This window comes from Streptomyces sp. H27-D2, from assembly GCF_035828615.1.
In the GTDB taxonomy this organism is placed as follows: domain Bacteria; phylum Actinomycetota; class Actinomycetes; order Streptomycetales; family Streptomycetaceae; genus Streptomyces.
In genome coordinates this window covers 1-56,685 of sequence record NZ_JAYMZR010000002.1, presented here as the reverse complement: position 1 = coordinate 56,685, position 56,685 = coordinate 1, and the positions used below count along the sequence as shown (strand labels likewise).

Annotated in this window: 53 protein-coding genes, 1 tRNA gene, 1 other RNA gene and 1 pseudogene (1 of these 56 only partly in view); 10 read left to right on the top strand and 46 right to left on the bottom strand. The window is 69.6% G+C overall.

Annotated features, from left to right (window positions below):
- The 3 genes from pglX to pglW form a co-directional block, all read right to left on the bottom strand.
- On the bottom strand, positions 1-828 hold the beginning of the coding sequence (gene pglX / locus QMK28_RS01115) for a BREX-2 system adenine-specific DNA-methyltransferase PglX (protein ID WP_326435017.1). The gene continues 2,877 nt to the left of window position 1, outside the view; only the first 828 of its 3,705 coding nucleotides appear in the window; the start codon lies at positions 826-828; the stop codon falls past the left edge of the window.
- A gap of 498 nt (positions 829-1,326) precedes the next feature.
- On the bottom strand, positions 1,327-2,220 hold the full coding sequence (locus tag QMK28_RS01110) for a helix-turn-helix transcriptional regulator (RefSeq protein WP_326435016.1): 894 nt from the start codon (positions 2,218-2,220) through the stop codon (positions 1,327-1,329).
- 517 nt (positions 2,221-2,737) lie between these two features.
- Positions 2,738-7,156, bottom strand: a complete 4,419-nt coding sequence (gene pglW, locus QMK28_RS01105) for a BREX system serine/threonine kinase PglW (protein WP_326435015.1) — start codon at positions 7,154-7,156, stop codon at positions 2,738-2,740.
- A gap of 295 nt (positions 7,157-7,451) precedes the next feature.
- Here pglW and QMK28_RS01100 point away from each other — a divergent pair, with 295 nt between their 5' ends.
- Positions 7,452-9,272: a S9 family peptidase gene (locus tag QMK28_RS01100; RefSeq protein ID WP_326435125.1), complete on the top strand. Its 1,821-nt coding sequence runs from the start codon at positions 7,452-7,454 to the stop codon at positions 9,270-9,272.
- Here the strand turns inward: QMK28_RS01100 and QMK28_RS01095 are convergent.
- From QMK28_RS01095 to ffs, 10 genes are all read right to left on the bottom strand, one after another.
- Positions 9,175-10,134, bottom strand: a complete 960-nt coding sequence (locus tag QMK28_RS01095) for an SURF1 family protein (protein ID WP_326435014.1) — start codon at positions 10,132-10,134, stop codon at positions 9,175-9,177. The genes QMK28_RS01100 and QMK28_RS01095 overlap by 98 nt on opposite strands.
- 147 nt (positions 10,135-10,281) lie before the next feature.
- Positions 10,282-11,496 carry a DUF4232 domain-containing protein gene (locus QMK28_RS01090; RefSeq protein ID WP_326435013.1) on the bottom strand — a complete coding sequence of 405 codons (1,215 nt, stop codon included), beginning with the start codon at positions 11,494-11,496 and terminating at the stop codon, positions 10,282-10,284.
- Complete coding sequence (locus QMK28_RS01085; protein WP_326435012.1) at positions 11,493-12,068, bottom strand: SigE family RNA polymerase sigma factor; 576 nt, start codon at positions 12,066-12,068, stop codon at positions 11,493-11,495. The genes QMK28_RS01090 and QMK28_RS01085 overlap by 4 nt, the downstream gene beginning before the upstream one ends.
- Positions 12,069-12,481: 413 nt before the next feature.
- The gene (locus QMK28_RS01080; RefSeq protein WP_326435011.1) at positions 12,482-13,549 is read right to left on the bottom strand and encodes an aspartate-semialdehyde dehydrogenase; all 1,068 of its coding nucleotides are present in this window, start codon (positions 13,547-13,549) and stop codon (positions 12,482-12,484) included.
- Positions 13,546-14,814: an aspartate kinase gene (locus tag QMK28_RS01075; protein WP_326435010.1), complete on the bottom strand. Its 1,269-nt coding sequence runs from the start codon at positions 14,812-14,814 to the stop codon at positions 13,546-13,548. Before QMK28_RS01075 ends, QMK28_RS01080 begins: the two co-directional genes overlap by 4 nt.
- 262 nt (positions 14,815-15,076) lie before the next feature.
- A complete protein-coding gene (locus tag QMK28_RS01070) occupies positions 15,077-15,880 on the bottom strand; it encodes a DUF5063 domain-containing protein (RefSeq protein WP_326435009.1) in 804 nt (267 codons plus the stop codon).
- Positions 15,873-16,472 carry a recombination mediator RecR gene (gene recR / locus QMK28_RS01065; RefSeq protein ID WP_326435008.1) on the bottom strand — a complete coding sequence of 200 codons (600 nt, stop codon included), beginning with the start codon at positions 16,470-16,472 and terminating at the stop codon, positions 15,873-15,875. The genes QMK28_RS01070 and recR overlap by 8 nt, the downstream gene beginning before the upstream one ends.
- A gap of 159 nt (positions 16,473-16,631) precedes the next feature.
- On the bottom strand, positions 16,632-16,970 hold the full coding sequence (locus tag QMK28_RS01060) for a YbaB/EbfC family nucleoid-associated protein (protein WP_326435007.1): 339 nt from the start codon (positions 16,968-16,970) through the stop codon (positions 16,632-16,634).
- A 317-nt stretch (positions 16,971-17,287) separates the two neighbouring features.
- The gene (locus QMK28_RS01055; RefSeq protein WP_326435006.1) at positions 17,288-19,753 is read right to left on the bottom strand and encodes a DNA polymerase III subunit gamma and tau; all 2,466 of its coding nucleotides are present in this window, start codon (positions 19,751-19,753) and stop codon (positions 17,288-17,290) included.
- A gap of 47 nt (positions 19,754-19,800) precedes the next feature.
- Positions 19,801-19,897, bottom strand: an RNA gene (gene ffs / locus QMK28_RS01050) — signal recognition particle sRNA small type.
- Positions 19,898-20,390: 493 nt separating this feature from the next.
- Here ffs and QMK28_RS01045 point away from each other — a divergent pair.
- Positions 20,391-20,478: transfer RNA gene (locus QMK28_RS01045), tRNA-Ser, on the top strand.
- Between the two features lie 145 nt (positions 20,479-20,623).
- Here the strand turns inward: QMK28_RS01045 and QMK28_RS01040 are convergent.
- From QMK28_RS01040 to QMK28_RS00960, 17 genes are all read right to left on the bottom strand, one after another.
- Positions 20,624-21,907 carry a tyrosine-type recombinase/integrase gene (locus QMK28_RS01040; RefSeq protein WP_326435005.1) on the bottom strand — a complete coding sequence of 428 codons (1,284 nt, stop codon included), beginning with the start codon at positions 21,905-21,907 and terminating at the stop codon, positions 20,624-20,626.
- An 11-nt stretch (positions 21,908-21,918) separates the two neighbouring features.
- Positions 21,919-22,161, bottom strand: a complete 243-nt coding sequence (locus QMK28_RS01035) for a helix-turn-helix domain-containing protein (protein ID WP_326435004.1) — start codon at positions 22,159-22,161, stop codon at positions 21,919-21,921.
- A gap of 339 nt (positions 22,162-22,500) precedes the next feature.
- Positions 22,501-24,051, bottom strand: coding sequence for a YfjI family protein (locus QMK28_RS01030; RefSeq protein ID WP_326435003.1), 1,551 nt, complete (start codon positions 24,049-24,051; stop codon positions 22,501-22,503).
- A gap of 169 nt (positions 24,052-24,220) precedes the next feature.
- The gene (locus tag QMK28_RS01025; RefSeq protein ID WP_326435002.1) at positions 24,221-25,135 is read right to left on the bottom strand and encodes a bifunctional DNA primase/polymerase; all 915 of its coding nucleotides are present in this window, start codon (positions 25,133-25,135) and stop codon (positions 24,221-24,223) included.
- A gap of 83 nt (positions 25,136-25,218) precedes the next feature.
- The gene (locus tag QMK28_RS01020; protein WP_326435001.1) at positions 25,219-25,617 is read right to left on the bottom strand and encodes a hypothetical protein; all 399 of its coding nucleotides are present in this window, start codon (positions 25,615-25,617) and stop codon (positions 25,219-25,221) included.
- A gap of 14 nt (positions 25,618-25,631) precedes the next feature.
- Entirely contained in the window at positions 25,632-26,213 is a 582-nt protein-coding gene (locus tag QMK28_RS01015) for a hypothetical protein (protein WP_326435000.1), read from the bottom strand.
- A gap of 9 nt (positions 26,214-26,222) precedes the next feature.
- Positions 26,223-26,411 (bottom strand): hypothetical protein, encoded by a 189-nt coding sequence (locus tag QMK28_RS01010; protein ID WP_326434999.1) that lies wholly within the window; start codon positions 26,409-26,411, stop codon positions 26,223-26,225.
- Between the two features lie 14 nt (positions 26,412-26,425).
- Positions 26,426-26,608, bottom strand: coding sequence for a hypothetical protein (locus QMK28_RS01005; RefSeq protein WP_326434998.1), 183 nt, complete (start codon positions 26,606-26,608; stop codon positions 26,426-26,428).
- 20 nt (positions 26,609-26,628) lie between these two features.
- The gene (locus QMK28_RS01000) at positions 26,629-26,880 is read right to left on the bottom strand and encodes a hypothetical protein (protein WP_326434997.1); all 252 of its coding nucleotides are present in this window, start codon (positions 26,878-26,880) and stop codon (positions 26,629-26,631) included.
- A gap of 139 nt (positions 26,881-27,019) precedes the next feature.
- On the bottom strand, positions 27,020-29,188 hold the full coding sequence (locus tag QMK28_RS00995; RefSeq protein WP_326434996.1) for a cell division protein FtsK: 2,169 nt from the start codon (positions 29,186-29,188) through the stop codon (positions 27,020-27,022).
- Between the two features lie 91 nt (positions 29,189-29,279).
- Positions 29,280-29,576, bottom strand: coding sequence for a hypothetical protein (locus tag QMK28_RS00990; RefSeq protein ID WP_326434995.1), 297 nt, complete (start codon positions 29,574-29,576; stop codon positions 29,280-29,282).
- Positions 29,577-29,613: 37 nt separating this feature from the next.
- On the bottom strand, positions 29,614-29,991 hold the full coding sequence (locus QMK28_RS00985; protein ID WP_326434994.1) for an RRQRL motif-containing zinc-binding protein: 378 nt from the start codon (positions 29,989-29,991) through the stop codon (positions 29,614-29,616).
- Entirely contained in the window at positions 29,991-30,857 is an 867-nt protein-coding gene (locus QMK28_RS00980) for a DUF2637 domain-containing protein (protein WP_326434993.1), read from the bottom strand. The genes QMK28_RS00985 and QMK28_RS00980 overlap by 1 nt, the downstream gene beginning before the upstream one ends.
- Positions 30,854-31,054, bottom strand: a complete 201-nt coding sequence (locus QMK28_RS00975) for a hypothetical protein (RefSeq protein ID WP_326434992.1) — start codon at positions 31,052-31,054, stop codon at positions 30,854-30,856. Before QMK28_RS00975 ends, QMK28_RS00980 begins: the two co-directional genes overlap by 4 nt.
- Entirely contained in the window at positions 31,051-31,692 is a 642-nt protein-coding gene (locus tag QMK28_RS00970) for a GGDEF domain-containing protein (RefSeq protein WP_326434991.1), read from the bottom strand. Before QMK28_RS00970 ends, QMK28_RS00975 begins: the two co-directional genes overlap by 4 nt.
- The gene (locus QMK28_RS00965; RefSeq protein ID WP_326434990.1) at positions 31,689-32,006 is read right to left on the bottom strand and encodes a hypothetical protein; all 318 of its coding nucleotides are present in this window, start codon (positions 32,004-32,006) and stop codon (positions 31,689-31,691) included. Before QMK28_RS00965 ends, QMK28_RS00970 begins: the two co-directional genes overlap by 4 nt.
- Positions 32,007-32,115: 109 nt before the next feature.
- A complete protein-coding gene (locus QMK28_RS00960) occupies positions 32,116-32,892 on the bottom strand; it encodes a DUF4097 family beta strand repeat-containing protein (RefSeq protein ID WP_326434989.1) in 777 nt (258 codons plus the stop codon).
- 593 nt (positions 32,893-33,485) lie between these two features.
- Here QMK28_RS00960 and QMK28_RS00955 point away from each other — a divergent pair.
- Together QMK28_RS00955 and QMK28_RS00950 are read left to right on the top strand one after the other, a co-directional pair.
- Complete coding sequence (locus QMK28_RS00955; RefSeq protein WP_326434988.1) at positions 33,486-34,256, top strand: helix-turn-helix domain-containing protein; 771 nt, start codon at positions 33,486-33,488, stop codon at positions 34,254-34,256.
- Positions 34,253-34,726, top strand: a complete 474-nt coding sequence (locus QMK28_RS00950) for an NUDIX hydrolase (RefSeq protein WP_326434987.1) — start codon at positions 34,253-34,255, stop codon at positions 34,724-34,726. Before QMK28_RS00955 ends, QMK28_RS00950 begins: the two co-directional genes overlap by 4 nt.
- Here the strand turns inward: QMK28_RS00950 and QMK28_RS00945 are convergent.
- From QMK28_RS00945 to QMK28_RS00910, 8 genes are all read right to left on the bottom strand, one after another.
- The gene (locus tag QMK28_RS00945; protein WP_326434986.1) at positions 34,714-35,283 is read right to left on the bottom strand and encodes an HD domain-containing protein; all 570 of its coding nucleotides are present in this window, start codon (positions 35,281-35,283) and stop codon (positions 34,714-34,716) included. The two genes, QMK28_RS00950 and QMK28_RS00945, sit on opposite strands and share 13 nt — an antisense overlap.
- An 11-nt stretch (positions 35,284-35,294) precedes the next feature.
- Entirely contained in the window at positions 35,295-35,741 is a 447-nt protein-coding gene (locus QMK28_RS00940; RefSeq protein WP_326434985.1) for a winged helix-turn-helix domain-containing protein, read from the bottom strand.
- A 288-nt stretch (positions 35,742-36,029) separates the two neighbouring features.
- Entirely contained in the window at positions 36,030-37,526 is a 1,497-nt protein-coding gene (locus QMK28_RS00935) for a hypothetical protein (RefSeq protein ID WP_326434984.1), read from the bottom strand.
- A complete protein-coding gene (locus tag QMK28_RS00930) occupies positions 37,523-38,002 on the bottom strand; it encodes a hypothetical protein (protein WP_326434983.1) in 480 nt (159 codons plus the stop codon). Before QMK28_RS00930 ends, QMK28_RS00935 begins: the two co-directional genes overlap by 4 nt.
- 649 nt (positions 38,003-38,651) lie before the next feature.
- Complete coding sequence (locus tag QMK28_RS00925) at positions 38,652-38,930, bottom strand: type II toxin-antitoxin system RelE family toxin (protein WP_326434982.1); 279 nt, start codon at positions 38,928-38,930, stop codon at positions 38,652-38,654.
- Between the two features lie 4 nt (positions 38,931-38,934).
- A complete protein-coding gene (locus tag QMK28_RS00920; protein ID WP_326434981.1) occupies positions 38,935-39,216 on the bottom strand; it encodes a type II toxin-antitoxin system Phd/YefM family antitoxin in 282 nt (93 codons plus the stop codon).
- Positions 39,217-39,321: 105 nt separating this feature from the next.
- Entirely contained in the window at positions 39,322-39,837 is a 516-nt protein-coding gene (locus QMK28_RS00915) for a hypothetical protein (RefSeq protein WP_326434980.1), read from the bottom strand.
- Positions 39,838-39,941: 104 nt separating this feature from the next.
- Positions 39,942-40,658 (bottom strand): hypothetical protein, encoded by a 717-nt coding sequence (locus tag QMK28_RS00910; protein ID WP_326434979.1) that lies wholly within the window; start codon positions 40,656-40,658, stop codon positions 39,942-39,944.
- Positions 40,659-40,710: 52 nt separating this feature from the next.
- Here QMK28_RS00910 and QMK28_RS00905 point away from each other — a divergent pair, with 52 nt between their 5' ends.
- The 3 genes from QMK28_RS00905 (at position 40,711) to QMK28_RS34125 (ending at position 44,249) form a co-directional block, all read left to right on the top strand.
- Complete coding sequence (locus tag QMK28_RS00905; RefSeq protein ID WP_326434978.1) at positions 40,711-42,390, top strand: SWIM zinc finger family protein; 1,680 nt, start codon at positions 40,711-40,713, stop codon at positions 42,388-42,390.
- A 72-nt stretch (positions 42,391-42,462) separates the two neighbouring features.
- The gene (locus tag QMK28_RS00900; protein WP_326434977.1) at positions 42,463-43,707 is read left to right on the top strand and encodes a plasmid pRiA4b ORF-3 family protein; all 1,245 of its coding nucleotides are present in this window, start codon (positions 42,463-42,465) and stop codon (positions 43,705-43,707) included.
- A gap of 164 nt (positions 43,708-43,871) precedes the next feature.
- Positions 43,872-44,249 (top strand): hypothetical protein, encoded by a 378-nt coding sequence (locus tag QMK28_RS34125; protein WP_443050489.1) that lies wholly within the window; start codon positions 43,872-43,874, stop codon positions 44,247-44,249.
- Here QMK28_RS34125 and QMK28_RS00895 read toward each other — a convergent pair.
- From QMK28_RS00895 to QMK28_RS00885, 3 genes and pseudogenes are all read right to left on the bottom strand, one after another.
- The gene (locus QMK28_RS00895; RefSeq protein WP_326434976.1) at positions 44,194-44,667 is read right to left on the bottom strand and encodes a hypothetical protein; all 474 of its coding nucleotides are present in this window, start codon (positions 44,665-44,667) and stop codon (positions 44,194-44,196) included. The genes QMK28_RS34125 and QMK28_RS00895 overlap by 56 nt on opposite strands.
- Positions 44,668-44,675: 8 nt before the next feature.
- The gene (locus QMK28_RS00890) at positions 44,676-45,002 is read right to left on the bottom strand and encodes a hypothetical protein (protein WP_326434975.1); all 327 of its coding nucleotides are present in this window, start codon (positions 45,000-45,002) and stop codon (positions 44,676-44,678) included.
- A gap of 130 nt (positions 45,003-45,132) precedes the next feature.
- Positions 45,133-45,287 (bottom strand): annotated as a pseudogene (locus QMK28_RS00885) (RNA polymerase subunit sigma-70); the annotation flags it as partial.
- Positions 45,288-45,477: 190 nt separating this feature from the next.
- Between QMK28_RS00885 and QMK28_RS00880 the strand changes: the two are divergent.
- Positions 45,478-46,068, top strand: coding sequence for an HhH-GPD-type base excision DNA repair protein (locus QMK28_RS00880; protein ID WP_326434974.1), 591 nt, complete (start codon positions 45,478-45,480; stop codon positions 46,066-46,068).
- Positions 46,069-46,158: 90 nt separating this feature from the next.
- On the opposite strand, the gene QMK28_RS00875 is transcribed toward QMK28_RS00880, so the two are convergent.
- From QMK28_RS00875 to QMK28_RS00855, 5 genes are all read right to left on the bottom strand, one after another.
- Positions 46,159-47,688, bottom strand: coding sequence for an MFS transporter (locus QMK28_RS00875; RefSeq protein WP_443050482.1), 1,530 nt, complete (start codon positions 47,686-47,688; stop codon positions 46,159-46,161).
- 154 nt (positions 47,689-47,842) lie between these two features.
- Positions 47,843-49,879: an IucA/IucC family protein gene (locus QMK28_RS00870; RefSeq protein WP_326434973.1), complete on the bottom strand. Its 2,037-nt coding sequence runs from the start codon at positions 49,877-49,879 to the stop codon at positions 47,843-47,845.
- Positions 49,876-50,526 (bottom strand): GNAT family N-acetyltransferase, encoded by a 651-nt coding sequence (locus QMK28_RS00865; protein WP_443050481.1) that lies wholly within the window; start codon positions 50,524-50,526, stop codon positions 49,876-49,878. The genes QMK28_RS00870 and QMK28_RS00865 overlap by 4 nt, the downstream gene beginning before the upstream one ends.
- Positions 50,523-51,890: a lysine N(6)-hydroxylase/L-ornithine N(5)-oxygenase family protein gene (locus QMK28_RS00860; RefSeq protein WP_326435122.1), complete on the bottom strand. Its 1,368-nt coding sequence runs from the start codon at positions 51,888-51,890 to the stop codon at positions 50,523-50,525. Before QMK28_RS00860 ends, QMK28_RS00865 begins: the two co-directional genes overlap by 4 nt.
- Positions 51,891-51,968: 78 nt before the next feature.
- Entirely contained in the window at positions 51,969-53,546 is a 1,578-nt protein-coding gene (locus QMK28_RS00855) for a pyridoxal phosphate-dependent decarboxylase family protein (RefSeq protein WP_443050480.1), read from the bottom strand.
- Positions 53,547-53,950: 404 nt separating this feature from the next.
- On the opposite strand from QMK28_RS00855, the gene QMK28_RS00850 reads away from it, so the two are divergent.
- Entirely contained in the window at positions 53,951-54,901 is a 951-nt protein-coding gene (locus QMK28_RS00850) for an ABC transporter ATP-binding protein (RefSeq protein ID WP_443050479.1), read from the top strand.
- Between the two features lie 32 nt (positions 54,902-54,933).
- Positions 54,934-56,307 (top strand): ABC transporter permease, encoded by a 1,374-nt coding sequence (locus QMK28_RS00845; RefSeq protein ID WP_326434972.1) that lies wholly within the window; start codon positions 54,934-54,936, stop codon positions 56,305-56,307.
- Positions 56,308-56,685: the final 378 nt, after the last annotated feature.

Genomic DNA, 56,685 nt, shown 5'->3' with positions numbered 1-56,685 from the left:
CAGCACCCAGTCGTCCGTCCCCGGCTCCGCCGCCCGCCACTTCTCCACCAGCCGCGCGAAGATCCCCAGCAGGAAGTGCCCGGACCCGCACGCCGGGTCGATGGTCCGCAGTCCCCGCCGCTCCTCGCCTTGCGGGCCCTCCCCCACCGGGTCGAGGCCGAACTCCTCGATGGCCGGCTCCAGCGTCAGGTCGAGGATGAACTCCTCCACGAACTCCGGTGTCTGCAGCAGCGCGTACGTCTTGCGTGCGTGATCGCTCAGGTCCTGGTAGAGGTCTCCCAGGAACCGCGTGTCCCACTCCGGGTCGGTGAAGTCGTAGCGGATCGCGCCGTCCGCTCCCCAGCGCCGCCAGAACCTGAGCAGCTCCGTCGCGGCCTCGTAGCTCGGCGTGAGTTCCCACAGCGGATTGTGTTCACGGCTGAACAGGCCCGCCGCGGTCTCGTTCGTCTCCGCGAGGTGCTCGAACGCCGCGATCAGCCAGTCACGGTTGTTGAGGTGCGGCTTCTCCCGGAAGAACGCCTCGTGACGCTCCTCCGCCTCCACCAGCCCCTCCCCCGGGCCGGACAGGAACCGGGACTCGACCAGCCCGTTGTCCTCGCAGAACCGTACGAAGACGCACGCCAGCACCCACGCCGCCGCGGCCTGCGTGACCCGCTCGTCACGCCACGCCCCGTACGTCGCCGCGGTCCGCTTCGCCTCCCGGGCCTGCCGGTACTCACCCTCCAGCCGGACGCGGAACTCCTCCACGGAGTCGCTGCGCTCCCGCAGGTCGTCCTCCAGCGCCGTGACCTGCTTCTTCAGGTCCTTCAACAGCGCTACATCGTCCACACCAGCACCCGTGACCGTCACTCTTCTGCATCCCTCTCACAGCGCTGCGTCATCCGCCATTGCCCCGGCAGGCTCGATCCTCAATCCTGCCAGCTCAGCCGCCCCACCGGCCCCGGCGTTCCGGTCCGGGGCCCGCAGCCCTGGCAGCGCCCGGCCCGAAGACCCGCATCACCCTGTCGTGCGAATCGTGGAATCCCCCAGCAACGAGATCATCACTCCCGGTAGCATCACGCCGGCACGACATCGGGAGAGAGAGGGGCAGGATGGGCGCGCTGCCACCGCACGACAGCGGAACCGGGCTGCTGCCCCCGGCTCCGCTTCCTGACCCCCAGGACAGGGATGCCGTACGTCGGTGGATGCAGGAGAACAGGCGCAGCGGCACAGGCCGGCCTGCCCCCACCACGCCCGACGAACTCGCTGCTGTCCAGCACGCGAGGCTGCTCCAGCGTCTCCAAGTGGCGGAGCCACAAGAGTCAGGTGCACGGAGGCGCCTGGAGGTCAGGTGAGGGCAAGCGGCGTGGTCGGTGCGACGGTGCCGTTGGCCTGAAGCAGGACGAGGTCGCCCACTGTCGCCCGTGCGCTCAGGCCGAGCCTCGCCACGGGGACAGCGCCCGGAAGCGGCACTGCGGCGATCGAGGTGAGATGAAGCTCCCCTTCTCCCGTCATGACCGCCAGTACTCCCGATACGTCGTAGGGACCGAGCTGCTTCACCACATCCTCCAGACGATCCAGAAGCACAGCGCACACGATGGCCAGCCTGTGCGGCTCGTTCCGAGGGAGCGTGGCGAGTTTCCGCATGATCTCCGGCTGACGGGCGAGCCCTTCCACGCCGGCCATGACCGCCTGGCGCTCCTCGGCCCGGTCGTCATCCGCCGCGACCACCTTGAGGAGCGGCATTCCGTCGGCGAGCTGGTCCTGCCATGACCGCACCATCAAATCGATGATCAGCGCTTCGTCACGCGAGGGGCGAGCCACTCCGTCCCCGGCCCCGATCCGCTCCAGCCATCCGTTCACCTCGGCCCAGCGCCACGCCAGGGAGCGTCCGACCGTGCCCTCAGCGGGTGGAAAGGGCGTCTCGTCGTCGGCCTGCCGCTCTCCCCGGACCCATTGTGCGACGTTCTGCCGGGTCCGCCCGGTGCGCTCGGCGATGTCCGCGATCCCCACGAGTTCCAGGTCGGTTCGGAGCAGCCGCATACCTGGCAGGGCGCTACGCAGCCTTGCGACGAGCCGATGACTCGCATCCACCGGAGCATCGCCGGTTTCGCTCACGCTGAGGAGCGTCTGGCCCGCCGCGACGGCAAGAAGCCCGTCGAACTGGTCAAAAATCACTCCCACGGTCTCGTCGTCGTCCACCGAGACGCCTTCAACCACAAACAGGAACTCGTATTCCACGGCGCTCTCGCTCCCCTGGTCGCTTCTCGCGAACCACCGAGCCAGGGGTTCGCCTTACCCTGAACTCAGGGTCAGCCAATCCCCCGGTGTTGTCAACCGACAACACCGCCCTGGGGCGGTCTGCGGGGATCACCGGGCGGCAGCGGACAGCGTGCCGCCACGTTGGCGATCCGCCGGGCGGCACTGGCCGCATTCTGCGGCGTACCCGAAACGGGCATGGTCGTGCAGAGGCCGTCGCACGGGCAGTAGAGCCGACCCCAGTGGCCAGCTTTCCGCAAGGTCCAGCCCGCGGCCACGAGTCTCTCCAGGACTACCCGGACATCTTTCTTCGGATGAGACGCTGGAGACAGTTCGCGGCCGACCATGCAGCCCCCTCAAGTTCCGTAGCGATTACGAGAGTTACCACCCTAGCGACGCGCAAGGGTGCATCGCAGGTCCGACAATCCTTTATTGATTCACTCGTACGGGTTACAGGCCCGCTCACAGGGATCTCTCAAGGTCCGCGAACAGGCATCGCTCAAGCCCCAGGCCGCTCGTCACGCCGAAGATCATCGATGAACGCGCTGTCCAGATAAGCCCGTTCGCCGTCCCCGCCGATCACCTCGACCGTCCGGCCGTCCAGGTGCGGGACCTGGGTGCGGGTCTCCACCGGGCACAGGAGCCACAGGCCGTGCGGGTCATCGGCGGGGCGGCGGGCCGCGCCCTGGAGGCGTACCAGGAGGTCGTGGCCGCCCTCGTCCCAGTAGCGGGCGAGCAGGCCCGCGTCGTGGAGGAAGAGGACCGTGCGGGGGGTGGCGGCGCGGGCCAGCAGGCGGGGCTCGACGCGGTTCCAGACCGCGTGGGCGAAGGAGGCCAGGCCCGGCTTGATCCGGCCGGGGGCGGAGCCGGCGTCGGCTCGCAGCACCTTCTCCCAGTCGTGGCCCTGCTCCGTCGCCAAGTCGCGGAATTCCGCGAGGAATTCGCGGCCCAGGTCGACACGCTCGACCGGGTGGGCGGCGGCCACGGCCTCGGCGACGCCCGGGAGGCGGGTGCCCTTGACCGCGAGGGCGAGGAAGCCGCCGCGCTGGGCGGCAGCGGTGAGCTTGGCCTTGATGACGGAGTGCGGGTCCCGGCCGGCGGCCGGCAGTGCGGCGGGAGGGAGCGGACTGGTTCTCGTGCCCGTCGAGGTTCCGGTGTCGGCCGTTTCCAGGGCGGGCGGGTAGAACCGCTCCCGCTTGGTGTCGTAGGTGAGGGAGAAGCGCGCCTCGATGAGGGCCTCCTCCATCTCGACGTAGGTCGGCTCGGGAGCACCGTCCGCGAGCAGGTCGAGGTCGGGGAAACGGGCGCGCAGCCGCGTGATCAGTTCCTCGGTGCCGATTCCGTACTCACGGCGGACCCCCGCGCCCACTTGTGAGATGCGCAGCGCCCGGTCCAGCGTCAGGTCGCGCGGGTACAGCTCCAGCCGCGGTGTGACCTCGGCCGTGGGCGCGACCGCTGCGCCCAGGGCGACGAGGCGGGTGTCCGCGAGTGGGACCATCCCTTCCGGGATCGGTAGCGCGCGCAGGTCCCGGACGACCGCGGCCCTTCCCGGCAGCGGCTCCCTGTGGGCCAGCCGTTCGGCGCTCTCGCCGAGTGCCGCGGCGTAGCCCGCCAGTACGCTCGGGCTGGGGTCGCCTGTGTCGAGACGGGGTTCCGCCGCGATCAGGACCGTGTCACCTCTGCGGTGTACCGCCAGGCGCGGTTCGCCCGCCGCCTCGACATCGCCGCCCCATGCTTCCGCGTCGACCGCCGCCCGCACGACGGCGAGCGCCTTGGCGCGGGTTCGTTCAGGGGTGTCGTTGCCCGCGCCGTGGCGTACGCGCAGCTCGGCCGCGAGCTCCCGCGCGGTCATCACCCGGCCGGTCGACTCGACGATCTCGACGATCTCCTTCCGGACCGGAGCGAGCCAGACGAAGCCGCACCACTTCTTGGTCTCGCTGCGGTGGTGACTCGATACGGAGGTCTGCTTGATGCCGAGCCGCTCGGCGATACGGGCCTGGACCGGCCACGAACCGAGCGGCGAGAGGCCGCCGTCCGCAGGGGGCAGGCCGAGGGTCAACCGGACCGCGTCGGAGCGATAGGAGCCCTTCCGCCCCTGTACCGGCGTCAGCCGGGCCGCCATCTCGTCTATCGACAGGACAGCCAGGGTACGGGCTTCGGCGGCGTCCGGTCCGGCGGGCGCGGCGGCGGGCTGCGGCGCCGGAGGCTCGCCGACCGCATTCCCACGCAGTGCGGCGGCCCACTGCTTGCGGCGCCGGTTGAGCTCCCTGCGTACGAGCGCGCCCGCACCCCTCGCCTTGGAGATCGCGTACGGCTGGACATCGAGCAGCTCGCCGACCGTGGTCGCGCCGAGTCCATTGGCCACCGAGACAGCACGCCAGGACAGCCCGGCCGCTTCCAGCAGAGTCTCCATGCCGGCCGCCGCGGCGTGCGCGTCCCGTACCTCTTCCGCGGTGCCGTCCGCCGCGCCGACCGTGGCCGGAGTGGTCGTGGGCTTCTCGGAGTCGGCGGACCGGAACACCTCGCGCCAGGCGTCCTGCATCTGGCGCAGGGTGTCGAAGCGATGCTCGGTGTCGCGGTGCAGGGCACGCCTGAAGAAGGCGGTGAGCCCGTCACGGAGGGCGGGCTCGAACAGCTCGGTGGCGACGTCGAGTTCGGCGTCCTCGACGGTGAGCGGATCGGTCCGGCCGTCGCCCCAGACGGGCCGCTCGCCGCCTGCCATCTCGTGCAGGGTGACTGCGGCGGCGTACCGCTCGGCCTGGTCGTCGTAGTGCGCACGGCGGACGGACCCGAGGAAGGGGTCGAGGTAGCCGCGGGTGCCGGCCTTGATGTCGCGGTCCGAGGCGTCGGCGAGGGAGAAGTCGAACAGCATCAGCTGCCAGGTGCGGTCCTTGCGCCGGTAGAGACCGAAGTTGTCCGGCTTCAGGTCACGGTGGCGTACGCCCTTGGCCGCGAGCTGGTCGAGCGCGGTGAACAGGTCGCCGCCGAAACGCTCCAGCTCATGGTGCGAGAGCTTGCCCGCTCCGCGCAGTCTGGCGCCGAGGGACTGCTCGCCCGCGTACTCCAGCTCCAGGACGGTACGCCCGCCCAGTTCACGCAGCCCCTCGCCGCGCAGCTGGACCACCACACCGCCGCCGACCTGTTGCAGAGCGCGGGCCTCGGCGCGCAGTCGCTCGGCCTTCTCCTCGTCGAGCGCGACCTTGAAGACGTGCTCCTGGACGAGGGTCTCGCCGTCCTCGTCCTCGATGCCGCGCTCGACGAGCACGGCTCGGGCGGTCGCGCCGGTGCCCAGGACGCGGCGTACGGACCACTCGGCGTCGAGTGACTGGCCGGGCAGCGCGACGAGCGGATCGACGCCCGCGACCGAGGCGGTCTCCGGGACGATGCCGGCCTGCTCGGCCTCGTCGAGGAGGTCGATGAAGCGGTCCGCGGAGCCGAGCCGGTCGCTGACGTCGGACCGGGTGGACTCGAAGACCAGCCGGTCCATGGCGTCGGAGAATCCGTCGGCCACGGCGAACAGGCGCAGCCCCGAGTCGGTACGCAGCCGCTCCAGCAGCCCGCTGCGCTGCGGGGCGGGCGGCTGCCCGGTGAGGATCAGGTACGAGACCGCTCCGAGCCCGAAAACGTCCAGGTCCGCGGGGTCCGCGAAGGGCTGGTCGGTCTCGGGAGCGAGATAGTTCTGGGCGGCGTCCTCGATCAGGGACCCGTCGAGGGAGGAGCCGCCGATGGAGCGCAGGACCGTCGCGTTGGTGTCGAAATCGCGGGCCGCGGTCTGCCAGTCGGTGATCCGCAGCTCGGGGCGGGAGCCGTCCCGGTGGAACGAGACGTAGATGGAACGGGCGGCCAGGGCGCGGTGGTAGAGCGAGCGGTTGTGGGCGTAGCGGACCGCTTCGGCGAGCTGCCGTACGAGGTCGAGGCGCATTTCCGGGGTGAGCCGGCCGCCGTATGCGTCCAGGTACTGGTCCAGGCGCAGGTCGGTGTGGCGGTGGTGGAAGAGGATCGCCGGTCCGCCCTGGTGCTCGCGGATCTCGACGGCGGCCGCGATGCCGCGGTGATTGATGCCCTGCAGGACCTGGTACTCGCGGCGGGCCGCCCGGTCGGTGGACCTCTTCGCGGCGTCGGCGGCCTGCTGGCTGACCAGGTAGATACGGACGCGGCCCTCGCCCTGGACCAGTCCGTCGTCGCGGGTGGCGAGCCGGTCCTCCCAGGACGTACCGGCGTCGAGCGGATGCGGCTGCAGCTTCCACGCGTCGCCGAAGCGCAGGTGTGCGGTGGACTGCCGGATGCCGATCGTCTTGAGCAGCTGCGGCAGGGCGTGCTGGGAGAACTCGGGCTTGATGCGTCGCTCGGGCCGCTCCGGCGGCAGACCGAGGAAGTCCTGCCAGATGCGCTTGAGTCCGCTCGCGCCGTCGTCGCGGCCGTAGACCTTGATGCGCTGGATCTCGTCGAGGTGACTTTCGAGATCGGTGGCGGAGAGGAAGACGGCCGGCTCCACGCGGGGCAGTGACCGGTCGTTCATGCCGAGCTTGCGGGCGGCCCACTGCAGCTGGCTCTTGAGCTCCTTCGACTTCATGTCGTTCAGGTGCAGCGGGTTGTTGATCGTCCGTGTGCGGTCGGGGCCGCGGAAGTTCCAGGTGGAGCCGGTGTTCTTGAGCCTGCCGGGGTGGCTCTTGATTTCGACGAGATAGAGGCCCGCAGGCACCGCGATGAGCAGGTCGCACTCGTTGATGCGGCCGGACTGGGCGGTGAAGGAGAAGGTGGCCCAGGCGCGGTAGGGCTCGGCGGCCGGCATGAGGCGCTGTACATGGTCGAGAGCGTCCTGCTCCCACGTGTACGGGGAAGGCCGCTCCTGGAACCAGTGCTGTGCCGGACGCGGCGGTCCGGGCCTGGAGGCCGGAGGCCTTGCTGCTGCCGTCACGGTCCGACCTCCGCGGTGTCCATCGCGTTCTGCGTGTGCGAAATCCCTGGCCGACCTTACCTTGCGGGGATCGCTCCGCGTGGCGGTGTTGGAGCGGGCCGAAGTGTTCAAGTCCGGGTAGGCGCCGGGGTTTCGTCGATCCAAGGCTCGCGGGAGGTTATCCACAGGCTCACGGGGCCGGCGGCGCGTTCGGGACCGGTCGGCGCAGAATGGGGCCATGACTGACGAGACCACTGCATCCGCTGCCTCCACCGCACCCACCGCACTCACCGCACTCACCGCACCCACTGCCTCCATGCCCGACTGGGAAAAGCGGTTCAGAGCTCCGCGGGTGGGGCTGCCCGAGTGGGCCCAGGACGCGCCGGACCGGTCGTTGTTCGTATCGAATGCGACGGGGACCTTCGAGCTGTACGCGTGGGACCGGGCGACCGGCGCGCAGCGGCAGGCCACGGACCGGCCGCACGGTACGACGGACGGGGTGCTGACGCCGGACGGCGAGTCGCTCTGGTGGTTCTCCGACACCGATGGGGACGAGTTCGGGGTCTGGATGCGGCAGCCATTCGGCGGGGGCGCCGACAAGCCGGCTCTCGCCGGGCTGGCCGCCTCGTATCCGGCCGGGCTGGCGCTGGGCCGGGACGGCACGGTGGTCATCGGGCGGTCCACGGACGACGACGGCTCCACGATCCACGTCGTACGGGCCGGGGCGGCGGACGCGGCGCCCGTCGAGATCTACCGGCACCGGGAGTCCGCCGGGGTCGGCGATCTGTCGCACGACTCCGCCCTGATCGCCTTCGAGCACACCGAGCACGGCGACGCGATGCACTCGGCGCTGCGCGTCGTGCGGCTGGACGGTTCGCTGGTCGCGGAGATGGACGACACCAAGGGCGGGACCGAGGAGCTCGGCCTGACGATCATGGGGTTCGCTCCGGTGGCCGGCGACGCCCGGCTGCTCATCGGGCACCAGCGGCGCGGGCGCTGGGAGCCGATGATCTGGAATCCGGAGACCGGCGAGGAGAGCGCGCTCGCCATCGAACTGCCGGGAGACGTCGGCGCCCAGTGGTATCCGGACGGCACCGCGCTGCTCATCGAGCACGACTTCCAGGCACGCAGCGAGCTGTGGCGCTACGAGTTGGCGGACGCCTCGCTGGTGAAGGTCGATACGCCGTCCGGGACCGTTTCAGGAGCCACGGCGCGGCCCGACGGCAGCGTCGAGTTCCTGTGGTCGTCGGCCGCGCACCCGCCGGAGGTCCGCTCCACCACCGGCCGCGTCGTGCTGGACCCGCCCGGCTTCAAGGCACCGCCGTCCGTGCCGGTCTCCGACGCCTGGGTCGAGGGACCGGGCGGCACGGTGCACGCCCTGGTGCAGAAGCCCGCGGGCGAGGGGCCGTTCCCGACCGTCTTCGACATCCACGGCGGCCCCACCTGGCACGACAGCGACGGCTTCACCTCGGCGACGGCCGCTTGGGTGGACCACGGCTTCGCGGTCGTCCGGGTCAACTACCGGGGCTCGACCGGGTACGGCCGGGAGTGGACGGACGCGCTCAAGCACCGGATCGGGCTGATCGAGCTGGAGGACATCGCGGCCGTCCGTGAGTGGGCGGTCTCCAGCGGGCTGGCCGACCCCGAGCGGCTGGTGCTGGCCGGCGGCTCCTGGGGCGGCTATCTGACGCTGCTGGGGCTGGGCGTTCAGCCGGAAGCGTGGGCGGTGGGCCTCGCGGCCGTGCCGGTCGCCGACTACGTCACGGCGTACCACGACGAGATGGAGGCGCTGAAGGCGATGGACCGCACGCTGCTGGGCGGCGCCCCGGAGGAAGTCCCGGAGCGCTTCGCGGCGTCCTCCCCGCTGACGTACGTGGACGCCGTCCGCGCGCCGGTCTACATCTCGGCGGGCGTCAACGACCCGCGCTGCCCGATCCAGCAGGTCGAGAACTACGTGGACCGGCTGGCCGCTCGCGGGGCGCCGCACGAGGTGTACCGGTACGACGCGGGGCATGGCTCACTCGTGGTCGAGGAGCGGATCAAGCAGCTCCGTTTGGAGCTGGATTTCGCGCAGCGGCATGTACCGAGTCAGCCGGGTCAGCCGAGTCAGCGGGCGAGTCACCAGCCGGTCCAGTAGCCGCGCCGATAGCCGGGCCGACAGCCGAGTCGGCGGAGCGCTGGGAGGGGGGCGTAGCGGGTGCGGGGGCGGCAGTGGGCGCGGTGGGGGCCGCCGGGTCATCCGGGACGAGGCCCAGCGCGAGGTCGCGCGCGGCTTCCGTCTCGCGGCGGATGAGGCGGAACCACATGAAGACGACGAAGCCCGCGAAGACGAACCACTCACCGGTGTAGCCGAGGTTCTGGAACGCCTTGAGGTCCAGCCCGCTGCCGGGTGCGGCGGCGGGCGGGACCGGGTGCATCCCGTCGGTGGTCCTGTGGAGCGTGATCCACGCGTCGGACACCTGGTACGGCACCAGGTTGACCAGCGACGCCGCGTTGATCATGCCGAGCTGCCCGCTCGGCAGGCCGGCGCTCGGCTGCACCCCGTCGGTGTTCTGGCTCTCGGTGGCCTGCAGGGCGCCGCTCACGCTCACCCGGCCGGAGGGCGGTGCGGGAGCCTTCGCGCGGTTGGCGTCGCCGGGCAGCCAGCCGCGTACCACCGGCAGCGCCTCGGCGCCGTCGATCCGGAGCAGGGTGAGCACGTAGTAGCCGCGCTTCTCGTCGAGCTGCCGGTCCGGGACGAGCAGTTGGTGCCGGGCGTCGTAGCGGCCGGTGGCGGAGGCGGTGCGTCCCGAGGTGTCCTGGGTGACCGGCAGCAGGTCCCGCAGCGGCTCGGCCCGCGCCTTCGCCGGGTCGGGACGGTCCTCGGCCGCCTTGTGGGACTCGACCCGCGCCTCGAAGCGGCTGAGCTGCCAGCTGCCCATGAACAGGCAGAACGGGATCGCCAGCACGACGAAGACGTTGATTCCCCACCAACGCGGGGTCAGCAGAAACCGGTACACACCCCAACGGTACGGGGGCGGCTCCGCCCCGACGGAGCCGCCCCACCCTTTGAACGCCGCATCCTTGAAGACCGCGTCAAGCGCCGCGAGCGCCCCGGCCGAAGCTGTGGCCGCCCCCGCGGCCCGCCCCGCGGCCGGCTCGACCCCTCACGGCGCCGCCAGCACTCCCGTGCGGTAGATCGTCCCCGCGCAGGCGTCCGGGATGGTGGCGTCCGCCGCCGAGGGCTGCCCCACCTCCGGCGTATGGCTGAGCACAACGGTGGCCGGCGGCTGTCCGCCGCCCGTCTCGCCGCCGTCGCCGGTTCCGCCGTCGCCGGCCGGCTCCGAGGCCGTACCGTCGGTGGTGCCCTCCGAAGCGCCCGGGGTGGGCGTCGGGCCGGGGCTGTCGCAGCCGCTGGCGCCGCCGCCGTCCGCCGGGATCCAGGCGAACTTCACCTCGTACGCCTGGCCGGGCTGGAGGATCACCTGGCCCGGCGCCGTGTCGGGCAGTCCGGTCGCCGCGTCGCCCGCCGTGTGGTCGACGACCTGGATACGGGATGCCTCGGCGCTGCCCATCGTGCTGACGCCGACAGCGCCCGCGCCGTCGACCGTGCAGTTGTCACCGGAGGTGTTGACGACACGGAAGGTGCCGTAGACCCGGCCCTCGGCGTCCGCCGGGGCCGCCGAGCCGCTGCCGTTGCCGAGCTGGTCGCGTGAACAGCTCGGCGAGGTGGCCGCCATCGTGCTGGACGGATCGGTGCTGCCGGTGCCGCCGGTCGCGCGGCCGGGGCCGTGCTTCTCGCCCTTGTCCTTCTTGCGCTCGTCCTTCTTGCTGCCTTTGGTCTCCTTGTCGGACGGCTTCTTGCCGTCCTTGCCCGCGCCGCTCTCGCCGGGCCCCTCGGCGGCACCGTGGGTCCGCCGGCTGCTGGCCGCGTTGGCGGGGTGATCGTTCGGGCCCTCGCCGGTGTTCGCCACATGCACCAGGGCGGGCACGGCCGTACCGGCGAGCAGCGCCGCCGCCGCCGCGCCGACCAACGCGTGCCGTCGGCGCGTCCGGCGGGCCGGGACGGCGCGCCGCAGGTGCTCCAGGGTGTCGGGGGAGGGTTCGATGTCCTGTACGACGCCCTGGAAGAGCCGTCGCAGGCCGTCCTCGTCAACGTGATCCAGGCCGGAAGGCCCGCCGCCGACAGAGGGCTCGCCTCCGGCAGGGGGAGGCTCGGTCGCCGCCCGCGCTTCGTCCGCCTCGTCCGGCACGTTCAACCCGTCCCGCTCACTCGCCACGTCCGCCGCGCTCGGTTCCCCCTCGGGACGCCGCTCGCCCTCGGGAAACCGCTCGCCCTCGGGCCGCGGCTCGCGCTGCCTGCCGCTCTTGCCGGGACTCATACCGGGGCCTCCATGGCGATGCGGAGCGCCGCGATGCCGCGCGACCCGTACGCCTTGACCGACCCCAGGGATATCCCGAGCGTCGTGGCCACCTGGGCCTCGGTCATGTCGGCGAAATAGCGCAGCACGAGGACTTCGCGCTGCCGACGCTGCAGACCGCGCATCGCCTTGATCAATTGGTCGCGCTCCAACAGGTCGTACGCCCCCTCCTCGGCACTCGCCATGTCGGGCATCGGCTTGGAGAGCAGCTTCAGCCCGAGGATGCGACGGCGCAGCGCGGAGCGGGACAGGTTGACGACGGTCTGCCGCAGGTAGGCAAGGGTCTTCTCACGGTCGCGGACCCGGTTACGGGCGGAGTGCACGCGTATGAAGGCCTCTTGGACGACGTCTTCGCACGAGGCGGTGTCGTCGAGGAGCAGGGCGGCGAGACCGAGCAGTGAACGGTAGTGAGCGCGGTAGGTCTCGGTGAGGTGATCGACTGTGGTGCCCGCTGTCATTGCCTCTTCAGTGTCCCCGGGCTGGGAGGGAACCTGAGCGGGACGCGCGCCGGTCCAGGGCGCGATCACCGGCATGCCACCGGACGTGCGGGAGCGACGCGGGCGCACTGTCGTGCCGCCCTGACCCGAGAGCCCTTGCAGCCCTGGCGCCGCCGCGATGCCGAATTCTGCCACTGCCTCTGCCACGCATGTTTGACACGTTTCCCCCCGTCAGGGTTGTACGCGCAAGGCATCGCGTTTCCCGATGCGTCGTATGCGCTGGATGCCACCATGCGTACCTGCTCTTCCCCAATGCCCCAGTACTTACAGTGCCCTTGAGGGGACGGCAGCAAAGACGCCCCCCGCCCCACTGCCGGTTGCAGAGGACGGGGAGCGAATCTTCGAACAGATCGTTGACCCAGTTCAAGTGGCCTGGACCAACCACTTCATCACATTTTCTTTACAAACTCCACGAAAATCGGGGACTCGACCGGGCGGTCGCCACCCGATCAGACCCCGGCCAGCTCCGCCGCGACGACTTCCGCGATCTGCGCGGTGTTGAGCGCCGCGCCCTTACGGAGGTTGTCGCCGCACACGAAGAGTTCGAGCGCGCACGGGTCGTCCATCGAGCGGCGCACCCGGCCGACCCAGGTCGGGTCGGTGCCGACGACGTCGGCGGGGGTCGGGAACTCGCCCTCGGCCGGGTTGTCGCACAGCACCACGCCCGGCGCGCTGCTGAGGATCTCGTGCGCCTTGGCGACGGTCACCTCGTTCTCGAAGCGCGCGTGCACGGTCAGCGAGTGCGTGGTGATCACCGGGACGCGTACGCAGGTCGCGGTGACCCGGAGGTTCGGCAGGCCCAGGATCTTGCGGGACTCGTTGCGGACCTTGAGCTCTTCCGAGGTCCAGCCGCCCTCCTGGAGCGAGCCGGCGAACGGCACCACGTTCAGCGCGATGGGCGCCAGGTACGGGCCGGTGTCGCCGATCGCCCGGCGCACGTCGCCCGGGTGGGTGCCCAGATCCGTGCCGGCGACCTTGGTGAGCTGGTCGCGCAGGGCGTCGATGCCTTCCTTGCCCGAGCCGGAGACGGCCTGGTACGAGGAGACGATGAGCTCGGAGAGGCCGAACTCGGCGTGCAGCGCGCCCATCGCGACGATCATCGAGAGCGTCGTGCAGTTCGGGTTGGAGATGATGCCGCGCGGCCGGACCCGAGCCGCGTGCGAGTTGACCTCGGGGACCACCAGCGGGACTTCCGGGTCCATCCGGAAGGCGCCGGAGTTGTCCACGGCGACCGCGCCCTTGGCGGCGGCGATCGGCGCCCACTTCGCCGAGACCTCGTCCGGCACGTCGAACATCGCGACGTCGACGCCTTCGAAGGCCTCTTCGCTGAGCTCGATGACCTCGACCTCTTCGCCGCGCACGGACAGCTTCTTGCCGGCCGAGCGGGCGGAGGCGATGAGTCGGATCTCGCCCCAGACGTTCGCGCGCTCCGTCAGGATGCCAAGCATCACGGTGCCGACGGCACCGGTCGCGCCGACGACAGCCAGGGTGGGCTTGCGGGTATCGCTGCCGGTCATCGGCCAGTGCCTCCGTATACGACGGCTTCGTCGTTCTCGCTGTCCAGTCCGAAGGCGGTGTGCACCGCTCGGACCGCGTCCTTGACCACATCTTCGCGCGTCACGACCGAGATGCGGATCTCGGAGGTCGAGATGAGCTCGATGTTGACCCCCGCGTCGGCCAGCGCTTCGAAGAAGGTGGCGGTGACGCCCGGGTTCGTCTTCATGCCCGCGCCGACCAGCGAGATCTTGGCGATCTGGTCGTCGTAGCGCAGCGACTCGAAGCCGATGACCGGCTTGACGCGCTCCAGGGCGTCCGTCGCCTTGCGGCCCTCGCTCTTGGGGAGGGTGAAGGAGATGTCGGTCAGCCCGGTGGAGGCGGCGGAGACGTTCTGCACCACCATGTCGATGTTGACCTCGGCGTCCGAGATCGCCCGGAAGATGGCTGCGGCCTCCCCCGGCTTGTCGGGCACTCCCACGACCGTGACCTTGGCCTCGGACGTGTCGTGAGCGACACCGGAGATGATCGCCTGCTCCATACCTGCTCCTTCGGGCTGGTTGCGCACCCAGGTGCCCACGTGGCCGGAGAACGACGACCGGACGTGGATGGGCATGTTGTAACGACGGGCGTACTCGACGCAGCGGTGCAGCAGCACCTTCGAGCCGCTCGCCGCGAGTTCGAGCATGTCCTCGAACGCGATCTCGTCGATCTTGCGAGCCTTCTTCACCACCCGCGGGTCGGCGGTGTAAACGCCGTCCACGTCGGTGTAGATCTCGCACGCCTCGGCGTTCAGAGCCGCCGCCAACGCCACCGCGGTGGTGTCGGAGCCGCCCCGGCCGAGCGTGGTGATGTCCTTCTTCGCCTGCGAGACACCCTGGAATCCGGCCACGATCGCCACCGCGCCCTGGTCGAGCGCATCACGGATGCGGCCCGGCGTGACGTCGATGATCCGCGCTTTGTTGTGGACCGAGTCGGTGATGACACCTGCCTGGCTGCCGGTGAACGACAGCGCCTCGTGCCCGAGGTTTTTGATCGCCATCGCCAATAGCGCCATGGAGATCCGCTCTCCGGCGGTCAGCAACATGTCGAACTCGCGCCCGGCGGGGATCGGAGATACCTGCTCAGCGAGATCGATCAACTCGTCCGTCGTGTCGCCCATCGCCGAAACCACGACGACCACTTGGTGGCCGTTCTTCTTGGCTTCGACGATTCGCTTGGCGACGCGCTTGATGCCTTCGGCATCCGCAACGGAGGAGCCGCCGTACTTCTGCACGACAAGGCCCACGTGCGCTCCTCGCAACTCTGTCTTCCGGGAACCCCGACAAGGATCCTGCGGTCGTCTCAGTCTAACGAGCAGGCGGAATAGGTCCGGCCAATACCGCATCGTGAGACATCTGGCCCACTAGGTGATCTTCACCGGACGTACCTGCTCAGCGGCGTACCCTGCCCCCTTCCGGGCAGCGCACACGGAACGTAAGCCAGGTCACAGAGGTGAGGGGTGCGGTGGAGGGTCCGGTGGGACGCGGGGCGGCCCCACCGGACGAAGATCAGTTGGCCGGGGTGCGCAACCCCAGCGGGATGCCGATCTCCTCGGCCATCACCTTGCCCGCCGCCTCGGCCAGGTCCTCTTCGTCGCCGTTGGCGGCGGCGTCCGTGTCGAGGCCGTCGAGCTCGCCGAGCGGCGTCTCGTTGCGGATATGGGCGAGCAGCGACTGCAGAGCGCGGAGCGCGGCGGAAGCGCTCGGGCCCCAGTTGGAGAAGTAGGAGAACTGCCACCACCACAGCGCCTCGCTGACGCGGCCGGCCCGGTAGTGGGCCATCCCGTGGCGCAGGTCGGTCATGATGTCGGCGAGGTCGTCCGAGATGCGGCAGGCGACGGGCGCGCTGCGCGGCTCGTACGGGTCGAACAGCTCGGAGTAGACGTCGGCGGGCTCCAGCAGCTCCGCGAACCGCTCGCGCAGCTCGTCGACGTCCGGCTCCGGGCCGGTGTCCGTCTCGTAGCGCTCCTCCGGGAGGAAGTCCTCGTGCGCGCCCAGCCGGCCGCCGGCGAGGAGCAGCTGCGAGACCTCCAGCAGCAGGAAGGGAACCGCGCTGCCGGGCTCATCGCCCTTCGCCACTTCCGTGACGGCGACGAGGAAGCTCTCGATCTGGTCGGAGATCTGGACCGCGAAATCGTCCGGATCCTGCAAGGTGTCGGGCAGCTTGGCCCCGGACGACTTCGTCTCGGGCACGCTCGCCCCGGACGGTTCGGTACCGGACGGTGCGGTCCCGGACGACTTCGTCCCGGATGACGTGGTCCCGGACGGCGTCGTCCCGGACCGCTTGGCGTCAGGCAGCTTGGCGTCAGACATCGAGAAGCCTCCTCCCTTCGAAGGCACGCCCAAGCGTGACCTCGTCGGCGTACTCCAGGTCGCCCCCGACGGGCAGGCCGCTGGCCAGTCGCGTCACTCTCAGGCCCATGGGCTTGATCATGCGCGCGAGGTACGTGGCCGTGGCCTCCCCTTCGAGGTTGGGGTCAGTTGCGAGAATCAGCTCGGTGACGACACCGTCCGCGAGCCTGGCCAGCAGTTCTCTGATCCGCAGATCGTCCGGGCCGACGCCCTCGATGGGGCTGATCGCCCCGCCGAGCACGTGGTAGCGGCCCCGGAACTCTCGGGTCCGCTCGACCGCGACGACGTCCTTCGGCTCCTCGACCACACAGATCACCGTGCGGTCGCGGCGCGGATCGGCACAGACCCGGCACTGCTCCTCCTGCGCGACATTGCCGCACACCGAGCAGAACCGGACTCGGGCCTTCACCTCGGTCAGCGCGTGCGCGAGACGACGGACATCGGTCGGCTCGGCCTGCAGGATGTGGAAGGCGATCCGCTGCGCGCTCTTGGGACCGACGCCGGGCAGCCTGCCCAGTTCGTCGATGAGGTCCTGAACTACGCCTTCGTACACGGAGCGCCGTTCCCTTCTGCTTGTCTATTTGTCTATTTGTTCCGCTTGCTTGCGGTGGCTACCGCGCTTGCTCGGTGCGTTTCCGGCTTCGCACCTCTTGCGTACGCTAGTTGATCCTTCTGCCGGTGAGGGCGCTATGGCGAGAAGGGACAAGAAGGGCTAGAGGGACAGCCCTGGCATACCGCCGAGCCCGCCGGACGCGAGCGGCCCGAGCTTCTGCTTTTGGAGTTCGTCGGCGGAGTGGTTGGCGTCACGGACGGCGGCCAGGATCAGGTCGGCGAGCGTCTCGGTGTCTTCTGGGTCCACCGCCTTCGGGTCGATGTCCAGGCCCGTCAGCTCACCGGCGCCGGTGACCGTGGCCTTGACCAGACCGCCGCCCGCCGTGCCCTCGACCGAGGTCTCGGCAAGCTGCTGCTGAGCGACTGCGAGGTCCTGCTGCATCTTCTGGGCCTGCTGAAGCAGCTGCTGCATGTCGGGCTGGCCACCACCGGGAATCACGGCTTCACTCCTGGCAAATCGACGACGATTGTTGGTAGCCCGAGCCTACGTGCTCGTACGGCGCAGCGCCCTACGCCGTAGGAAGGAGTACGGATGTACGGGGTCGCCACCTGGTGGGGAAGGGGGTGGGGCCGGGGGTGGGGCCGGGGGTGGGGCCGGGGTCGGCGACAGGGTGAGGCCGAGGTGGGGACAGCGGGGGCGCGTGGGACGGAGACGGCTGGATCGGGCCGCTCGCGGGGGCTGCTGCTCGCGCTGCGCGTATCGCTTGGTGGCGCGTATCGCTTGGCGGCACTCGGTGCCGCTTCGTATCGCTCGCGCTACTCGTGGTTGAACTCTTCGACGACGGTCGCGCCCAGCTCGCGGATGATCAGGTCGTAGCCGCTGAGCGCGGTCTCGTCCAGGTCGGCGTCGTCCTCGGCCGGCATGTCGTCCTCGATGGCGAAGGGCGGCGGCTCGGGCTCGCGGTAGGAGTGGTTCCGCCCGGGATTCTGCTGCTGGCCCTGGTTCTGCTGCTGGTATTGGCTCTGACCCTGGCCTTGGCCTTGATTCTGGCCCTGGCCCTGGCCCTGGCCCTGGTTCTGCTGGTGATTCTGTTGCTGCCCGGAGGACGGCGCCGAGGCGGTGGACGGCATCGCCTGCCGCGCGCCCTGGGCGGCCGACTGCTCAAGGCCGGTCGGGGGGCCGGCGGAGGCCGGCGGAGGCTGCGGGCCGGCTTCGGCCGGGGCGCCCCCGCCGAAGCCGGAGCCCTGCCCTGCTCCTGAACCGCCGAAGCCCGAGCCGCCTGCCCCACCTGCCCCGCCAGGACCTCCGGGGCCGCCGAAGCCGGGGCCGGAGCCGCCCGGCGGATTCGTACCGCCCGACGGGTCCACGAGCGTCTCGACCCGCCACTGCACGCCCAGCGCGTCGCTGAGCGCCTGCCGCAGCACGTCCTCACTGCCGCTGGCGCCGAAACTGTCGCGCGCGCCCGCATTGGAGAAGCCGACCTGGAGCGTGGTGCCGTCGAAGCCCGCGACCTGGGCGTTCTGGCTCAGCAGAATCCAGGTGAAGCGGCGACGGTTCTTGACCGCCTCCAGAATGTCCGGCCACATCTGCCGCACCTGCATGGCGCCCGGCGCACCGGCGACGGGCGCGGGACCCGTAGAAGCGGCCGGCGCCGGGCCGGGTGCCTGGGCCTGCGGAGCGGGGGCCGCAGGAGCGGGCGGCCCCTGCCCGGGAGCGGCAGCCGAGGGCCATCCACCGGGCTGCCGCGCCGGGGCGGCGGTGTCCGCCCCGGCGGCTACGGGGGCGGACGCGGCCTGAGACCCAGGCCAAGCTCCGGGCCGCTGCCCCGACCCACCGGGCGCGGCTGGGGCCTGGGCGGGGGGTGCGGGCTCCGCCGCAGGAGCAGCAGGAGGAGCAGGCGGCGGCTGAGGCGGCTGTACCGGCCCGGCAGGGCTCTCAGCCGGCGGCTGGGGCGGTGCCACGGGTGCCTGCGCGGGGGCGGCGGCCAGAGCGGCGGGCACAGCGGGCGCGGCGGGCGGCTGCCCGCTCAGCGCGGCGCGGGCCGCGGAGGCGTGAGCGGTCGCGTCCGGCACGTACCCCATGGGCGGCGGCGCCCCCGCGCCCATCACCAGGCCGCCGGCGATCGCACCGCGTTCGAGCTTGTCGAGCCGGGCCTGCATGGAGCGGGCGTCGTCGTACGCCCCGGGGAGCAGCACCCGCGCGCAGATCAGCTCCAGCTGCAACCGCGGCGAGGTCGCGCCGCGCATCTCCGTGAGGCCCTGGTTGACCAGGTCCGCGGCCCGGCTCAGCTCGGCCGCGCCGAAGACGGAGGCTTGCGCCCGCATGCGCTCCACGACATCGGCCGGCGCGTCGATGAGGCCCTTGTCCCCGGCGTCCGGCACCGCGGCCAGGATGACGAGGTCGCGCAGCCGCTCCAGCAGGTCGGCGACGAAGCGCCGGGGGTCGTTGCCGCCCTCGATGACCCGGTCGACGATCTCGAACGCGGCGGCGCCGTCGCCGGAGGCGAACGCGTCCACGACGTCGTCGAGCAGCGCGGCGTCCGTATAGCCGAGGAGCGCCGTCGCCATGACGTACGTCACACCCTCCTCGCGGGCGCCCGCGAGGAGTTGGTCCAGCACCGACATCGAGTCACGCACCGACCCCGCGCCGGACCGCACGACGAGCGGCAGCACCCCCTCCTCGACCGGGATCGCCTCGCGCTCGCACACCTCGCCGAGGTAGTCGCGCAGCGTGCCGGGCGGCACGAGCCGGAAGGGGTAGTGGTGGGTGCGCGACCGGATCGTGCCGATGACCTTCTCGGGCTCGGTCGTGGCGAAGATGAACTTGAGGTGCTCCGGCGGCTCCTCGACCACCTTCAGCAGGGCGTTGAAGCCCGCCGAGGTGACCATGTGGGCCTCGTCGATGATGTAGATCTTGTAGCGGCTGGAGGCCGGCCCGAAGAACGCCTTCTCCCGCAGATCACGGGCGTCGTCCACACCGCCGTGCGAAGCCGCGTCGATCTCGATGACGTCGATCGAACCCCGCCCGTTGCGCGCCAGGTCCTGACAGGACTGGCACTCGCCGCACGGCGTGGGCGTCGGCCCCTGCTCACAGTTCAGACAACGGGCCAGGATGCGCGCACTGGTCGTCTTGCCACAGCCGCGCGGGCCGCTGAACAGGTACGCGTGATTGACCCGGTTGTTACGCAGCGCCTGCTGCAACGGGTCGGTGACATGCGCCTGCCCGATGACCTCGGCGAAGGACTCGGGGCGGTAGCGGCGGTATAGCGCGAGGGATGACACACCCCCGACGATATCGGGGCCCACTGACAAGCGGAGCACCCCGGGAACGCTAAGACCCCCCACGCACCCACCAGAGCCCACTTACCCTTGCTGCCTTCCGGCCCTGGGGGAGTTCGGTGAGATAGCGCCACGTGAGGGGCTGTCCCCCACCCTAGCGGATCCCGGACAGTGCTTGAAGCCGCCCCCGCGCATGCCGCCGGAGGCGGGCGGGCCCGGGCCATGGGGCCTGCGGACGGCTCCGCAGACCACTCCGCAGACCACTCCGCAGACCACTCCGCAGGCCGCTCCGTGGATCGCCCCTGCATCGGCCGCATCGGCCGCGGGGGAAGCCTCGCCCGCCAATCGTGTCGTGACGATGCGGCGGCGGCCTGACCCGACCCCGGCATGCCCCCAAACCCACTGTCCCGAGGATCCGAGACCCCCACCGGGAAAATCCGGGACGGCATCCTGGGCCCCCTCAGCCTCCTGCACGGCCCCTTTCGGGCCCGTCTCCGGCCTGCCGCGCCCCCCTGCCGGCGGCCAACACCCCCTTCCCGAGGGCCGCCTGGACCCGATCCCGCCCCCACCCGCCCCGCAAGATCGCCCACATCGGCACCCATGTTCGCGAGCACTCCCCCGGTCTTGTATTGTTTGCGGCGGAGGATTCGCCTAGTGGCCTAGGGCGCACGCTTGGAAAGCGTGTTGGGGGCAACTCCTCAGGGGTTCGAATCCCCTATCCTCCGCCATTGCTCTCACCGGGCAATACGAAGAAGGCCCTGACCCGTTTCGACTGGTCAGGGCCTTCTTCGCGTCCGACCTGAGGCCGACCAGTCGAGCATCACACGCCGCGAGGCGGTGGGCTCTCCGTGATCTTCCGTCTCAGTTTCCGTCTCACTTGTGGTCTGACGGGCCCTCGTTCGGGCTGTCTCCGACCTCTTCGCTCGCCTCCGGAGCGGAGCCCCAGAGCGCGTCACCGACTTGCTGCGCGACGTTCTTCAGCATGGGTCCAGTGACGTGCATGTACCGGGCCCTCATCCGTGCTGAGCCGCCCGGCTCCCATCCCATGATGGCGTCCACCACCACATCGGGGACTCCGAGCAAGAGCAGTACGGTCCCGGCGGTGTGACGCGCATCGTGCAAGCGGCCGTCCCGGACGCCCGCGTCCTCCAGAAGCTGCTTCCAGCGGTGGTAGTCCGTGTTCGGGATGAGCGGTCCGCCGGTCGGCTGAGCGAAGACGTACCCCTTGTCCTCCCACAGGTCTCCAGCCTCCTTCCTCTCTCGCGCCTGCTCCTCCATGTGCTTGCGAAGCAGCTTGATGAGCGGGATCGGGAGACCGATGGTCCGACGGCCGGCGCGGGATTTGGTCTTCTTGAACTCCCGGCGGATTTGCTTGCGATCCGGGCAGTAGCCGGGTTTCCGACCGCACGTGTCGCCGCAACCGTGCTCGTACCTCGGACGCAGACGGTTCTTGCGGATGCGGACGTACCCGGCATCCAGGTAGACGTCTTCCCACATCAGCCCGAGCGCCTCGCCCTGGCGCAAGCCGAGTGCGAGGGCGATGACCCAGCGAGCGCTGTTGCGGAGCTTCGACGCCTCCAGCAGGAGGCTCTGAATCTCCTCAATGGTGTACGGCTCGATCTCCTCCTCATCGAGGCTCGGAGCCTTGGCGATCTCGGCGACGTTCTTGGTCACGTGCCCCCGACGGACCGCCTCGCTCAACGCGACGCGGATGGTCCGGTGAACGTGGTGGGCGGTTCCCGCGGCACTGCCGCTCTTCTGCATCCGCTCGTAGAAGTCTTCGAGGTGTTCCGGCTCCAGCCGCTCCAACTTGTGGGCCCCAAGGCCGGGCACGAGGTGGACTCTGACATCCACCTCGTAGCCGTCGAAGCTGTTCTCACTGACGTACTTCTTCGCGATCTTCTCCACCCAGTGCTCAAGCCACGTCTTGACGGTCCACTGCTGCCCCGCCTTCCGTACCTTCCCGTCCTTGCGCTGCCGCTCCAGCTCGCGGACCGCCTCGGTGACTTCGGCGCGGGTCTTCCGCTCGATGTGCCGGCGGTCCGGCTTGCCATCGGGTCGGACACCGACGGTCACGCGGCCGTGCCACTTTCCGTCGCTGCCCTGGTAGATGGACGACGCGCCGTTCGGCTGACGAGTGCGCTTCTTCTCTGTCACAGACAGCCTCCTCAGGCAGCGGACGTGATGGGGGTGCGATGGGACTGGCGAAGTCGGGTGACGTACTCGATTACGGCCTCCGGAGGAATCCTGCGGAGACGGCCGACCACGACGGACTCGAGTTGTCCTGAGCTGACGAGGCTGTAGCAGAGCGTTCGGCCGATGCGGAGGCGACGGGCTGCTTCTTCGACGGTGAGCAGGACCAGGGTTGGGTCGTACGGGCGGAACGCTGCGGCTTCGGAGTGTTCGCTCATGACTCGCTTCTCCAACTCACGAGATGTGCCAGGGGACTACCGGAAGAGCGCGGGTCCGCCACAGAAACCACGAAATACACAGAAAGGCGGGTCCGGTGCCCTGACCTGCGGAAACGATGCTCGGGGCGCTTGGTGGGCGGCTGCCACAGAAATCGCGGAAAGTCCCACAGAAATAAGCGGGGCGCGGCCGGAGCAGGTCTGCCATCGAGGCCGTCTTATTTCTGTGGGACTTTCGTGGATTTCTGTGGCAGCCGCTCCGGGACCCTCTCAGCAACCGTTTATGCAGGTCAGGGGCATGGCGGGGTTATTTCTGTGATTCTGTGGTTTCTGTGGCGGGGGTCAGACGGCCGGTGCGCTCAGTTGCGGGTGGATGAGGCAGCGCGGGGACGGTGGCCGGCCACGTCCTGCGGTGCGCTGGACCGGTTGGAGCCGCAGGTATCCGTGATCTTCGAGAAGGTCGAGGGCGGGGTCGAGGTCGGCGACGGTGGGGAACTCGGAGCGGGAGAGCTTGACCATCAGGTCGCGCTTGCTCACCTCGGCCCACTGGTTGGCGCGCAGCGTCTCCAGGACGGTGCAAGCCCGGTTGGCGGTGTGGTCCGCGCCCATCAGTTCGAAGACGGTCAGGGCGTGGCCGGTGAAATAGTCGGAGAGCTTCACCGCGGCCCGCATGGTGTCCGCGCTGATGGGCTGGGTGTGGCCGTTGTCGGGGTGCGTACTCAGGTGCAGCAGCCCGGCCAGACGGCAGGTGGCGCCGCCCAGCTTGGAGGCCCAATTCCTGACGTGCCCCAGATCCCCGCCGCGCTCGCGCAGCCGTGGCTCCTGACGTTCCTCGTAGGCGACCAGGGTTGCCCCTGCGTCGGGGGAGAGCTGAAGGACCGCCGGGTCGGTCCAGCCCGCCAGAGAGAGCGTCAGGGCTGTGACGCTCTCCTCGTACGTGTCAGCGACCGTGTCGGGAATCGTGTCGGGGAGGATCTTGCGGTGCCCGACCAGGGAGACGGGCAGGGAGTAGAAGAACCGGGCCAGCAGGCCACGGTCTCCCGCGCCTTTGATGCGGCCGATGTCCTCCAACACCGAGGGCTGCACGGTCAGGCCCATGGTCAGCGCGGGGGCTTCGATGAACTCTTCGCGGCCCCGGCGGTCCACCCGCAGCCGGTCGCCTGCCTGGCCCCGGAGGAAGACCTCCATGTTCGGGGTGCCGGAGTAGCGTCCGGCGATGATGTCGAAGATGCCGCCCTCCGCGGACATGACGGAGAGCTTGCCGCCCTGCTCTGCGAGCAGGGACGCGATGACTTCGGGGGTCGCGTCGTCCGCCAGCAGGCGGGGCCGTGCGGGCACCGTGACGGCCTCGGCCGCCTGCGCCAACCCGACCGCCTCGGCTACCAGTTCGTCGCGCTTGTCGGCTTCCGCACGGGCTGCCTTGGTGGCGGCCTGGTCGGCGGCCTCGGTGGCCAGACGGGCGGTGAGTTCGGCTTCCACGATGCGGCCGGCGGCCTCGGTGGCCAGGAGTGCTTCCGCCTTGTAGAGCGGGTTGGTCATCAGCGAGAACACCGCCGACTTCCGGTTGCCCGGCGGCAGCGCGACGACCACGAACAGGTTCGTGGGCTCACGCCACCGGCCCCGGATGTGCACGACCGCGCGGCCTCCGGCGGCGGTGGCGAGCACCGCGAGCGCGAGCGACCCGGCCATGTCCACCGGTGTCTGTGTCTCTTCGGCCACGGCCTCCACAAACTCCCTCAGCCAGGGCGGGAAGACCTCGGTGGGGAAGACGGGGAGTTCGCGGCGCGCGGTGAGCGGGATCGGCTCTTCCCACACGAGTTCGGAGGTCGTGGCGTTGTCGAGAGCGGCGAACCCTGCCCACAGGTCGGCGCCCACGTCGTTCGGCGTACTCATGCGGCTGTCCCCCGCTCGGTGTTGAGCACAAGGCCACGGACTGAAAGGACGGCCTGTCGGCCGACGCCCTTCGGCTCGCCAACGGCCGTCGCGACTGCGGGCGGTACGGCGGCACGCGGCCGGTGGTCGGTGGGCGCGGGGCTCTTCAGCTCCGGGGTGGGGCGGGGGCTCATGCCGTCCTCCCCATACCGGTGCTGAGGCCGTTGGTGACGGCTCGTTGTGCATACGCCTGAGGTACGCCGACGGAGACGGCTGCCGCGATGATCTGCCATCCCATGGCGTCCAAGCCGCATGGTCCGGGGCACTGCGCGTGCTGAGCGCTCAGGAAACGGGCCACTCCGAACGCCTGCGATCCCGCGCCGGATTCGGTGCGGCTTCGCACCATGTCCACGCCGCGCTCCAGGCCGGTGCGCACGTACCGCTCGGTGTGGCGGCATCCGGTGGCCACGGCCGCATCCCATACGGCGCGTTCGGGGACCGAAGAAACCACCCTCCCCCGGGCGGGGGTGGTCTCTTCCCCCTCGACCAGGGCGCGGACAGCGGACGGCAGTTCCGCCATGGTGCCGATACCGGGGCCGAGCCAGCGGGCGTAGGCCATGCGCGATTTGATGTCCACGCCCGACCGGACCGAGTTGGCCGACCGCACCGCACCCCGGTAGAGCCAGTGCTCCCCGCGTGTCGTGCGCACGGTCCTGGTGACCGGCAGGGTCTCCCGCGCCCAGGCGACGGCTTGCGCGTTATCCAGATCTACGACAGTCAGCCCCGCTCCGCCGGGGTGGTAGGCGACGGCTCCGGCCTGCTGCCAGGCCCGAGCCCACGCGGAGGAAGCGATAAGCGCGGCATCCGTCGTGGCGGCTGCCCAGCCGTGGCACACCGCGGGGCACCGGCAGTCCCCCGCGGTCTTCATGTGGGGACGCCCGCCACACGCGCCACCAGCGCACGCACGGCAGTTCCCGAACGGCACTTTGCCTTCCCGCAAAGGCAGCACGGGCACATGCGCTGCTGCCAGCGCCAGCGCGGTCCGTAGATGGACGATGCCTGCTTCTACGGCAGGCAGCGGCCCAGTCTCGCGGTCAAGTGTCATGCTGGAGGTCTCCTGTTTCTGCGAAGGGACGGAGAACCGGGGCGGTCGCGGTCTTTGGCGAGAGGCGACCGCCCCGGGCGTATTCAGGCTTCGGTTTCGCCGCTGTAGCCGAGGGGCGACAGCGCGCTGTGGGCCCGGTTGAGGGCGTCGGCGAGCAGGTCCGCGCAGCGGGAGGCTTCGGCCAAAGCGGTGGTGGCCGCGCTCACGTGGTCCGCCACCAGGCCGTAATCAGCGGTGAGGGTGCCGTCGAGGTGCTGGCGGGTGAGGAAGCCGCTGGTCTGCTCGAAGGACTGCGGCAGGCTCTGCGCCATCTGCTTGAATCCGGCGACGCTGGTGTACGCCTGTCCGGGGTAGTGCAGGCTGCCGGAGCGGGAGCGTGCGGTGGGCAGGGTGGCGTGGTTGAACGTGCGGACCGCTTCGGCAGCGCTGTCCGCGCTGTCCTGCGGCTTACGAACGTCCTCGGGGTCGTTGGGGTCGAACATGGTGCGCAGCTCCTTCACTTGGTTCGGGGGCGGGCGAGTTCGGGCAGTCCCGTGCGGGTGAGGGCGGTGGGTTCGAACCCGGGGAGTCCGGCGCGGTGGGCTTGGGCTTCGGAGAGCTGCACGGCGTAGGCGAGGGATTCGACCTGGGTGCGGGCTCGGATGAGTTCGACGGTTTCGGTGTGGCGGTGGGCTTCGCGCTGGGCTTCCATGGCCCGGGTGTGGGCGGTGACGTGGTGGTGTTCGGTGCGCCAGTGGCGGGCGGACAGGACGTAGGCCAGGACGGTGGCGACGGCCCACAGCAGGAGGCCGGGGGCGGGGGTGTCGGCGTAGGCGGTGACCCCGGCGACGGCGAGGGCGCCGGAGGTGGCGAACGCCGTCGCGGCGAGCGCTCCCTCGCCGTGCCGGCCGGTCGCTGCGGCCATCCCGGCGAGGGCCGCACCGACCGCCAGCGCACCCATCAGCCAGGCGTTACCGACGCTGTGTTCGGCCCCGTTCGCGCTCCAGATCCGCGCCAGGATCAGCACGGTCGAGGTGGCCAGGGCGGGGGCTGCTTTCGGCGCGGCGGCGGTGAGCCACGCTCGGTCGAGTTCGTTCACGGCGGGCTCCTACAGGTCGCGGATCGCGGTGACCACGGCGGCGGTGAGGTCGTTCATCGGGTCGGCCGCGCCGGTCGAGGAGAGGAAGAACCCGAACATCACCGCGACGAACGCGGCCCCGTAGCCGAGCGACTTGGAGCGCAGCAGGAAGCCCAGGACGAGGGCGAAGAGCAGGACGAGGGGGACGTTGAGGGACATGACCAGGGAACCTTTCAGCGGCGGTTGCGGGCGTTGGCGTCTTCACGGTCCTGGGCCGTCTCGCGGATGCGCTGGATCTCGTTCTCGATGGCGCGGGTGGACTTGCCGCGGCTGTCGCGGCGGACGGCCCTTGCGCCGAGGTAGAGCACGCGGGCCAGCTCGCGGCCGTTGTGCGGGTCGTGCGAGGTGAACGCCATGGGAGGTGTCTCCTTGGAGGTCAGTGGGTGCCGTCGCGGTGGATGCGGGCGGCGAGGTTGAACAGGTGGCGGCCGACGCGGATGCGCTTGCGGTCGCCGTGGCAGCGGCGGCAGGTCTTGCCGGGCTTGAGGCGTCCGCGCCGGTCGGTGGTGAGCTGGTAGCCGAAGCCGCGGCACTTGCGGCAGTTGCCGAAGGGGCTGGACGCGCACAGCGCGCCGTAACCGAGGGTGAAGAGCAGGATGAGGGCGCTAGCGAGGAGTACGGGGGTCAAACGGGCCTCCCAGGGCCGTTTCGGGGCGTGCTGGGGGAGGGCCGCTAGGTACTAGCGGCCTGATCAGGGATTGTTTGAGGCGCTAGCGGTGCCGCTAGACCTAGCGGGGGTGCCTGCTAGGTCTAGCGGCGCTCCGGGGTCAGCCCGCGTCGCGGGTTCCGTCACGCTGTGCGATGGCGGCGGTGACCTTGGCGCGTTCGACGCCGCGCCGGTTGGCTCCCTTGCCGTCCTCGGTCTTGCCCCACACCTGGCCCGTGGGTACCCCGTGCGGCTTCAACGCGGCGGCCAGTCCCTCCGGGTCCCACCCGCCGTAGACCTCCGGCCGCAGCTCCGCCAGTCGCGTGACGACCGACTCGGACCACACCTTGGGCTCCTCGGCGGCCAGCACCGCGAGGATGTCGGCGAGCAGGTCGAATGAGGCGGACGCGTCCACCTGCGGCTCCTCGCCGAGCGCGTGCCCGGAGAGCGTGCCGGCGTCTTCGCGGAGCTTGCGGGCGCGCAGCGCGATGCGGTCGGCGGTGACGGCGTCGGCGAACACCGAGCGCACGATGCGGGCGTCGGAGCCTTCGCCGACGAAGTAGTGCACGCCCTTGTCGCCCCAGGCGAACATCGTCGCCCGCACCCCGCGCTTGTACGCGGAGGTGCCCAGCACCATGTCGTTCTCCAGCTGGCCCATCACCTTGAGGCAGAACCGGGCGGAGGCGTTGGCGCTGATCCCCGTCGGCAGGGCCTTGGCGTCCGGCCGCTGGGTGGCGAGCAGCAGCACGATGCCGGTGGCCGGACCGCGCTTGACCAGGTCGGTGCAGATCTCCTCGAACTCCGCGCCGTACTTGGGGTGCTCGAACCAGACCTGACACTCGTCCACCCCGATCACGATCGGATGCAGCCCCAGCTTCGGCTTGGACGCCAGGTCGGAGGTCACCTTGGACTCCGGGCACAAGTCGCGCGGCAGCGAGCGGATCATCTTCGCCCGGCGCCGCAGCTCCTTGCGCAGCTCGCGCAGGTCGGCGATGGCGTACTCGATGTCCTCGTCCTCGTCCCCGGCGCGGTGGCGGTGGGCGAGGCGGTCGCCGACCGGGTCGAGGTCGCCGGTGCCCTTGAGGTCGTAGGTGTGCAGCTCCGCGCGCGGGTCGAGTCCGGCGATGAGCAGCAGCAGCCTGAGCAGGAAGGTTTTGCCCATGCGGGGGATCGCGCCGATGACCGCGGCGATGTACATCAAGGTCAGTTCGACCCAGCGTCCGCGTTGGTCGGTGCCGAAGGCGACTGGCTTGAACAGGTCCACCGCGCCGGACTTGAGCAGCGGCCAGGCGGGCTGCTGGGCTTTGGCCATGTCCTGATCGCCGACCCACAGCACCAGGCGGCCGGTGTGTTCCTCGGGTACCGCTTCGGGCCAGACGCAGCCCAGGGGGCGGCGCAGGCCGGAGGCGAGCTTGTCGCGCTTGTCGATGACGTCGGTGACCGTCACCCCGTACGGCAGGTCGCCTTCCGCGCGCCAGCCGGGGCCGTCGCGGGTGATGGGGGCGGTGAAGGTGAAGCCGTCCCGGCCCTTGCCCATCGCGGAGCTGATCGCTGGAATGCCCAGTGCGCCCAGGGCCCGGAGCACGATGTCGCTGGTGAGCTTCTGGACCTTGGGCACCTCGACCGCGCGGGTGGCGACGGGGTGGTCGGGGGTGGTGCCGGCGTAGCCGAGCGCCATCAGCAGTGCGGTCACCGAGATGCCCTGCAGCCAGCCCGGAGCCAGTACGTACAGCGCGAGCGCCGCCCCCAGCCCGATGAGGCTGCCGAGCACCGCGACCAGGGTGCGCATCCGGACTCGGCCGTCCCGCTGCCGGGACAGTTTGAGGTATTCGGCTGCGTCCTCGCGTCGGACGGCGGCGAGCCGGACCGGTTCGCCCTCGCGGTCGGCGACCCACCGCAGGGTGCCGCCGACGAAGCGGGCGGTGCCGCGTGGCGACTGCACCGCGAGCTTGCCCGCGTAGACCGGTGAGCGCAGCGCGTGAAACCCGGCGAGGTGGCCGTAGTACCCGGCCGCCCACTTCGCGGCCGTCGCCAACTCGGCGCGGGAGCGCAGCCAGGCGGGCACGATCGCCCGCCGCTTCGCGCCCCGGACCTTGGCCAGGAAACCCGGCCCGACCGGGGCCGGTCCGTCCACCATCGTCACCCGGTCCGGGTCCTCCGCAGCCGCGTCGGCGGCGGGTGCGGCGGGCGGGCGCTTGGTGGTGATGTCCACGACCTCGGCGGTGGGGCCGTCGGTGTTCAGGTCCGCTTCCAGGCGGTTGAACAGCTCGTTCTCGTCCTCGTGATTCACTGAACGTTCCTTCCGAACAGGGTTGGAAGGGGCCCGGACGGCGCTTTGGTCGGCCGACCGTCCGGGTCCCGCTGAGCAGAGTCGTGCGGGTTCAGCTGTGCTTCTTCCGGTTGGTGCAGCTCGGGTAGGCGGAACCGCGCTGGCAGGCTTCGAAGTCGCCGCTGCTGACGCGGAACGCGTGGACGCCGCCGTCCTTGGTGCGGACGGTCAGGTCATAGCGCTGGGTCTTGGTCGACGGCTGGTACGTGCGGTCTTTGTCGACCACCAGTCCGGCGGGACCGGCCTTGTAGTCGGTGCATCCGGCGAGCAGGGCGACGGCGAGCAGCGACGCGGCAGCGGTCACCGCGCGCCGGGCGACGATGCGGGCGGGAGCGGGCAGGGATTCCATCGGTCTTCCTTCGAGAGCGGATGCGGGCAGCGCGTGGTCAGGCGGCGCGCTGGGCTTCGGGGTAGGCGCAGGGGGTGCACCTGCCGAGCGAGGTCGGGATGCGGTACCCGGCATCGCGCCGGCACTCGGGGCAGAGGCGTTGGGCGCCGTTCGCCTTGGCCAGTGCCGCCCACTTGGCCGGGGTCATCGGCCGGACCGGCTTGGCGCGGTCGAGGCGGTAGAGGTAGGCGGCGCGGACCGTGCGGCCGTAGCGGCGGGAGGACCAGAGCACTTGCGCGGCGATGTCCTGCCCGCCCGGCCGCAGTCCCTCGGCCCGGAGTTGGCGACGCGTCGCCAACCCGTCCGGTGCTAGCTGGAACGGGAAGGTGGGGATGCCGTAGCGGGTGCCGTGCGGGTCGTAGAAGCGGCTGGCCATCAGGCGGCCGTCGCTTCAGTCCCGGCGTCCGGCGCGGCCCGCTCCACCTTGAGCGCGTCCCGCAGGACGCGGCCGTTGGCGGACGAGGTACGGACCGCCTTACGGATCGCTTCGGCCGTCAGCTCGCCGTCCGACCAGTCGGCGGTGACCGACCGGGCCTCGGCGAGGAGTTCGGCCGGGGTGCGGGTCGGTCGGGGGGTGCGGGCCGACTGAGGGACCCGCCCGGTCGCCCGGCGCGGCGCGTGCCCCACAGCGGCGACCGCCAGCGCCGGAGCCAACTCAACCGATTCGACCGACTCGACTACCGGCGTCGGGTCGGCCGACTCGGCGGCGGGGAGTTGGGTCACCGCCGTCGGGGTTGTGGGGGTCGACTGGTGCAGGTCAGACCCCAACCGATTTACGGTGGACTCTGCCGTTTCCTCCTGATCTGTGACCGGGGCCGGTCGGTGGTGCAGCACCTTGGCGACCAGGTCGGATCCGAAGAAAATCGACCCGACCGGCAGCGACGTAGCGAGCAGCACGAGGGCCCAGTTGGCCGGGCCCCAGTCGGCGAGCTGCATGCGCTGCCCGCCCCCGTGCATCTGCGGCACCAGGCCGTGCACGTAGTTGAGGACCAGCGACGCGAGGGTGTATCCGGCGAGCACCTGGAGCGCGCGCCGCCGGTCTTTCTCGCCGGTGAGAACCAGGGTCGCCACCAGCGCCAGGGCCATCAGCCCATCGACCACGAACGGGTACAGCAGGGACGCCGTAGCGTCCGCGCCGACCGTGCTGGCCACATCCCGGAGCGCGTTCCAGGACACCCGGAACGCCATCCCGACCACACCCACCAGGGCCAGGACGAGGAGCGTCTTCGCGGTGCGGTTCACCGTGCGCCCCCATCCCGGCCGTCAACCGGTCGGCGGCGCAGGGCGATGTGCAGGCAGACCAGGAACGCGGCCAGGGCCACCGCGACGCGGACCCAGACCGGGACGGCCGGCAGCCAGGACAGCGCCACCAGCACCAGCATCAGCAACCCGCCGTACCGCACCCACCAACCGAGCAAGACAGTGCGCGAGCGGGTCATGCCCCCACCCCCGCAGCCGTGCCGCGGCGGCCGTCGCGGCGGCCGTTGACCGTCCGGCGAACCGGCGTGAGCCCGTCAGCGAGGAAGTGGCCGCCCCCGTTCTGCTTCGCGGTGTACATCGCCTCATCCGCCCGGCGCAGTAGCGTGGACAGCTCGTTGCCGCCGGTTTTGCAGTGCACCGCGCCGATGGAGGCGCCCACCGCGAGCGAGTTGCCCGCGTAGTAGACGGGCTGCGTGAGTGCCCAGTTCAGTTCGTCCAACTGCCATACCAGCTCGGCGTGACTGCGGACCCGGGTCACGGCGGCGAACTCGTCTCCGCCGAACCGTCCGACGATGCCGTTGTTGATCGGGGCCCATGTCTTCAGCCGCCGGGCGGTGGTGCGCAGTACCGCGTCCCCGGCCGCGTGCCCGTGGGTGTCGTTGATCTGCTTGAACCGGTCCAGGTCAATCAGGTAGACCGCACTGCGACCGTCCGTCAGGGCTCGGGTGGCGCGCTCGGTGAACGTGTCGCGGGTGACCAGATCGGTCAGCGGGTCGCGCCGGGCGACCTCGATCCGGCGGTGCAGGCGCAGGCTGTGCAGGGCCCAGCCGGCCGCGAGCGGCGCCGCGGCGGCGAGGGCGGTGAGGGTGGCGCTCATGCCGCTTCCTCCGTCCCGGCGGTGCGGGCGGCGCGGGCGGCGGTCCGCAGCAGCGGCGTGGTGCGGGTGAGCGCGTCGGCGTACAGGGCGTCCCAGGCGGCGACTTCGTCACCCGCCTCACCCTGCGCGGCCAGGTCCGCGAGGACTTCGCGGGCCACGTCTTCGCGGGCGGCCCGCTCCTGCGGGCTCTCCAGCTGGAGCGGGCCGCGGAACAAGTCGCGGTCGATGCCGTGCGGCAGGTCCTCGAAGCCGAGCGCCAGTTCCTCGAACTCGACGGCGTTCCGGGCCTCATGACGGCCGATGTAGGTACGCATGGATCTCTCCTGAACGAAGGGACGAAGAGCCGGGGCGGCCTCGGTCTGTGGCGAGAGGCGGCCACCCCGGCGGGGATCATCAGTGCGGCTGGCGCGGGAAGCGGGGCGGTCAGCGGGTGCGGACGTCGCCGCTGACGCTGTGCGCGCTCACCTTCAGGGCGCTGCCGCCGCTCACCCGTACGTCGCCGGAGACGGTTTCGGCCCGGAGGGTGCCGGACGCCGCGGAGGTGGCGTGCACGTTCACGTCGCCGGAAGTGGTGTTCAGCTCCGCGTACGTGCCGCTGTACAGGTCGACGGCGATGTCGCCGGACACCGAGCGGGCCGTCATCTGCCCGGCCACCCGCCGGACCACGAGGTCACCGGAGGTGGAGGACGCGCTCAAGCTCCGGACGCCGTCGGCTTGCAGGTCCCCGGAGGTGGAGCGGAACTCCATCCGGTCGACTTCACCGTTCACGCGGGCGTCGGCGGAGGTGGAGACGACCGCGAGCGAGGAGTGGGCCGGCAGGCTGACCACGGCTTCGATCGGGCTGACCGTGTTCAGCGTGCCGAGCCCGCCACCGGAGACGACGCGGCCGTTGACGATCGTCATGCCGGTGACCGACCCGTACACGGTGCCCATGCTCTGCGTGATCCGGTGGCCCCGGACGCTCCGCACCATCACGTCCCCCACCATCTCGGGGACCTCGACCGCGATGGTCTGGCCGTTCTCGGTGATACGGGCCCCCTCGACCGCGTCGGCGGCCGGGCCGGAACTGTCGGCGGTCCGCAGCAGCACCCGGGCAGCGGTGAGGCTGTCCAGGACCTGCACGCGGATGCCGCCGACCGGCAGGCTCAGCCCCAGCACGACGGGGCCGGTGGAACGGGAAACGAAGGCGCGCTCAGTCATGGCGGATCTCCTTGTACGAAGGGACGGAGAACCGGGACGGTCGCGGTCTATGGCGAGAGGCGACCGCCCCGGGTGAGAAGACCGCGCCGCGAGTACGGCCGGAGTCGAACCCGGCCCGCACCCGTCGGGCGGCAAGTGACTGTTCAAGCGGTCTTGCAAGACGTGCGTGTGTGTCTCCTTCAGGACTGCGGCTCCCGTATGAGGTAGAGCCGCCATGGCCTGTTCTAGGCAGAGACGTGACCTTTCGGTCTGTGCCCTCCGGTTAATGCAAAGGACCCGGGTGCCCTCGGCCCCATCTGTCCGGGGCCCCTTTTGTCGTGCATTGATGCTGGGTGCTGCGGTTTCACTCGGCTCCGCCGGTTCAGACGGGCACTGTCGGGATGAGGAACATGTATTACGTGTTCCTCATCATGCAGAGAGAGATTCGCTCCGTCAAGCCCTTCGGCTGTTTGGCTCTGCGAGTCCCGCGCTGTCGATGTGCCTACAGCTTGGCCTCAGCAGCGAAGACGATCGACTCCGCGCATGTGCGACCTGTGGACGACTTCGCTACGGTGAAGTCGTCCCAAGTCGTCCTAGCCGGGGGAGAGCACGACATGGCCAACGAGAGGCTTCGAGGCGCGATCGTCGAGAGCGGCATGACGCTCGATCAAGTGGGCGCACGCTTGGGGGTGTCGGCAAAGACGGTTGAGCGCTGGATCGGTGATCCGAAGCGCAAGCCCTACCGTCGCTTCCAGTACGCCGCTGCCTCGCTCCTGCAATGCGAGGTGTCCTACCTGTGGTCGGAGGAGCGGACATCAGCCGAGGTCACGGAGGCTGGGAACGCTGAGCTGATCAAGCTGTACCCACACCGTTCTGTCGTGCCGAACCGGTTGTGGCCACAGCTCTACGCGCAAGCGCGGGAGCACTTCGACGTGCTCGTGTACTCGGGCTTCTGGCTCACTGAGGACCCTGCGTTCCACCGGGTGGTGAAGGAGAAGTCAGCGGCCGGCGTCCCCATTCGCTTCATGCTCGGAGCCCCAGACAGTCCCGCCGTGGCGGTACGCGGCGCAGACGAGGGGATCGGTCCGGCGCTGGCGAGCAAGATTCGGAACGCCCTCGTCAACTATGGCTCGCTCTTCGGACTGCCCGGAGTCGAGTTCCGGCTCCATGACACAACCCTCTACAACTCGATCTACCGGGCCGATGACGAGATGCTGGCCAACGGCCACCTGTACGGGGTCGGGGCGTACATGGCCCCTGTCCTGCACATCCAGCGCGTGCCGGGGGGCGAACTGTTCGATGCGTACGCTGAGAGCATCGAACGGGTCTGGGAGGCGGGCAGGCCCATCGCATCACCTGCCGATTGCGGAGGTCTCCACACATGAGCCGAATCGACTACTTCCGCGACCCCAACGCGCCCAAGGCCAACTCAGTAGTCCCCTCGGTCACGGCGGTCGTCTGTGACGACGCCGGACGGCTGCTGATCATCCACAAGACCGACAACGACCTGTGGGCACTCCCTGGGGGCGGCCACGACATCGGCGAGAGCGTCGGTGACACGGTCGTGCGGGAGGTGGAAGAGGAAACGGGGATCGCTGTCGAGATCGACAGCATCGTGGGACTCTACACCAATCCTGAGCATGTGCTGGCGTACGATGACGGGGAGGTGCGACAGCAGTTCTCCATCTGCTTCCGCGCCCACCCGACCGGCGGATCTCTGCGTACAAGCAGCGAGTCCAAAGAGGTCCGCTGGATTGATCCAGCGGACCTCGACAGCCTGAACATTCACCCGTCCATGCGGCTGCGCATCGAGCACGGCCTGGACGGTTCGCGCCATGAGCCCTACATCGGCTGATCTCCGGTGGGCACCTTGGCCAGACGGTTCTCAACCCGTTCCGCGGCTGCGTAGATCTCGGGCGCCGCACGTTGAATGAAGCGACCGACGATCGTGTCGGGCCCGTACCGCTGCACGATCTCGCCCAGCCGTTCGGCCGGCGTGGTGTGCGTCCCGTCTGGGGTGGTCGTCATGTCGCAGAACAGCAGCGCGTCAACGAGGTCGGGACGCTCTAGCTCGAACTCGCTCTCCAGCTCCTGCCTGAGCCCTCGTTCTTCAGCCTCCAAGAGAGCGCAGGAATGATGGGCCACGAGGCGGACCACCCGTTCATCCGCCCCTTCCTGATCGCGGAGGAACCGGGCCCCGTCCAGCGGGTGAAAGCCGGTGGTCGCGATGCTCGGGGAGTATCCGATGTCGTGCAGCACTGCGGCTGCTTCCAGCAACTCCGCATCGTCGCTCAGGATCGGGCCAAGGGAACGAGCGCGCTTGGCCACCCCGAGGGAGTGCGCCCACCGGCGCGGCAGCGGATCGGACAACAGCGATTCGGAGAGCGAGTACGCCCACTCATTCAGTCCCATGGCGGCCAAGGCTACGGCCGGACGGTAGGAGTCGGGAGGGCGCGTACTGTGCGCCCCTTGCCGTGGACAGTGGTGAGCAAGCCGGTCCCCTCCATCTGGGCAATGGCATGGCGCACGGCAGTGCGGGAGACGCCGAAGCGCTCGCAGAGTTTCGCCTCGGACGGATATGTGTCTCCCACCGTCAGTGAATCTTCCGCGATCACATCAGTCATCCGCTCCACAAGGGAACGGCGGTCGCCGCCTCGGGCAACCCGCCATCCGACCCCCGGCGCTGACTCAAGCACGCCCTCGGCTTCAAGCGCTTTGAGAGCGCGACGGATCGTGTTGCGGGAGACTCCGCGCGAGCGCACAAGATCAGCTTCCGACGGGAGGGCATCAACGAACTCCCCCTCCTCGACTCCCTTCCGCAGCGCCTCCGAGATGACCAGATAGGTTCCGCGCGGGCTGGCCTCAGACACTTCAGCTCCTCTCACGTCGCATCGTCGCTCGCTGCCAAGGGTCCCACGGCCACCCACGGTGGGGTCAGCCCACTCCTCAGGGTCACATCCGGTGAGACAGCTGTCTCTCACACGCCGCTCCTACGTTGGCCGTCAAGGGCCGTGTGTGATGCAGCCATTGACGGCCACCACGCGGGCAGACGTTCAGCCATACGCTCCCGACCTGCGCCATCGGCCACGGCAATACGAGACATCCGACTCGGGCGCAGTTTGGAGAAAATATGAATTTGCGCCTTACTCAATTACTGCTCACAAGAACCAACTGCCTGATTCGTCCGAACCTCCAGACAGGCGCATAATTTCTTCACCTCTCTCCAAATCTTCAACCTCAAACAACCCTGGGGTTTGTTGAGGCAGGTATAGGCGGACTGCATCTTGAAGCTTCTCCTGTTCTCTCGCAGACAGATCCGTTAGGAGTGACAAAGCCACAGGCGCCAGTACACCGAGAGGGAATTTGGACGTAGTCCGACCCTTACCTGTTCGCGTCAGGAAGTCACAAACCAGCGGACGCGAGCCCATCAGCGTAGCAACTGCGCTTTGGACGAGCGCTGTCGAGCTAAAAGTTCGCGAGAGCTCCAATAGCTCCTCGTCGTGAGAGACATCGTCTCTATTAACGGTGGCGTACGATACCGTTCTGGTAGGCGTTGCCAGCTCTAGTTCACTAATTGGGACTCCGTGCGATTCGGCCCGCCTAAGGAGCTCTTGTAGCGTGATGCCGTCCCCGCTATCTACTTCGAGTTTCAAGTCGTCTACTCTACTTGCGAAGTATGCGGCGCTACGAGGCCCCTTGAGGCATAGCATTCCTCTGTCAAGAATCCATCTGAAGGAACTAGCATCCTCGTCTCCGAGCTCGGGATCCCGCCTCACAATCCGGCAAGCCCTTGCATATAGGGCATCGAGGTTAGATTCGACTAGGAACTGAAGATTCTCGGAGTTGCGCTTCAGGTTTAGCCGCGCAATCGAATCCAACGCTAGAGATCTACCGATTCGGCGCCAGAATTCAGAATCTTCAATTGGTGGCAGGTTCAGCAGAAACTCAAGCGCAGCGCTATCCAAGTCGCCCGCTACATCTTGTTCGCCAGGGAAATTAGTCGGCGATCCTCCCGACCCGACCCATACAGCGCTTAGAAAGCGGAGCAATCTTGAGGTTCGGCGGGTGTCAAAATGCCCCATGATCCGAGCCACAGCATCGCCTGTTGACTCGGCATCAAGATTCTGTGCACCACTGAAACCTGCGGAGATGCTGGAAGCCATCGCTTGGGCCTCGACCTCAGTGAGAAGTCCACGCCCCCCTTGGAGTACCGCGCTCGACGCGAGAGCAACCACCGGGTCTTCGTGGCGGCTCTTGATTAGGACTTCCATTCCACGCGAGTCAGCAACCAAAGTGTCATCGCCTTTTGGTTGCGGCGCTTCGAGACTTCGCCCTCTGGTTGCCGAATAGCCCTCCATCCGATCGAGCGCGAATACGATTGGATTATGCTTGCGAACGGCGTCAACGTCCTCGCGTAGCACGTCTGGACGCGTGTCCGACTTCAAGAATACAAATCGTTTATTTTCGCCGGGCCAACTCAGCACAAGGTCCGGAGCGAAACTGTGATTAAAGAATTCTGTCTTCTTAATAATGGCGCGCGAATCGGTCTCCTCGAGTTCGCGGGCGACTACATCCTTGATCCGATCGACAGCGTCCCTTGGGTCGGGTGCTTCGAACGCTGCAATCAAGGCGTTGGAAAAGTAGGATGCGGTCACCGGACACCCCCCATCACTTCGTGGTGCTGGATAAGCGCACGATGCTCGCGCGTAATCACCAGCGCTTCTTGCTTATCTGAAAGTACGATCATCCAGAGTCGCTCTGCAACCTTTTTCACTACTTCCGGGTCGGTGAACGACTCCGCTTCTTCGGACGTAACGTCCCCAAAGATATCCTTGCCGTGCTTCTCTACCGCGCGGGCGACCCATCCCTCGGTGAGAAGCTTGTTCCAGTCGTTCACGTTGAACGGACACCAGGTGATCCACATGAAATGCTCGGCAGCTTCAGGCTGCTGCGAAAGCATCACGTAGCACTTGGCAAGGTAGCTCAGGTAATGAGTTCCCTGATCCGCAGGCGTGGAGTACTTCTTGCACTCCGCCATGAAGATGTCGTTGTCGAACTCATCACCACAGAGGAGGCCACCGAGATCTAGAGAGAACTCGGTCTGCTTCCCAGCCGGCCACTGGAACGTCATGCGTCGGCTCCACTTAGGATCCATGTTCGTCCACGATGCCTTGACGCGAGTCGTGGCCTCGAGCCACTCTTTCGCCCGTCTGGCGCCATCTGCGCCGACCTCGTGTAGCTGTTCTCCTGGCATGAGGTAGACCCTACGTGCGAGAACCAGCACTTGGCAGGCTGTTGGTCACACTCCGGGCTCGCGACGTTACATCGCTGGGCCCTCCCTTGCGACCCTGCGGGTCCCGCACGCTAGGCCGGGGTGGACGAGCGTGGCTCCGTCTCAGTTTACGTCTCATTCACCCCAGTCCGCTTGTGTTCACGGGCGTAAGCACAAGGGGCCCTTGCACAGCCCCAGAACGGCCCTGAACGCAGGCGGACGCTTGCGAATGAGGCCCTGACCTGCATCAACAGACTTGGAAAGCGTGTTGGGGGCAACCCCTCACGAGTTCGAATCTCGTATCCTCCGCCTTTGCCTCACCGGGCAATACGTTGAAGGCCCCGACCAGTCCGCTGGCCGGGGCCTTCAACGTTGTCCCGGCCCGATTCCCGTCTCCACGCCCTGACGGATCTGGGTCACGAGGTAGATCCGAAGCTGTGCCAGGACCCAAACCAAGATGGAGTAACGGATCCGGCCGGGTACCCGTACATCGAGTGTCGGCGCAGCGCTACAGGTTGCGATAGACGTCGCGGCGATTGCCGACGGTCATGACCCACACGATCAGTTGACCGTCCTCGACCGTGTACACGACGCGGCAGTCCCCGACTCTGAGACGCCACCGCGAGCTGTGCCCTCGGAGGGGTTTGATGTCGAAGGCCGCGGTGTCCCCCTCATCCAACCCCTTCTGCAGTTCCGTGAGGCGATAAAGGATCCGCATAGCGTCGATACGGGGAATCTTGAGCATGTCCCGCTGGGCGTGCGGGGTGAACCGCGTGACGTACCCCACGGGATCAGGCGTGGTTGGTGCGGAGCAGGGCGGCCATCTCTTCGAGCGAGACCGATCCTTCGGAGCCTTCGGATTCCGCCTCGTCGGCCAACCGGTTGAGCCAGGACTCTTCGGCCTGCTCCGCCAGCTGACTCAGGCGCCGATATTCGAGGATGTCGATCACCACAGCCTCCTGCTTACCGCGCCGAGTAATGATCGTCGGGGTCTCGTCCCGACGGGCTCGATCGAGGACGTCCGCAAGGTGGCTGCGGACTTCAGCCATGGATGCAATCACCGGCTCACTCATGTAATAAATGTAGCAGACGTACATCTACGTGGGACTTCCAGCTGGTTGGCCTTGGATCCGTCCGCCGGAGCCCGGGGATGAGGCGGATCATCATGCAGCCGCCCGTCACGCACCCCCGCATCCGTGAGCAGCCTCCACAGGGCGCGCTCGCTGCGGTGGACAGCGGGGTCGAGGCCGGACGCGCGCATCTCGGTGAACAGGGCATCGACAGAGATCCATGCGCCGGGGGGTGAGGCCGGTCAGGGCCTGGCCGACGATTTTGCGGCGCGGTTCGGAGGCGGTCAGGACGTTCGCCGCGCGCTGGCCCTTGATCTCCTCGACGCGGGAGAATTCGTCCAGCAGGCTGTTGTTCAGACAGCGCTGCCACAGCTGGGCGATCGTCAGGTGCGGTGGCCGGGTCAGCGCGGCATTTCCGCGCGGGGTCAGCGCCAGCCGGCCGTTGGTGAGCTGGGTGAGGCCGCCTGCCTGGAGCAGCATCGGCCAGGCGAAGGCGGCGATGGCTTCGTGCGGGTAGAAGTCACCGATGTCCAGGACGCCTGCGACTGCCTCGACCGTGGCGGCGCCGGGGCGGCGGGTCTTCTCGCTGCACCGTAGTTTGCCCGTGGCGCACAGGCGTAGCACCGGCCAGCAGATTGGCCTGTGCCTCGTGCTCGGTGTGCCGGACCTGTGGAGCGTCGGTGGGCTCCTGCTGCTGTTCGACCGGTGTCACTGCTCGCGTCCCGGTCCTACAGGTGGGTGAAGTAGTGGTAGTTGTCCGGGCCGCAGGTGCGCTCCAGGGTCTGGATCACCTTGCGCGGGTCGTCGTAGGGGCCGGAGAAGTAGAAGGGTTTGCCGTCCCTGCCGAAGCCGATGGCCGGCAGGCCTTCGGGCGGGGTACCCAGGTGCACGGCGGCATCGGCGAAGCCGGCCGCGGGCTCGAAGCCCAGGGAGCGCGCGTAGGCGACCGTGCCGTGCACGATCCGCTGTGCCTGCTCCACGCCGATCGACAGCGGCGGGTGGCCAAAAGCCGAGTAGTACGTCGGTACGTAGGTGGTCAGGGAGCCGGACCCCATCATCTCGGGGCCGGTGACGTTCTTGACCCCCAGGCAGTACACGTCCACCAGGAACCCGGTGACGGTCACCTTGCTGGCACGCTCCTGGCGGGCCAGCAGCACCTGGGCGAAGCCTCCGGTGTCCGGGTCCTGGCCGAGCGGGTCGGCCGCTGCCCAGTCCGTGGCGCCGGCCATGCCCAGCCCCGCGCTCCAGCCCGCGTTGACCCAGCAGCCCACCACCAGCCGCTCATCGGGAGCGATGTGCGCCTGTGCCGCCTCGGCGGCCTGCCTCACCAGCACGGCGGCCTGTGCGGGACGCAACCCCAGCGCCTTCGCGATCTGTTTGGGAGCGCTGCCACGCTCCCTCATCTCCCGGACCCTGGCTAGCAGTTCCTCATCGCGCATCGTCACCGTCACAGTTTGCCACCTCGGTGTCGTCACCCGCATCCGCTTGAATGGTCACATGACGCACGCGATGGGTTTCGGTGAGAATGATCTGCGGGAATCGGCCGGGGCACGCTCCTTCGAGCGGGGCCTGGGCTATGTCGACGCGGTGACAGGACTGGAGGTGGGGGACGGCTGGTTCACCGCCACCGTGCACGGCGGGGACGCCTACGAGGTCGAGATCACCGACGACGGGGACGACGGCGTGTCCGGTGAGTGCGACTGCCCGTATGGCCTGGAGGGCAACTTCTGCAAGCACTGTGTGGCGGTGGGGCTGGTGGTGCTGCGGCAGGCGGACCTCATCCCGCGACAGCGAACCGCTGCCGCGGCTCGCGCCGGCAACCTGGAATCCTGGCTGGAGTCACTGGACCGTGACGCGCTGCTGGCGCTGCTACGCCAACAGCTCGCCGACGACCGCGACTTGCGCCGTCGCCTGGAACTGCGGGCCGCGACCGCGGTCTCCGACATCGCCGCAGTCCGCGACCGTATCGCGGATTTGCTCGCCACCGGCCGGTTCTCCCGTCACGGGTACGTCGACTACGCGGATTCCCGCGCCTATGGGGAGCAGGCGGGGGAGGCGGTGGCGGCGATCGAATCGCTGACCGCGAGCGGGCAGGCGGCTGAGGCGGTCGGCCTGGCCCGGTGGGCGATCCGGCTGCTGGGTGAGGCGTACGAGCAGATCGACGACTCCTCGGGATATGTCGGCTCGGTCGCGGCCGATCTCATGGCGGCCCATCTGGATGCCTGCCGGGTGGCCCGCCCTGACCCGGAGGAGACAGCGCGGTGGCTGGTCGGGCACCAACTCGGCAACGACAACGACGCGACGGACGCCGACCCGGTCGACTACCGCGAGGTTCTCGGTGAGCGGGGGCTGGCCCAGGTACGGGAGCTGGCCACCGAGGCATGGCAGCGCAAGCCGTCCGGCTGGGCGGAAAAATACCTGATGGAACGCCTGGAGAAGGCGGAAGGAGATGTGGACGCGCTGGTCGCCGTGTGCGCGGCGGACCTCGCCCCGAACGGTGCCACCCACCTGCGGATCGCCCTCGAACTGGACGCGGCCGGACGCGAGGCCGAGGCCCTGGCCTGGGCCGAGCGCGGGCTGAAGGACACCGAGGGCAGCGTCCACGTGGACAGCCGTCTGATGGACTGGGTCTGCGCCCGGTACGAACGGTCGGGAAGGGCGGCCGAGGCGGTCACGGTCCGTCGCGGCCGTCTCCGGGCCGACCGCTCGCTCGCCGCCTATCAGAACCTGCGGACGGTGGCCCGTACTGTCGGCTGCTGGGAGTCCGAGCGCGAGGCCGCGCTCGGACTGTTGCGCTCCGACGCGGCGCGGCAACGGCAGGGCTGGGGCGGAGGCCCTGTGCTGGTCGATGCACTGCTCGACGACGGTGATCCCGATGCGGCCTGGGAGGCCGCCGCCGACCGGGCCGACGACAGGCAGTGGCTCACTTTGGCCGACCGGGTGAAGGACAGTCGCCCGGCCGACGCGCTCGGCGTCTACCTGCGCCTGGCCGAACCGTTGAAGCAGGTCGCCGGCGACGGCAACTACCAACAGCTGGCCCGGCTGCTGCTCGGCGCCCGCACCTGCCACGAGAAACTGGGCACCCAGGAGGAGTTCGCCGGGTACCTCGCCGCCCTGCGCGCCGGCCAGAAGCGCAAGCGCAACCTGATGAAAATCCTCGACCAGCACGGGCTGTGAGCCGTTCCGCCTCCAGTGCTGCCATCCTGGGCCTGGGCGACGCAGGACACGAAACGGAACGAGTAGGTCAGCGTGGTTGAGACAATGGGCAGGACCGTGGGGCAAGTGCGGGAACTGGTCGGCTGGGTCGGCGCGGGCCGCAGGCTGACCCAGACCGGCCGCGTGATGCTCGCCGACGCACGGGCGCTGCTGGACGTTCTGGACACCGGCGACCGGATGGACCCGGTGATCGGGGACCGTACGTTCAAGACGAAGTCCAGCGAAGAGCTGTACCACCTCACACTGCTGGTCGAGTGGGCCAAGGCAGCGCGACTGCTGCGGACCGCGGGCGGGCGTCTGCTGCCGGTGAAGAAGAACGCCAAGCTGCTGGACCGCCCCGACGAGCTGCGTGGCGCACTGTTCGCCGCGCTGCCGCACATCGGGCAGGCCGTGACGGTCTCCGGCTGGCTGGAGTCGCTGTTCTCGCACGAGTACCACCGGGGGCTGCGGACGTTGCTGCACCGCCTCTACGCGGCCACGGTGCCGGTGCCGCTCAGCGACCTTTACGAGGTGGTGTGGCAGGCGATCAGCCCGCTGTACGTGCTCGACGACCTGCCCCCTGATCGCCTCAAGCATCTGCACGTAGCCAACGACCACGACGTCCAACGGGTCCTGAAGGCCCTGGCCTCCCTGGCGACCGTCCACCTCACCGAGAACACCGTCGAACTGACCGCCGCCGGCCGTAACGAGATGGCCCGGATGCTTGGCGAGCCCAGCCCCGGAGACCCGGTGCTGCGGATCCTCGTCGAGCTGGCCGACGTGGACGAACCCCTGGTATGGCGGCGCCTGATGGTGCCGGCCGCGACCCGCCTCGACCGGCTTCACTCCGTGATCCAGGCCTCGATGGGCTGGCAGAACTGCCACATGCACGAATTCACCATCGATGGTGTCCAGTACGGCCAACCCCACTCCGAACTCGGCTTTCGCGACGAGCGCACCGCTACCCTGGCCGCGCTCCTCAAGCCGGGCGACCGCTGCGTGTACACGTACGACTTCGGGGACTCCTGGGAACACCGCATCACCGTGGAACAGCCTCTGACGGCCGAAGCCGGGCTCAGCTATCCGCACTGCGTGGACGGCACTGGGGCGTGCCCACCCGAGGACTGCGGAGGCGCCCCCGGCTACGGCGATCTCAAACAGATCCTCACCGATTCGGAGCACGAGGAACACGACACCATGCTGGCCTGGCTCGGCCTGCGGTCCGCCGCCGGATTCACCCCTGACCGCTTCACCCCGGATGAGGCCAACGCGCGGCTGCTGCACCTCACGATGCCATGAAGGACAGCCATCTCGCCGTAAACGGGCTCTGCGGCACCGCCCTTCCGCAGTGGACACGTGCCGTGACGCCGCTCGTCGCGGCCATCGTTTACGTGCCGTCGGTCCAATACTGTTGAAGCCGGGCCACTGCCTCTTCCTTGGTCAGTGCGGCGACCGCCTCATCTGTGAGATCGCAGCCGGGGCCCACCCTGACCTGCGGACTGGACGGAGATGACACCCTGGCCGGCGGGTTCGGTAACGACCAGATCGACGGCGGCCTCGGCTCCCCGACGGCTGCGACGGCTGCGACGGCTGCGACGGCTGCGACGGCTGCGACGGCTGCGACGGCGAAGCCTGCACCAACACTGCCGCCCGCTGCGAGATCCTCAGCAACGTGCCGTGGCTTCCGTAGCGGGACACCGTGGCGGTCGAAGGCCCAGACCGGGAAACCGGCCGGGGCCTTCTGCGTTCCTCCGCACCCGCCCGCCACGACCGCTGACGGGCTCCTCAGATCTGCACCACGTGCACGTCCTGGGCGTCCAATGCCTTCAGATATGCGTTGAGGTCGGCCGGATCGCTGGTGAAGACCACAGCACTGCCATGCCGGGCCGCCGTCAGAGCCACCAGGGCATCCACCGCGTCCGGACGCTTCTTCGGGGGCAGCTCTGCCGTGCCGAGGGCGCTGCCGATGCGCTGCCATTCGGTCATGCCCGGGCCGGCGGCGCACATGATGCAGGCTGTCTGCCCCATGCTGGCGGGGCGCATAGCCGGGGCCGAAGTACGAGCCTGCGGGACCGTGCAGTCCTTCAGCACCCCGGCCAAGGCGTGCACCGTGGCAGGGCTGGGCCGCCAGACTTGGGCCAGTACCGGTCCGAGCACGAGCGCCCGATGCGGCGTGTCCCGGAGGCCGGCGTGCAGACGCACGGCCTTCGCCTTGCGATCCGCGAGCGCGATCAGCATGCCGGTGTCGTAGACCGGCACCCGGGCAGTCACCCGGCGTTACCTGAGCGGCTGGCGGGACCGTCGGCGCCATAGATCAGCTCCATGGCCTCCCGCACCTCGCGCCGCTCCTGCTCCGTGAGGTCGTCGTCGGCGACTTCAGGCAGCGGTGGCAGTGCGGCGGCCTCCGCCTCGGCTGCCGCAATCACCGCGTCAAGTCGGGCGAACTGTGCTTCGGCCGCCTCCGCCTCGGCCATCTGCCGTGTCGCGGCGTTGACGAGAAAAGCGGAAACATCCATACCGGCCCGCTCTGCGTGAGTCCGGATGCGCTCGGCATGATCACTGTCCAGGCTGATGCTGATCCTCGTCTTAGGCATACCAGAAGTGTATGACGCGTATTACGACCCTGCCAGGCATTCCTCCTGGCAGCCGCCGACGACTGAGCCGCCATGGCCCTGGGCCGTGGAGGCGTCCCGGCGAAGGCGAATGAGTTCTCCCGGGGGTCGGGCTCGCGAGCTGGCGCATCGCGGCCGGAGTGCGCTCCACGATGGGGCGATCTCGTCGAAGGGCACGGCGAACATGTCGTGCAGCACGAACGCGAGCCGCTCGGCGGGGGCCGGCGTTTCGAGCACCACGAGCACCACGAGCAGCGCCGGTCCAGTCCAGTCCAGTCCAGTCCGGTCCGGTCCGGTCCGGTCCGGTCCGGTCCGGTCCGGTCCGGTCCGGTCCGGTCCGGTCCGGTCCGGTCCGGTCCGGTCCGGAGAGCTGAGGTCGGCCGTCCCCTACGCCACGCGGCCCATCCCCGCTCCCCCGCGGTATGCGGAGCCCCCGCATCAACGGGATCATCGACGCATGCACCCCACGATTCACCTGGCCCAGCAACCGGAAGCCGATGAGTTGCTCGGCCGCAGTCGGCTGGCGGACCTGGTCGGCATGCTGCTGGACCAGCAGGTCCCCATGGAGTGGGCGTTCTCCGGCCCGTACACCATCGCCCAGCGGCTGGGCCGTGACGATCTCGACGCCGCGGAGATCGCCGTCTACGACCCCGACGCGTTCGTGGCGCTGCTCTCGGCCAAGCCCGCCGTGCACCGCTATCCGGGGGCCATGGCCAAGCGCGTGCAGCAGCTCTGCCAGTACCTGGTCGAGCACTACGACGGGGACGCGACCGCGGTGTGGCGGGATGTCTCCAGCGGCAAGGAGCTGCTGGAACGGCTGAACGCGCTCCCCGGTTTCGGGAAGCAGAAGGCCCAGATCTTCCTGGCGCTGCTCGGCAAGCAGCTCGGGGTACGGCCGCAGGGCTGGCGCGAGGCGGCCGGGGCCTACGGCGATGCGGGCTCACACCGCTCGGCGGCCGACATCACGGGACCCGAGTCGCTCGCCGAAGTCCGCGCCTTCAAGAAGGAAGCGAAACGGGCCGCCAAGAAGTCGGCGCCGGGGCGCTGACCGGCGGGGGCGAGGGGCGTACGAGCCCGTACGCACGCCCCGTACGCGCGCCCGCAGGCCGTGCGCCGGAGCCGCGAGCGCGGCTCGTACTCACCCCGCGAGCGCCCCCTCCCCCCGCTCCGCCCTGCGCAGCAGCATCGCCGCGACCCAGCCGCCGAGGAAGACCGCCGCCGCGCCGACCAGTTGGCCGCTCTCCACGCCGGAGGCGAAGGCGTCCGTGACGGCCGCGCGGTCCGCGGCGGTGGGGGACGCGGCCAGGGCCGCCGGGAGGGAGGCGGCGCCCGCGAGGGCTCCGGGGAGCAGGGAGGCGAAGCGGGAGCCCAGAACCGCGCCCAGTACGGCTACGCCCAGGCCGTTGCCGAATTCCGCCAGGGTGCCGTTGATGCCCGCGCCGACGCCCGCCTTCTCCGGCGGGATCGCCGACATGATCGCGTTGGCCATCGTCGGCATCGCGAGGGCGACGCCGACGCCCATCAGGATCAGGCCCACGAGCATGCCGCTGTAGCCGCCGGCGCCGAGCACGGCGACCGCCACGAGGCCGGCCGCCAGGGTGGTCATGCCGCAGCCGATGGTGAGCGGGGTGCCGAGCGCCCGCAGCAGGCGCGGGCCGAGCCCGGTGAAGTTGACCAGGACGACGGTCAGCGCGAGCGGGGCCGTGTGCAGCCCGGCGCTCAGCGGGCCGTAGCCCAGCACGAATTGCAGGTGCTGGGTGAGCAGGAACAGCGAGCCGCCCATGCCGAAGGCGACGAGGATGGCGCCGCCCAGGGCGCCGATGAAGCGGCGGTTGCGGAAGAAGTGCATGTCCAGCATGGGGTGCGGGACATGCCGCTCCCATACGGCGAAGCCGGCCAGCACCGCCAGCCCGACGGCGCCGGAGAGCAGCACCTGTCCGGAGAGCCAGCCGTGTTCGGGGCCGGAGATGATCGCGTACACCACCCCGACCATGCCGACCGTGGACAGCAGCGCGCCGAGCAGGTCCGGGGGCGCGCTGGACGTCTTGGACTCCGGTACGAGGCCGATGGCCGCCGCGAGGCCGATCAGCACCACCGGGACGTTGATCAGGAAGATCGCGCCCCACCAGAAGTGGTCGAGGATCAGGCCGCCGATCAGCGGACCGGCGGCGAAGCCGAGCGAGTTGACCGTGCTCCAGATGCCGATGGCCTTGGCGCGTTCGGAGTCGTCGAAGACCTGGACGACGACCGCGAGCGTGGTGGTCATCAGCAGCGCCCCGCCGATGCCCATTCCGGCGCGGGCTGCGATCAGTTGGGCGGGGCTCTGCGAGAGGGACGCGGCGACCGAGCCGAGGCCGAAGAGGGCGAGGCCCGCGGTGAGCATCAGCTTGCGCCCGTAGCGGTCGGCCGCGTTGCCGGCGGTGAGCAGCAGGCCGGACTGCACGAGCGAATAGGCGTTGATCATCCACTGGATGTCGGAGGTGCTCGCGCCCAACTCCGTCGTCAGGGAGGGGATCGCGACGCTGAGGATGGTGTTGTCGAGCAGCACGGTGAGCTGCGCGAGACAGACCACGCCGAGGATCAGCCACCGGGTCGGGTGCCTCATCCCGCTGCTGAGGGTGGGCGTGGGCGTGGGCGTGGGAGTGGCTTCGGCGGCCACGGATGGCATGGGGGCTCCGTGAATCCTGTGGGGGGGGAGGGTGGGGTTCCAGGGATAGGGGGTGGGGGCGGGTTCCCGCAGGGGACAGCAGGCGTGCGAGGCCGCTTCGGCCCGCCCCTGCGCCATCACCCGCGCCATCACCCGCGCCGCCGCCCCCGCGCCGTCACCCCCGCCGAGCGAACCGCGCGATCGGGTTCTCCAGCGTCCCGACGAACTGGAGCGCCCCCGCCGGGTCCTGGAGGTCGATCATCTGCTCGTTGTTGCGCAGTTGCAGCCGGTTCAGGCAGGACAGCGAGAAGCGCTCGGTGAACAGGTCGTACTGCTCGAACCGGTCCGCCAGCTGCGGTGCGGACGCCTGATAGTCGGCGACGCACGCGGCGACCGTCGCCCAGAAGGTCTCCTCGCTCAGGACGACGCGCCCCGCACCGGCCCCGGCTTCTCCACCGGTCCCGGCTCCGTCCTCCCCCGGTCCACCGTCCCCGCTGAGAATCCCGTTCAAGAAGCGGAAGAAGCAGTCGAAGACATCCGTGAAGATCGACAGCGTCTTCAGCTCCTCGGGCACCGCCACCCGAATCCGCTCGACCGCCGGCGGCAGCACCGCCTCCGGGTCCATCACCGCGATCTCCTCGGCGATGTCCTTGAAGACGGCCCGCAGCGGGACGCCGTCCTCGATCACCAGGATGACGTTCTCGCCGTGCGGCATGAAGACGAGGTCGTACGCGTAGAAACAGTGCAGCAACGGCGTCAGGTAGACGTCTAGGTAGCGGCGCAGCCACACCTCGGGCGCGAGGCCGGACTCCGCGATGAGCGCGGCCGCGAAGGAGCCGCCGTCGCGGTCGGTGTGCAGCAGCGAGGCCATGGTCGCCAGCCGCTGGCCCGGCTCCAGCATCGGGACCGGGCTCTCCCGCCAGAGCGCGGCCAGCATTTTGCGGTACGGGGAGTCCTTGGTGGTCGCGGCCTCGTACTGCTGGTGGTGGTAGCCGACGGCGGCGCACTCGCGGATGATGCCGAGGCCCGATTTCTTCAGCACCTCGTCCGTGCCGACCAGCCCGGCGACCCAGTCGTTGATGGCGGGGGTCGCCTTCATGTACTCGGCGGACAGGCCGCGCATGAAGCCCATGTTCAGTACCGACAGCGCGGTCTTCACATAGTGCTTCGACGGGTCGCTCGTATTGAAGAACGTACGGATCGACTGCTGCGCCAGGTACGCGTCGTCCCCCTGGCCGAGGCATACGAGGTTGCGCTGGGCGACCTCGGCCGCGAAGGTCACCGAGAGCTTGTTCCACCACTGCCAGGGGTGGACGGGGATGAGCAGGAAGTCGTCGAGCCGCAGCCCGAGTTCCGCCAGCGTGGCGGAGAACCTGCCGAGGGTGTCCGGGCCCAGCTCGGAGTCGATGAGCCGGTCGTAGTCGAGGTCGGCGGAGGCCGAGAAGGTGGCGCGGTCGCGGCGCGCGGCCAGCCAGATCAGCTGTACGGGCGCGCCGGCCTCCGGGGCGTACGCGTGGTACTCGGCCGCGTCGAACCCGATCCGCCCGTTGTTCGCGACGAAGCACGGGTGGCCCTCGGTCATCCCCGTCTCGATCGCCTGGAACCCGGACCGGGACAGCTCGGCCGCGCTGACCGGGGGCTGGGCCAGTTTGTACGCGGCGCCGGCCAGGGTGGAGCTGATCTCCTCCAGGTAGAGCGGCAGATTCCGCTCCCCCATGCACAGGGTGCGGCGCAGTTCGATGATCAGGTCCAGCGCGTCGAGCGCGACTTCCACGCCGTCCCGGTGCCGGGTGATGCTGTCCACATCGATCTGCCAGTGATCCAGCGCCAGCACCCGGGCCGAGAAACGGTACTCGACGCTCTTGTCGTCGCTTGTGACCGCGTAGCCGCCGGACGGCAGTTTCTCGGGGGTGAACAGGCGCTCGTGCGCGAACTCGGCCAGGGCTTTACGGACCAGCAGCCGGTTGGCGCGCGCCCAGCGCTCGGGGGTGAGGTGCGCGACCACATCGCCGGGCGAGGCCGTACGGACCGATCCGGACGCGGCGGGAGCGGGCGCGTGGAGGGGGAAGGCTGCGGGCGGTGTCGCCCGCCCGACGGGTGCGGTCCGTGGGGCGGCGCTGCGCACTGTGGCCTTGGTGCTGGTCGTGCCGGTGCTGCCAGCCGTGCCGTTCGTGCCGGTAGTGCCGTTCATGCCGTTCGTGCTGATGCTCATCGGGTTACTCCTTGGCCGCTGCGGCCGTCTCCGTGCTGGTGGGCCAGGTACCGCTGCCGGGTGCACACGCTCAGGTACGCGTCCTTCTCCGGCTTCGCGATGCCGGTGACGATCTCGAAGCCCACAGCCGCGTTGAGGGCGTGCACCGCCGTGTTGGACACGTCGGGCTCCACCACGACGCGCCGGGTCGCCGGGTCGGCGAAGAGCAGGTCCATGACGGTGCCGATCACAGCGCGGGTGAAGCCGTGCAGGGGCGTGTCGGTCGGCGCGCACAGGAAGTGCATGCCGACGTCCCCGTCCTGCGGCTGGTAGAGGCCGACCAGCTCGACGTAGGCGGGGTCGTAGCGCTCCACGAGGAACGCGGGACGGCCCTCGTGCAGCCCGACGAACGCCTCGTGGTGCGGGTCGGCGGCGATGCGCCGGTATTCCGTCTCGACGTCCGCCGTCCCGGCGTCCTGCATGAGCCAGAACGCGGATTTCGGGTGGGTCAGCCAGCCGTGCAGCAACGCGATGTCGGCGTCCGGGTCGACGGGCCGTACGGCGAACTCGCCGAGCCGCTCGTCGGCACGGGTGAAGACGACCGGCGACACGCGCTCCGGCGTGCGCTCCGCCGACGCGCGCTCCGCCGCAGTCGACGCGCCCCTCATGCGGCACCCGCTGCCCGTGCCCCGGCCGGCGCCCCGAACTCCTGGAAGGCGATGGCCTTCTCGACCGGATAATGCTCGCGGCCCAGCAGCTCGCGGATGATCCACGAGTTGCGGTACGCGCCCATGCCCAGGTCGGGGGCGGTGACGCTGTGCGTGTGCACCGCGGAGTTCTGGAGGAAGATGCCATTCCCGGTGGTGTCGACGCTGTAGTTACGGCCGACCGCGAAGCGGCCCTGCTCGTCCAGCACGACGCGATCGGCGATCGGGTCCAGGAAGTCCGGCACCCGGTAGCGGTAGCCGGTCGCGAGGACCAGGCCCCGCGTGGTGAGGTCGAAGTCCTGCTCCTGCTCCTCCTGCCGCAGGCCCAGCGTGTACGTGCCGGTCGTGGCTTCGTGATCCGCGCTGTTCAAGGCCGTGTTGGTGATCAGTCGGGTGCGGCTCGGGCCCCGCTGGTTCTTGATGTAGAGCAGGTCGAAGATCGCGTCGACCAGCTCCGAGTTGATGCCCTTGTAGAGGTTCTTCTGCGAGGAGACCAGCCGGTCGCGGGTCGCGCCGGGCAGCGCGTGGAAGTAGTCCACGTACTCCGGGGACGTCATCTCCAGCGTGAGCTTGGTGTATTCGAGCGGGAAGAAGCGGGGCGAGCGGGTGACCCAGTTCAGCTCGTATCCGTACACGTCGATGTCCTGGAGCAGGTCGTAATAGATCTCGGCCGCGCTCTGGCCGCTGCCGACGACCGTGATGCTGTCCTTCGCCTGAAGCGTGGATTTGTTGTCGAGGTAGCGGGAGTTGTGGATGAAATCGCCGCCGAGGCCGGCGCACGGGCCGGGTATGTACGGCGGCGTCCCCGTCCCGAGCACGAGGCGTTTCGCTCGGAAGGTCAGCCGCTCGCCGGTCGCGAGCCGCTCGGCGTGCACGAGGTACACGCCGCCGTCCGGGGCCTGCTCGTCGTACTCCACGGAGGTGACCCGATGGCCGAAGCGGACGGTGTCGAGCTGGGCGGCGGCCCAGCGGCAGTAGTCGTTGTACTCGGTCCGCAGGGGATAGAAGTTCTCCCGGATGTAGAACGAGTAGAGCCGCCCGGACTCCTTGAGGTAGTTCAGGAACGAGAACGGCGACGTGGGGTCGGCCAGGCTGACCAGGTCGGAAATGAACGGGGTCTGGAGCGTGCTGCTCTCCAGCAGCATTCCGGAGTGCCAGTCGAAGTCCGGCTTGGTCTCCAGGAACAGGCCGTTCAGCTCGCCGATCGGCTCGGTCAGGCAGGCGAGGCCGAGGTTGAAGGGGCCGAGTCCGATGCCGATGAAGTCGAGGGGGGCAGCCGGAGCGGACGCGGCGGCGGACGAGGTCGCGGACAAGGTCCCGGACATGGGGGTGGGCAAGACGTCTCCCGTGGTGGGGTGTGGGGTGAGCCGGTGCGGGGGCCGTCGTCGCCGACGGCCCGCCCGTCAGCCGGCGAGGTAGCGGCTGATCTCCGGGACGGCGTGCTCGGCCAGATAGCCGCCGGCGTGATCGGCGAGCAGGTCGAGGACGGCGGCGATGTCGCTCAGCGAGGTCCGCGGGTTGAGCAGGGTGAACTTCAGGTAGTGCCGGCCGTCGACGACCGTGCCGGCCACCACGGCTTCGCCGGACGCGGCCAGCGCCTGCCGCGCGTGCCGGTTGACCCGGTCGGTCAGCGCGGGGCTCACGCCCGCCGGGGGGACGTAGCGGAACACCAGCGTGCTGAGCTGCGGCTCGGTGACGACCTCGAAGCGCGGGTCGTCGTTCAGCAGCTTCCAGCCGTCGGCCGCCCGGTCCACCACGTCGTCGAAGAGTTCGCCGATCGCGTCCGCGCCCATGATGCGCAGCGTCATCCAGAGCTTGAGCGCGTCGAAGCGCCGGGTGGTCTGGATGGATTTGTCGACCTGGTTCGGGATGCGCTCCGCGACGCTGCGGGCCGGGTTGAGGTAGTCCGCGTAATAGGTCACATGCCGCAGGGTCGAGCGGTCGCGGACCAGCAGGGCGCTGGAACTGACCGGCTGGAAGAAGGACTTGTGGTAGTCCACGGTCACCGAGTCCGCGCGCTCGATCCCGTCGAGCAGCTCCCGGCGGCGGGAGACGAGCAGGCCGCAGCCGTACGCGGCGTCGACGTGCAGCCAGGTTCCGGCGCGCTCGCAGAGGTCGGCGATCTCGGGGAGCGGGTCGATGCTGCCGAAGTCGGTCGTCCCGGCGGTGGCGACGACGGCCATCACCAGCAGGCCGTCCTGCCGGCAGCGGTCGAGTTCGCGGGCCAGCGCGACGGTGTGCATCCGCTTGTTCCGGTCGCAGGGCACCGGGATGACGGAGTCCGCGCCGAGCCCGAGCAGCGTCGCCGATTTGGTGATGCTGAAGTGGCTGCACTCCGAGGCGAGGATGCGCAGCCGGGGGATGATCTCCGTCTTGCTCACGGGGGCGTCGAAGCCGCTCCGCTCGCTCTGCTCGGCCTGTTCGAGCCGGCACGCCTCGTCGCGGGCCAGCAGCAGGGCTTGCAGGTTGGACTGGGTGCCGCCGCTGGTGAAGATGCCGTCCGCGTCCGCGCCGAGGCCGATGCGCTCGGTCGTCCAGTCGATCAGCCGGCGCTCGATCAGGGTGCCGCCTGCGCTCTGGTCCCAGGTGTCCAGCGAGGAGTTGACGGCCGAGAGGATCGCTTCGCCCAGGACGGCGGGGATCACCACCGGGCAGTTGAGGTGCGCGAGGTAGCGCGGGTGGTGGAAGTAGACGGCGTCGCGGAGGTAGACGGTTTCCAGCTCGTCCAGGGCGGCGCCCGGGTCTCCCAGCGGCTCGTCCAGGTCGATCGCGGAGATCTCCGGGGCCAGCCGGTCCGGGGTGATCCCGGTGAACGGCCTCTCGGTCTGGGTGAGTTTGGCCGCGACCCGCTCAATGCCGTCGGTCAGCGACTTCCGGTAGTGCTCCACCGTCTCGTCATTGAGCAGATGCGACCTGCTGCCCGTAGCCGCGTGCGGGCCGCTCGCGTATGAAGACGCCGTGGGGTGCGCTCGGAAACTCACTGTCTGTCCTCCCGGTCGTGCCGTCCGGTTGTGCCGTCCGGTTGTGCCGTCCGGTTGTGCCGTGACATGCGGCGTGTGCTGGGGTGGGGGCGTGTGCGGGACTCGCCGGATCCCGTTAGTTAGGTAAGCCTAACCTAACTCATTGCCGCCGGGGCCTGGGGGTCGCAGGAGGTGCGGTACGAGCAGTGGTACGGGTGGGGGCCCAGCCCTCAAGTGGCCGCGCACAGAGCCCGGCAGAGACCGACAGCGGCCGGCAGAGACTGAACGCACCGCCCCCGGCACTCAAGTGGGGGGACTCAGCTACACCCCCATTGACCATCTGCGTCCATCGAAGCCCGCCCGCGTCCTGCGTAACGTCTTCACCAACGGCGCAGCGGGCGCCGCGCCACGAGGGAGCGAAGACCATGTTGCGACGTGACGACACGAGCACCGGCCGGTCCACCGAAGCGCTGCGGCTTGTCTCGGTGAGCAAGACATACGGCAGCGGCGACACCGCGGTCACCGCCCTCGACGGCGTGACGCTCAGCCTGCCGGCCGGCTCCTTCACCGCAGTGACGGGCCCGTCCGGCTCCGGCAAGAGCACGCTGCTCCAGTGCGCGGCGGGCCTCGACCGGCCGACGCAGGGCCGGGTGGTCGTGGACGGCGCCGACCTGGCCGGCCGTAGCGAGAGCGAGCTGGCGGCCTTCCGCCGGCAGCGGACCGGCTTCCTCTTCCAGCAGTTCAACCTGCTGCCGATGCTCAGCGTCCGGGAGAACGTGGCGCTGCCGCTGCGGCTCGCGGGCCGGCCGGTGGACCGGGCCCGCTGCGAAGAGGTGCTGATCCAGGCCGGTCTCGGTGAGCGGATCGACCACATGCCCGCCGAGTTGACCGGCGCGGAGCAGCAGCGCGTGGCCATCGCCCGCGCGCTCCTCACCGGCCCCGGCGTGATCTTCGCGGACGAGCCGACCGGCGCGCTCGACAGCCGGAGCACGCACGAGGTGCTCACGCTGCTCCAGGAGGCCGTGCACGTCCACGGACTGACCGTGGTGATGGTCACGGACGACCCGGCCGCCGCCTCGTACGCGGACTCGGTGCTGGTGCTGGCCGACGGCCGGATCGTCGACGAGCCCCCCGTGCCGGCCGCGAGCATTGCGGCCGAGCGGCTGACCGGCCGGACGAGCCGGAACGCGAACCGGAACGCGAACCTGAGCCAGGACCTGGCCCCGAGCTCGTACCCGAACCCGTACCAGCGGACGAGCCCCGGATCGAGCCCGCGCCCGAGCGAGAAGTCCCAGCAGGCCCGACAGCCCCAAATGCCCCAACAGGCCAAACAGACCAAGCAGTCCCAGCAGCTCCGCCACGCACAAGCCGCCTGATCAGCCGTAATCGACTCAGCGCGGAGGCGGGAATGCAACCGGTGTTCGGACTGGCGACGCGTTCGCTGCGCACACGCGCGGGCGCCTTCACAACGAGCTTCCTGATGATGTTCTTCGGCGCGACCATCCTGATGGCCTTCGCCTCGCTGCTCGACACGGCCGCCGCGGCCGGCGTCTCCGAGCCCAGCGAAGCGACCCTGACCGCGACGGCCACCGCGGTCGTCGGCTGGGGCCTGTTACCGGTCGCGTACGGCGCGACCGCCACGCTCACCCTCGCCGTCCGGCGACGCGGCTCCGAGATCGACCTGCTCAAGAGCCTCGGCGCGACCCGGGCCCAGATCGGCCGCATGATCGTCGGCGAGGCCGCCGTCGTATCGGTCGCCGCCGCCGCACTCGCCGTCCTCCCCGCCATGCCGGCCGGCCGCGCCCTGCTGTGGCTGCTCGTCGATTCCGGCCAGGTGGCGGACTCCGTGCCGTACGTCTTCGGGCCGACCGCGCTCACTTTGGGCGCCGGTGTCACGTTGGGCGCCGCGCTGGCCGCGGCCACCCTCGCCGCCCGGCGCGCGACCCGCACCCGGACCCCGTTCCGGCCCTCCCCCGCCAGGGACGACGGCCGGATGAGCCGCGAGCGCAAGGTCGCCGCGGGCGGCTGCCTCTCCGTCGGGCTCGCCCACGGCACCGTCACCGCCACCGTGATGAACGGCGAATCCTCGGACACGATGATGCAGACGGCCGGCCAGGCATCCCTCTGGTTCGCGATCGGACTGGCCCTGATGGGCCCGTTCCTGGTCCGTACGGTCATCGCGGAGCTCGCGGCCCCGCTCGCCAGGCTGGGGGGCGCGAGCGGCTACCTCGCACTACGGAACGTACGCCGCCGCGCCCACCGCACGGCCAACGCGCTGACGCCGGTCATCCTCTTCACCGGAGTCGCCACCGGCGCGCTGGTGACCTGCGGCGTCGAGAGCGAAGCGGCCGCCGCCGAAGGCATCGTGAAGTCGGCCTCGGACCGGAACATCGAGACGCTCAACGTCGTCGTCATCGGGATCGTCGCGGTCCTCGCCTGCATGATGCTGGTCAACACCATGGTCGCGGCGACCACGCACCGCGGCCGCGAGTTCGGACAGCACCGGCTGATCGGGACGACGCCGGAGCAGGTGCTGTGGATGGTCGGCCTGGAGAGCGCCGTGCTGGCGCTGGCCGGTGTCGTCTTCGGGACGCTGGCAGGCGCGGTCACCGTCGTGCCGTACACCATCGCCCGTACGGACGAGGTGCTGCCGGACACCGGGCTCGGCCTCTGGCTGGGCGTGGTGGCGGTCGCCGTCCTCGCCACCCTGGCCTCGGCGATCGGCACCGCCCGGCGCACGCTGCGAACCGCGGCCGTCGAGACGGTGGCTCCGACGGCGTGAGGGCGTGACGGTGTGGCGGGCGTAACGGTGTGGCGGGCGTGACGGTGTGGCGGGCGTGACGGTGTGGCGGGCTACGGGCAATACCGGTGTTTTAGGGCTTTGTTCGTGAGGCCGGGGCTGTTTTGGTGGGCTTGACGAGGGTGACGACGGGGGTGTCGGTGCGTGGCGGGTTGCTGTGTTCGGCGCGTTTGAGTGCCCAGTTGGACATTTTGCGTTTGATCACTCGCGGGTTGGAGCGTGGCCGTCGTGGCTCCAGGAGACGTTCGGTGATCTCACGCAGGGTCCGCGTCAGCGCCCGGGTGAGCCGGGAGGGGGGAAAAGCCCGCCTGGCTGGTGGTCTGCCGGCGGACGACGCGCAAGGTGCGAATGAAGGACATC

What these genes read in the sequence shown, in the direction of transcription:
- QMK28_RS01100 (WP_326435125.1), top strand. Translation starts at nt 7,452, where the DNA reads ATGCCCGACTGGGAAAAGCGGTTCAGAGCTCCGCGGGTGGGGCTGCCC.
- QMK28_RS01090 (WP_326435013.1), bottom strand. Translation starts at nt 11,496, where the DNA reads ATGAGTCCCGGCAAGAGCGGCAGGCAGCGCGAGCCGCGGCCCGAGGGC.
- QMK28_RS01085 (WP_326435012.1), bottom strand. Translation starts at nt 12,068, where the DNA reads ATGCCGGTGATCGCGCCCTGGACCGGCGCGCGTCCCGCTCAGGTTCCC.
- QMK28_RS01080 (WP_326435011.1), bottom strand. Translation starts at nt 13,549, where the DNA reads ATGACCGGCAGCGATACCCGCAAGCCCACCCTGGCTGTCGTCGGCGCG.
- QMK28_RS01070 (WP_326435009.1), bottom strand. Translation starts at nt 15,880, where the DNA reads ATGTCTGACGCCAAGCTGCCTGACGCCAAGCGGTCCGGGACGACGCCG.
- QMK28_RS01035 (WP_326435004.1), bottom strand. Translation starts at nt 22,161, where the DNA reads ATGAGCGAACACTCCGAAGCCGCAGCGTTCCGCCCGTACGACCCAACC.
- QMK28_RS01030 (WP_326435003.1), bottom strand. Translation starts at nt 24,051, where the DNA reads ATGAGTACGCCGAACGACGTGGGCGCCGACCTGTGGGCAGGGTTCGCC.
- QMK28_RS01025 (WP_326435002.1), bottom strand. Translation starts at nt 25,135, where the DNA reads ATGACACTTGACCGCGAGACTGGGCCGCTGCCTGCCGTAGAAGCAGGC.
- QMK28_RS01020 (WP_326435001.1), bottom strand. Translation starts at nt 25,617, where the DNA reads ATGTTCGACCCCAACGACCCCGAGGACGTTCGTAAGCCGCAGGACAGC.
- QMK28_RS01010 (WP_326434999.1), bottom strand. Translation starts at nt 26,411, where the DNA reads ATGTCCCTCAACGTCCCCCTCGTCCTGCTCTTCGCCCTCGTCCTGGGC.
- QMK28_RS01005 (WP_326434998.1), bottom strand. Translation starts at nt 26,608, where the DNA reads ATGGCGTTCACCTCGCACGACCCGCACAACGGCCGCGAGCTGGCCCGC.
- QMK28_RS00990 (WP_326434995.1), bottom strand. Translation starts at nt 29,576, where the DNA reads ATGGAATCCCTGCCCGCTCCCGCCCGCATCGTCGCCCGGCGCGCGGTG.
- QMK28_RS00985 (WP_326434994.1), bottom strand. Translation starts at nt 29,991, where the DNA reads ATGGCCAGCCGCTTCTACGACCCGCACGGCACCCGCTACGGCATCCCC.
- QMK28_RS00975 (WP_326434992.1), bottom strand. Translation starts at nt 31,054, where the DNA reads ATGACCCGCTCGCGCACTGTCTTGCTCGGTTGGTGGGTGCGGTACGGC.
- QMK28_RS00970 (WP_326434991.1), bottom strand. Translation starts at nt 31,692, where the DNA reads ATGAGCGCCACCCTCACCGCCCTCGCCGCCGCGGCGCCGCTCGCGGCC.
- QMK28_RS00965 (WP_326434990.1), bottom strand. Translation starts at nt 32,006, where the DNA reads ATGCGTACCTACATCGGCCGTCATGAGGCCCGGAACGCCGTCGAGTTC.
- QMK28_RS00960 (WP_326434989.1), bottom strand. Translation starts at nt 32,892, where the DNA reads ATGACTGAGCGCGCCTTCGTTTCCCGTTCCACCGGCCCCGTCGTGCTG.
- QMK28_RS00955 (WP_326434988.1), top strand. Translation starts at nt 33,486, where the DNA reads ATGGCCAACGAGAGGCTTCGAGGCGCGATCGTCGAGAGCGGCATGACG.
- QMK28_RS00950 (WP_326434987.1), top strand. Translation starts at nt 34,253, where the DNA reads ATGAGCCGAATCGACTACTTCCGCGACCCCAACGCGCCCAAGGCCAAC.
- QMK28_RS00945 (WP_326434986.1), bottom strand. Translation starts at nt 35,283, where the DNA reads ATGGGACTGAATGAGTGGGCGTACTCGCTCTCCGAATCGCTGTTGTCC.
- QMK28_RS00930 (WP_326434983.1), bottom strand. Translation starts at nt 38,002, where the DNA reads ATGACGTTCCAGTGGCCGGCTGGGAAGCAGACCGAGTTCTCTCTAGAT.
- QMK28_RS00920 (WP_326434981.1), bottom strand. Translation starts at nt 39,216, where the DNA reads ATGAGTGAGCCGGTGATTGCATCCATGGCTGAAGTCCGCAGCCACCTT.
- QMK28_RS00905 (WP_326434978.1), top strand. Translation starts at nt 40,711, where the DNA reads ATGACGCACGCGATGGGTTTCGGTGAGAATGATCTGCGGGAATCGGCC.
- QMK28_RS00890 (WP_326434975.1), bottom strand. Translation starts at nt 45,002, where the DNA reads ATGCCTAAGACGAGGATCAGCATCAGCCTGGACAGTGATCATGCCGAG.
- QMK28_RS00880 (WP_326434974.1), top strand. Translation starts at nt 45,478, where the DNA reads ATGCACCCCACGATTCACCTGGCCCAGCAACCGGAAGCCGATGAGTTG.
- QMK28_RS00875 (WP_443050482.1), bottom strand. Translation starts at nt 47,688, where the DNA reads ATGCCATCCGTGGCCGCCGAAGCCACTCCCACGCCCACGCCCACGCCC.
- QMK28_RS00870 (WP_326434973.1), bottom strand. Translation starts at nt 49,879, where the DNA reads ATGAGCATCAGCACGAACGGCATGAACGGCACTACCGGCACGAACGGC.
- QMK28_RS00865 (WP_443050481.1), bottom strand. Translation starts at nt 50,526, where the DNA reads ATGAGGGGCGCGTCGACTGCGGCGGAGCGCGCGTCGGCGGAGCGCACG.
- QMK28_RS00860 (WP_326435122.1), bottom strand. Translation starts at nt 51,890, where the DNA reads ATGTCCGGGACCTTGTCCGCGACCTCGTCCGCCGCCGCGTCCGCTCCG.
- QMK28_RS00850 (WP_443050479.1), top strand. Translation starts at nt 53,951, where the DNA reads ATGTTGCGACGTGACGACACGAGCACCGGCCGGTCCACCGAAGCGCTG.
- QMK28_RS00845 (WP_326434972.1), top strand. Translation starts at nt 54,934, where the DNA reads ATGCAACCGGTGTTCGGACTGGCGACGCGTTCGCTGCGCACACGCGCG.